A 57,671-nucleotide genomic window follows, 5' to 3' on the forward strand; every position below is an offset into this window, starting at 1 on the left:
TTCGTGGGCACCACCGGCTATTCCGGCAAACCCATCCACGTGGTCGCCGCCATCGACGACGATGCGGTGCTGACCGGGGTGAAGCTGGTTAAACACTCGGAACCCATCGTTCTGATCGGCATCCCCAATTCCCGAATGGTCGAACTGACCGAAGGCTACACCGGCCTCGACCTCAAGCACGAGGCCGCAACGGGTGGTGAAGGGCATGACCTCGACATCATCTCAGGCGCGACGGTCACGATCATGGTGATCGACGACAGCCTCGTGCGCGGCGGCATCAAGGTCTCCCGCGCGCTGGGTCTGGGCGGGTTGTCCCCGCTGCAGGCCGACGGGCCGAAACGCGAAGTCGATATGGCCAAGAATGCGGTCTACGACTGGACCACCCTCTCGGGTGACGGTTCGATACGGCGGCTGACGCTGGATGTCGGCCAGGTCAACGCCGCGTTTGAGGCCACCGGCGATCAGCGCGCCATCAAACGCCCCGAAAAGGGTGAGCCGGACGACACCTTTATCGACATGCACGTGGCGCTGGTCTCGGTGCCGTCGATCGGGAAATCCCTGCTGGGTGAGGCCGAATACAAGAACCTGACCAATTGGCTGGACGAAGGCGAACAGGCCATTCTGGTGCTGGGGCGCGGGGCCTACAGCTTCAAGGGCTCGGGCTATGTCCGCGGTGGCATTTTCGACCGGATTCAACTGATCCAGGGCGACAGCTCGGTGCGCTTCTTCGACAAGCAACAGCGCCGTCTGGGTCGGGTCGCAGCATCTGATGCGCCCAGCTTTACCGAGCTTGATATCTTCAAGATCCCCGCCGGTGCCGGGTTTGAGCCGACTGAACCGTTCCGCCTGCAACTGCTGGTGCAACGGGCCGTAGGTGCAGTCGAGAAAACCTTCCTGACCTTCGATTTGGGCTACAAGCTGCCGGATCAGTACCTGTTGCCGGTCACCGCCCCCGCAGTCGTCGATGACGCCACCGGAGAGGCCGCCGCAAAGGCCGCGCTGTGGCAGCGCATCTGGAAAGACCGCACCGTCGAGATTGCCGTTCTGGGCGTCATGCTGCTGGTGCTGACCGCCACGTTCTTCTTCCAGTTCCACGCGACGATGAATGCGCGGGTCTTTTACTGGTTCCGCATCGGATATCTGACGATGACCCTGTTCTTCATCGGCTGGTATGCCAACGCGCAGCTGAGCGTGGTGAACCTGATGGCGCTGGCGGGCAGCCTGCGCACCGGATTTAGCTGGGACGCCTTCCTGCTGGATCCGCTGGTCTTTATCCAATGGTTCGCCGTGGCCGCCGCCCTACTGTTCTGGGGACGCGGGGCCTATTGCGGCTGGCTCTGCCCGTTCGGCGCGCTGCAGGAACTGACCAACAAGATCGCGCGGGCGCTGAAGGTGCCGCAATGGACCCTGCCCTGGGGTCTGAACGAACGGCTTTGGCCTGCGAAATACATGATCTTCCTCGTGCTCTTCGGCATCAGCTTCGTGTCGATCCCGCTGGCCGAGAAGTATGCCGAGATCGAGCCGTTCAAGACAGCGATCATCCTGAAATTCATGCGCGACTGGCCGTTTGTGGTCTTTGCGTTGCTCCTGCTGGGGATCGGGCTGTTCATTGAACGGTTCTACTGCCGCTATCTCTGCCCGCTGGGCGGAGCGCTGGCGATCCCTGCCCGTATCCGCATGTTCGACTGGCTGCGCCGCTACAAAGAGTGCGGCGCCCCCTGTCAGACCTGCGCCAACGAATGCCCCGTTCAGGCAATCCACCCCACTGGTGAGATCAACCCGAACGAGTGCGTCACCTGCCTGCATTGTCAGGTGCTCTACCAGTCCGAGGACAAATGTCCCGTCGTTATCCGCCAGCTTAAACGGCGGGCCAAGACAGGGTCGGTCAACATCAAGACCCCCCTCGGGCAACCACCGGCGAACCATCCGAACGCCAAACCGCAATCTGTTTCCTAAAAAGGAGGAACGATCATGTCGGACAACGAAAACAAACTGAACATCACCCGCCGCGGGATGCTGGGGGCCACCGCCACCGGTGCCGTGCTGGCCGGGACCGGTCTGGGCTCGACCCTGATGACCGCCCGCGAAGCAAGCGCCGCCGCCAAATACAACCTCGAACCCGGTGAGCTGGATGAATATTACGGCTTCTGGTCCTCGGGTCAGACCGGCGAGCTGCGCATCCTGGGCTTCCCGTCCATGCGCGAACTGATGCGGGTGCCGGTGTTCAACCGCTGCTCGGCCACCGGCTGGGGTCAGACCAATGAATCGCTGAAGATCATGACCGATGGTCTGCTGCCGGAAACCAAGGAATTCCTGGCCAAGCGCGGCCTGAAAACCTATGACAACGGCGACCTGCACCACCCGCACATGTCGTTCACCGACGGCACCTATGACGGCCGTTACCTGTTCATGAACGACAAGGCCAACACCCGCGTCGCTCGTGTGCGCTGTGACGTGATGAAATGCGACAAGATCACTGAGATCCCCAACGCCAAGGCGATCCACGGTCTGCGTCCGCAGAAATTCCCGCGCACCGGTTATGTCTTTGCCAATGGTGAAGATGAAACACCGCTGGTCAATGACGGCACAGTGCTGGACGATCCGTCGCAATACGTGAACATCTTCACCGCGCTGGACGGTGACACGATGGAAGTGGCATGGCAGGTGATCGTGTCGGGCAACCTCGACAACACCGACTGCGACTATCAGGGCAAGTACGCCTACTCGACCTCGTACAACTCGGAAATGGGTATGAATCTGGCCGAGATGACCGAGAACGAGCTGGACCACGTTGTTGTCTTCAACCTGGCCGAGATCGAAAAAGGCATCGAAGCCGGCGACTATCAGGAGCTGAAAGGCGTCAAGGTTCTGGACGGCCGTAAGGGTCAGAACAAGAAATACACCCGTTACATCCCGATCCCGAACTCGCCGCACGGCATCAACACCGCGCCGGACGGCAAGCACGTCTGCATCAACGGTAAGCTGTCGCCGACTGTCTCGATCATGGATGTGACCAAGCTGGACGCCCTGTTCGAAAGCGACGCCGATCCGCGGTCGTGCATCGTGGGTGAGCCGCAGCTGGGTCTTGGCCCGCTTCACACCGCCTATGACGGCCAGGGCAACGCGTTCACCACACTGTTCCTGGACAGCCAGGTTGTGAAGTGGAACATCGACAAGGCGATCAAGGCCTATAACGGTGAAGACGTCGATCCGATCATCTCGAAGGTCGACGTGCATTATCAGCCGGGCCACAACTCGACCTCGATGGGTGAAACCAAAGACGCTGACGGCAAGTGGCTGATTTCGATGAACAAGTTCTCGAAAGACCGCTTCCTGAACGTCGGCCCACTGAAGCCCGAGAACGAGCAGTTGATCGACATCTCGTCCGACGAGATGAAAGTGGTCCACGATGGCCCGACCTTTGCCGAGCCGCATGACTCGATCATCGTTCGCTCCGACATCGTCAACCCGGTCAACGTCTGGGACCGCAACGACGTCACATGGGAAGACGCCCGCAAACAGGCCGAAGCCGACGGCATCGATCTGGAAGAAGGCGCCGAAGAGCCCATCCGTGACGGCAACAAGGTGCGCGTCTACATGACCTCGCAGGCACCGACCTTCAGCCTTGAGAAGTTCACGGTCAAACAGGGCGACGAGGTGACGGTCTACATCACCAACCTCGACGACGTGGATGACGTGACACACGGCTTCTGCCTGGGCAACTACGGCATCGCGATGGAGATTGGGCCGATGGCCACCGCCTCGGTCACCTTCACCGCTGACCGTCCGGGCGTGCACTGGTTCTACTGCCAGTGGTTCTGCCACGCGCTGCACATGGAAATGCGCGGCCGGATGCTGGTCGAGCCGCAGGGAGCATAACCCATGCGTTGGTCCCTGCTCATACCGCTCCTGCTCGGCTCGCCCCTTTGGGCGGCGGACTGGGATGTGCCCAACCGGGCGGGGGCCATCAATGAAATACTGGCGCAGGCGGCGGATGGAGACACCCTCCGCCTGAGCCCGGGTGTTTACACCGAAACCCTGGTTCTGGACCGGCCCGTCACCATCGACGGGCAGGGCCAGGCCACCATCGACGGACAAGGCAACGGCAGCGTCATTACCGTGACCGGACCGGGCGTGACTGTGCGCGGACTGACGGTGATCGGCTCCGGCTCAAGCCATGACGGGATCGACAGTGGCATCCAGCTGACCAAAACGGCCAAAGCGCCCGTGGTCGAGGATAACGTGTTGCTGGGCAATCTATATGGCGTCGACATTCACGGGGCCAAGGACAGCATCGTGCGCGGCAACCGGATCGAAGGCCGGTTGGACCAGCGGATGAATGACCGTGGCAATGGTGTTTATGTCTGGAACGCGCCGGGTGCGGTGGTTGATGGCAATGACATCCGGTACGGGCGCGACGGTATATTTGTGAACTCGTCGAAGAAGAATACCTTCACCAACAACCTGTTCCGCGATCTGCGTTTCGCCGTGCATTACATGTATGCCGACGACTCGGTCGTCAGCGACAACGTCTCGATCGGCAATGATCTGGGCTATGCGGTCATGTTCACGACCAATGTAACCGTGGCCAACAACGTCTCGATCGGTGACCGCGAGCATGGCGTGATGCTGAATTATGCCAACAAGAGCACCATCACAGGCAACGTGGTGAAAGGTGCGAAAGAAAAATGCACCTTCCTCTATAATTCCAACAAGAACGAATTCACTGATAACTGGTTCCAGGGTTGTGGTATCGGTATCCACTTTACTGCTGGTTCCGAGCGCAACCGGATCGTCGGAAACGCCTTTGTCGGCAACCGGACGCAAGTGAAATACGTCTCGACCAAATGGGTCGAGTGGTCCGAAGACGGGCGCGGTAACTACTGGTCCGATTTCGCCGCCTATGATGTGGATGGCAACGGCGTGGCAGATGCCCCCTATCGCCCCAATGACAGTATGGACCATGTGCTGTGGACCCAACCCGCAGCCAAATTGTTGCTCGGCTCGCCTGCCGTGCAACTGGTGCGCTGGTCGCAATCGGCCTTCCCGGCACTGCTGCCGGGGGGCGTGATGGACAGCAATCCCTTGATGCAAGCCCCTGAACCCCAAGCAATGAAAAAGGTGCCTCATGACGGATAAGGCCCTGTCAATCGAACATGTTTTCAAGGACCGAGGGAAAACCCGCGTTCTTGACGATATCAACCTGTCTCTTGCCCCCGGTCAGCGCGTGGCGCTGCTGGGCCATAACGGCGCGGGCAAGTCGACCCTGATCAAATCCATTCTCGGCCTGACGCCCATCCACAGCGGCGCCATCCGGATCGGCGATACCACCCCCGGCACGGCACAAGCCCGACGGGATACCGCCTATCTGCCCGAGGCGGTGTCATTCCACCCGGCCCTGACCGGGCGCGAGCAACTGACCCTGTTCGCAAAGCTGTCCGGAGCCAAAGCCGATGTGCCCGGCCTGCTGGACCGTGTTGGCCTCAGCGATGCGTTGGACCGGCGGATCGGAACCTATTCCAAGGGGATGCGGCAACGTCTGGGTCTGGCGCAAGTGTTGCTGGGCCAGCCGAAAGTGGCGTTGTTGGACGAGCCGACCTCGGGGCTGGACCCGATTTCCCGGCAAGATCTCTATGCTATCATCGACGAGTTGGCCGCACAGGGCACCGCCGTCCTGATCGCCTCGCACGCCCTGACCGAGGTCGAGGCCCGCACCGACCGCATTGCCATCATGCGCAAGGGCCGGATGGTCGCCGACGACACGCTGAGCAACCTGTCGGCGCTGGCCGGTCTGCCGATCCGCCTGCGCGTACGCGCCAGCGTCAACGCGGATGCAGTGGCCGCCGAGTTGGGTGGCAACCGGATCAACGGGGCGTCCGTGGAGCTGCTCTGCACCCCTGATGACAAGATGGAGGCGCTGCGCCGGATCGCCGGGTTGGGCGATGCCGTGGCGGATGTGGAGATGACCCCACCCAAGCTGGAAGACCTCTATCGCCACTACGCTCAGGAGGAGATGCAATGACCCGCTTCCTCGCCATCACCCGCACCGAGATGCTGATCCTGCGCCGCAACCGCTGGCTGCTGGTGGCCACGCTGATCATGGTGCTGTTCGCCTTGGCGCTGACCTTCGCAGGCAGTGCACCGACTGGCACTCTGGGCGTCGACATGCTGACCGTCTCGGTGGCCTCGATGACCACCTTGTCGGTCTACCTTGCGCCCTTGCTCGCGCTGATGATTGCCTTCGACGCCATTGCCGGCGACGTGGACCGGGGCAGCCTGTCGCTGCTGCTGTCCTATCCCGCCGGGCGCGGAGAAATCCTGTTGGGCAAGTTCACTGCGCACCTTGCCGCACTGGCTTTTGCCATGACCGTCGGTTTCGGCACCGCAGGCGCAGTCGCTGCCTTCTTTGGTGGCGCAGGGCCGGAAAGCCTGATGGCGCTGGTCCGCCTTATCCTCACGTCCATCCTGCTGGGCGCCGTATTTCTGGCGCTGGGTTACCTGCTGTCCGCCCTGGCAAAGGGGGCTACGGCGGCGGCAGGTCTGTCGGCCGGGCTCTGGCTGGTTTTTGTCGTCCTTTATGATCTGGGCTTGTTGGGAGCCGTCGTCATGGACAAGGACGGCACCTTCACCCAATCCGTCTTTCCATGGGTGATGGTAGCCAACCCGGCCGACGCATTTCGTCTGTGGAACATCGCGGCAACAGAAGGCGTCGCCATGGCGTCCGGCATGACCGGCGCCGCGCAGGCCCTGCCCAACTGGGCCGCACCCGCTTCCCTGCTGATCTGGCCGGTGCTGGGCTTTGCCCTTGCTCGCCTCGCATTCCGGAGGGTCGAGCCATGAAACGTCTCGCCCTAATCGCTCTGGTCGCTCTGACCGCCTGCAAGGAAGAAGTTGCCGAAGCTCCCGACCCGATTGATCTGACCCCGGATGCGCTCAGCTATTTCTGTCAGATGAACATTGCCGAACATGGCGGGCCAAAGGGGCAGATTCATCTGGAAGGGTATCCCGCGCCGCTGTTCTTTGCACAGGTACGCGACATGGTGGCTTATCTGAAAAGCCCCGAACGCGACGCCGAGATCACCGCCGTGTACGTCAGTGACATGGGAATTGCCCCAAACTGGCGGCAACCCGGCATATCCAACTGGATCGCCGCGGATGGTGCTACCTTCGTTGTCGGCTCTAACGTTGCCGGCGGCATGGGCGCGCCCGAGGTTGTCCCCTTCGCCGATCCCGCCGCGGCCGATGTCTTTATCACCCAATATGGCGGCGCACAGATGCCGCTGTCCGACATTCCCGCTGCCGAGGTTCTTGGCCCTGTCGATCTGGACCTGAAACTGGAGACCCCCTCATGATCCCCCTCTCCCGCCGCCGGTTCCTGACCATATCTGCTGCCTGTGCGGCCTTTCCAGCCGGTGCAAAACCTGCCCCGGCGGTCCATTGGCGCGGGGTCGCGCTGGGGGCCGAGGCCAGTTTGCGGCTGGAGGGGCTGACCGACGCCCAAGCCGCGCCGATCATCGCCGCGGTTGAGGCCGAGATGGACCGGCTGGAGAACATCTTCAGCCTGTACCGGCCCCAATCTGAACTCAGTCGCCTGAACAGCAACGGGCACCTGTCCGGCCCCGCACCCGAACTCTTGAACGTTCTCAGCCTGTGCACGGCGCTGCACGATGCGACGAACGGAGCTTTCGACCCCACGATTCAGCCGCTCTGGTCCGCGCTTGCGAGCGGTGCGAGCCGCGACAAGATCGACGCGGCCCGACGCTCTGTCGGTTGGGCAGGCGTGACCGTTCAGGCGGACGTGATCCGTCTGCCCCAACCCGGCGTTTCCGCACTGACCCTGAACGGTATCGCGCAAGGTGCAATTACCGACCGTATCAGTGCACTGCTAAAGGGGCATGGCCTGCAGAACGTGCTGGTGAACATGGGGGAAATCGCAGCCCTGGGGCAACGCGCAGACGGGCTGGCCTGGCAAGTCGGACTGGCCGGGCACGGAGGTCAGGTCCAAAAAACCATCGAATTGCGGGACCGAGCGGTCGCAACGTCGGACGCGTGCAGCTTCATGCTGACAGGTGATCAAGGACACATCCTGAACCCTGCCGGCGGTTCGCGCCCAGCAAATATCGTGTCAGTTTCAGCCGCCAGCGCAGCCATTGCCGACGGGTTGTCCACAGCATTGTGCGCCCTGCCGAAGACAGGAATTGAAACAGCACTCAGATCCTTTCCCGACGCACGGCTGGAAATGCATATCTGATCATAAGAATTAGCTCTGCCCGCAGATCGCGCCATGAGCGTGCCCCAAAACAACGGAGCCAGAACAAGGGCTTGCCAACGGTTAACGAGGTAAGCCTTTGATCGCGCCGTCTCTACGAAAAAGGTAGGTGGCGGAGACGAAGGGATTCGAACCCTCGAGACGGTTTCCCGCCTACTCCCTTAGCAGGGGAGCGCCTTCGACCACTCGGCCACGTCTCCGCCGACGGGTATATCCTTGCAAACACCGGAAATACAAGGCCATTTCTGAACAGTTTGGCAGTTTTCTTTGAAACCCCAGAACTTCTTGAAATCGCACCAAATAGAGCCGTTTTGCACCGAATTCGGGCAATATCCTGTAAACCGATTTCAACAGCACAGACCCGCAACAGGTTTCAGATTCGCGAAACGCCCGTCGTGCCACTTCCCCAAGTTCAGCATCTGATGACGGTGGTGCCCCGGAGCCCTACCTTGGACCGTCAGTTTTTCAAAAGGTCGATGACCAACCGTCCCTGGGTCGTTTCCCAAAAGCCTTCCCGGCCAAGAACCCAATACCCGAAATCCGACCGCGCGTGGTGGGTCGACATGGGAACGAGACTCTTCCCGTCGATCAGGTCCTGAATGATCCCCGTCCACCCAAGCGCCACCCCAGCCCCGGTCAGGGCCAGATGCAGCGCCATTCCGTGATCGTTAACCACGACACGGTTGTCGGACAGACGCCAATCGTCCTGGGAGCGATCCAGCCATGCCTCCCAACTCAGCCAGCGCCGTTCCGGGTCTTCCTGTTCGATCAACGGAATGTTGGACACATCAATGCTGCCATCCGGTTGCCGGTATCGTTCGATCAGGCTGGGGGACGCGACGGGGCAAACGGTTTCGTCAATCAGCTTTCGGGCCTCAAATCCCGGCCAGTGGCCCTGACCGAAGAGTATCCAGCAATCTGCCGGTTCCGGAAACAGGTCCGCGTCTTTGACCAGAGTGATCACCTTCACCTGAACACCCAACCGTTCCGACAGTTCGGGCAGGCGCGAAGACAACCAGTAGGTTCCGATCCCTGGATAGGTTGCGATTGTGAATATCCCATCGCCGCTTTTCGCCCGAATCCGGGCAGCCGTCGTTCGAATGCTTCGAAAAGCCCGTGAAACTGTGTCGTACAGCTCACTCGCGTCCGGGGTCGGGGCCAGACGACCGTGGGATTTTTCAAACAGAACGATACCCAGATCCTGCTCAAGCTGTTTGATCTGATAGCTAATTGCCGGCTGCTGCACATTCAGTGCCTTGGCGGCCAGCGTGAAACTGCCATGCCAGTAGGCCTCTTCGAATGCCCTCAGGCCCTTGAGTGTCGGCAGACTGTCCGTCATTGAAAAATTCAATCTCGTGCTCAGAATTTTCCACATATTGTAAAGGAAAAAACTGGTTTAAACAGTCGTAAATATTCAGACACCGGAAATTGGGAGGTTCTGCTTGTCTACCGATATCGAAAAAATTTTGAATGTGGCGCGTGAACATGCGGCCACTGAAGTTGCCCCGAATGTTGACGCCTGGAACCAATCAGGGGTTTGGCCCCGCGCTGCGTCGGACAAGGCAGGGGCTGAAGGTCTAACGGGTCTCTATGCGCCCAAGGAATATGGCGGTCAGGGGCTTTCCCTTGGCGACGGCATCCGGGTTTACGAGGAACTGGGAACCGCCGACGGGGCCTATGCTTTTGCGCTGTCGATGCACAATATCTGCACCTTCGCCGGATGCGGCTATGGCACCGAAGCCTTCAAGGAACAGTGGGCGCGCGACCTGACATCCGGCCGGAAACTTGCGAATTTCGCGTTGACGGAACCGCAGTCGGGCTCTGACGCGACCAACATGTACAGCCGCGCCGTGATCAACTCGGACGGAACATGGACCATCAACGGCGCGAAAGCCTGGGTCAGCCTTGCGGGTGAGGCGGATATCTATTTCACCGTGGTGAAGACAACCGACCAACCCGGGCATCAGGATATGGCGATGATCGCCATCCCTGCCGACGCTCCAGGCCTGAGCTTCGGGCCCCGCTATGAGACACCCAGCTACACCTTCCTGCCTCTGTCCGAGATGTACATGAAGGACGTCGTCGTTTCGGAGGACAACATCATCCTGCCGATCGGTCAGGGCTTGCAGGGGTCGTTGATGGCGATTGACATCGCCCGTGTTTCGATTGCGTCGGGTTGCTGCGGATTGATGCAGGCCGCGCTGGACACGGCGCTGAGCTATTCCAAGAACCGCAAGATGTTTGGTGGCAAAAACCTGGATCTGGACGGCATTCAATGGATGCTGGGCGATGTGGCCACCGAGCTGGAGGCCTCGCGCCTGTTGTACCGGGCGGCGGCAAATGCGCTTGGAACGCCCGAAGGCCCCGTGATGGCTGCGCACGCCAAACGGTTTGTCCCGGATGCGGCAGTCAAAGCGGCCAACACCTGTACACAGGTTCTTGGGGGGATGGGGTTGCTCAAACCCTACGGCTTGGACCGCCTGTCGCGGCTCAGCCAGATGCTGCGTATCGTTGATGGCACCACGGAAATCAGCCGGGTCGTGATTGGGCGCAGTTTGGCGAAACGGGCTAAAACCTTGCCAGACCTGCCTGTTCCGAAGGGTTTCGGAGAAACCTGAGCCAAGTCACGCTGGTCTGTTTGGGAGGGTTGACCATGCAAAAGCACTTTGAAGCGATGGAAAAGACAGCGGCCAACCATGTGCCGCTGTCCCCGCTGTCATTCCTGAACCGCGCGGACGCCCTGCACGGGCACCGTACGGCCGTGATCTACGGGGACGTTCGGCGCGATTGGGCCGAGGTTGTCCGGCGTGCACGCGCGGTTGCGCGTGGGTTGGCTGAAATGGGCATCACCAAGGGCGACACAGTTTCCGTTCTCTGCCCCAACATTCCCGAACTGTTCGAACTCCATTTCGCGGTGCCCCTGTCCGGTGCCGTTCTGAACACGCTGAACACTCGGCTGGAGCCTGAGACGATTGCCTATATCCTGGATCACGCCGACACCAGACTGGTGATTGTTGACCGTGAGCTGGTGCCGCTTTTGGCCAAGGCTTTTGCCCTGCTGGGTCGTGAGATTCCGGTTGTGGAAATCGCCGACCCCAATGCGGCGGGTGGAGAAAGCCTTGGTGGGCGGGACTATTCCGAACTTCTGAACAAAGGCGAACACGATGGTTCGGCTCTGCCCAATGACGAATGGGATGCAATTGCGCTGAACTACACTTCGGGCACGTCCGGGCGTCCGAAAGGTGTGGTGTATCACCATCGCGGCGCCTACTTGATGGCGCTTGGCACGGTGGCAGCGTGGCAGATGCCCAGTTATCCGGTCTACCTGTCTGTTGTGCCGATGTTCCACTGCAACGGCTGGGGGCACCCGTGGGTGATGGCCCTGCAAGGCGGCACCATAGTGTTCACCCGCGTACCCGCCGCGGACAAGATCATGGCTGCCATTCGTGATCATGGCGTGACTCATTTGGGTGCGGCACCAATTGTGCTGCAAATGCTGGCAGAACTGGACGAAAGCGGGACCGAGCCCTTTGACCCGGTCATCAAGGTAATGACCGCAGGCGCACCGCCGCCGCCTTCGGTACTTGAGAAGACCAAGGCGATGGGGCTGGATGTCATGCAGGTCTATGGCCTGACCGAAACCTACGGCCATATCTCTCAATGCCTGTGGCAAGAGGCATGGGACGCCGAAAGCCCAGCCGAACAAGCTCGTCTGCAAGCGCAACAGGGCATTGCCTTTCCCATGGTCGAATCCGTTTCGGTCGTTGACCGCGACAGCGGGGAAACCGTCCCCCGGGATGGCGAAACGCAGGGCGAGATCGCCATTCGCGGCAATACGGTCATGAAGGGCTATTACAAGGACCCCGATGCCACGGCCGAGGCTTTTGACAACGGGCGTTTCTGGTCCGGCGACGCCGCCGTGGTCAATCCGGACGGCTACATGCAGATCCGGGACCGGTTGAAGGACGTCATCATCTCGGGCGGCGAAAACATCTCATCGGTCGAGGTCGAGGCCGTTCTCTACCGCCATCCGGCCGTACAGGCCGCTGCGGTCGTGGCCAAACCCGACCCCAAATGGGGCGAAGTGCCCTGTGCCTTTGTCGAGTTGCGCCCCGGGCAAGAGGCAAACACTGACGAAATCATAGCGTTTTGCAGGGAGCATCTGGCAGGGTTCAAGGCCCCCAAGGCCGTGGCGTTCATGGACCTGCCCAAGACATCGACCGGGAAAATTCAGAAGTTCCAACTCAGGGACAAGATGAAAACGACAGAGACCTGAAAAGTCCGACCACCACGCAGAAAACCAACGAAGCACTCAGCAAGAGCGTTGCCAAAGATTCTTGGCTCGGTATCCTGCAGCGCCGGTCGGAGGGCGCATCGATAGCGCCCTCCCCTCTGCCCGTAACCTACTGACCCCGGAGCCTGACCATGCCTGTCGAAACGTTTGATTACATCGTCATTGGTGCGGGCACCGCTGGCTGCCTGCTGGCCAATCGCCTCAGCAAAGATCCGTCCAAACGGGTGCTGTTGCTGGAAGCCGGTAAAAAGGACAGCTACCCGTGGATTCATATCCCGGTCGGGTATCTGTACTGCATCGGTAATCCGCGCACCGATTGGCTTTATCACACCGAACCTGACAAAGGTCTGAACGGCCGCGCGCTGCTCTATCCACGCGGCAAGACGCTAGGCGGGTGTTCCTCGATCAATGGCATGATCTACATGCGGGGTCAGGCGCGGGATTACGACAATTGGGCCAAGCTGAGCGGTGAAGAGGGCTGGAGCTGGGAAAACTCGGTCCCGGACTTCAAAGCCCACGAAAACCACTACAAGCTGGACAACGGGGCCGATCCGGTAACCGGCGACAACAGCCGGTTCTCGGACCTGCACGGGCATGGCGGCGAATGGCGCGTGGAAAAGCAGCGCCTGCGTTGGGATGTGCTGGACTCGTTCGCCGAAGCCGCGAATGAGGCCGGTATCGAATCCACCGACGATTTCAACGCGGGCGACAACGCCGGAGTTGGTTATTTCGATGTGAACCAGAAATCGGGCTGGCGCTGGAGCACCGCGAAAGGCTTCTTGCGCCCCGCGAAAGAGCGTCAGAACCTGACCATCTGGACCGAAGCGCAGGTCGAACGCCTGACCTTCGACACCGCCCCCGATGGCGCAACCCGCTGTTCCGGCGCGGTTGTGCGCCGCGCGGGGCAGCCGGTGACCGTGAACGCCTCGGCCGAGGTCATTCTGTCTGCCGGAGCCATCAATTCGCCGCAGATTCTACAGCTGTCGGGTATCGGCAACGGCGCGTTCCTGAAATCCCACGGCATAGACGTGGTGCTGGACGCACCCGCCGTCGGAGAAAACCTGCAAGACCACCTGCAAATTCGCGCCGTGTTCAAGGTGGACGGGGCCAAGACTCTGAACACGTTGGCCAACAACCTTGTCGGCAAGGCCAAGATCGGCCTGCAATATGCGCTGCAACGGTCGGGTCCCATGAGCATGTCGCCGAGCCAGTTGGGTGCTTTTACCCGCTCCGACCCAAGCCGGCCCCATGCCAACCTGGAATACCACGTGCAGCCGCTGAGCCTGGAGGCATTCGGTGAAGACCTGCACGATTTTCCAGCCATCACCGTCAGCGTCTGTAACCTGAACCCGACCAGCCGCGGCCATGTGCGCATCCGGTCGAACAAATACACCGACGCGCCGATGATTGCGCCCAACTACCTGGACACGGACGAAGACCGCAAGGTCGCCGCCGACAGTCTGCGACAGGTGCGTGAGATCATGTCCAGACCGGCAATGCAGAAATACAATCCGCAGGAATGGAAACCGGGTGTTCAGTTCCAGACCGATGAGGAACTGGCCAAACTGGCCGGTGACATTGCCACCACCATCTTCCACCCCGTGGGCACCGCAAAGATGGGGCGCGAGGATGATCCAACCGCAGTGGTCGATCCCTATTTGAAGGTCAAGGGCATCAAGGGGCTGCGCGTGGTCGATGCCAGCATCATGCCCGAGATCACCAGCGGCAACACCAACGCTCCGACCCTGATGATCGCGGAAAAAGCCGCGCGATGGATTCAGGAAGGTCGATAGCCCAAACAACACAATGGCCCAAGCGGTCCTAGGTCTTTGTCACCAGATCGGCAGCCAAGGGGTAAGGCAGCATCCGTTTACCCGAGCATCGACACGCAGCGCATAGAAAACTTGCCATACACGTAGGTTTTAAGGCATATTTGTATGGATTTAATAAATTCAAATTCATGTAATTGAATTCTTTGAGGCAAAACCGAGCGCGGGCGCAAAACGCCCGAAACCATCTGTGGGGGAAGGAAGCTGGTTTTGTTCTGGTTGAGATCGTTACTTGTTATTTGCTTTGTTTTGCTAGTGCCGTCGCAGGTTTTAGCTGAAATCGGAAAAGTCATAGGCGTCAAACAGGGCGCACAGGTCACACGCGCGGGAAAAACCCAGCCGTTGCGGGTTGGTATGGGGGTTGCCTCTGGTGATTCCATTTCAACCGACCGCAGCGGCGTGGTTCAGCTTGTTTTCGTTGACGAAACCAAGATTGCCATCGGCCCGAATGCGCGCATGATGCTGGACGTGACAATGCTGCGCGGCAACCGAAAGGCCAAGAATTTCGCGGTTCAGGCATTGGGTGGCAGTTTTCGTTTTATCTCTGGCAAGAGCAAAAAGCGCGCCTATTCCATCAACACGCCGACCGCGACCATGGCCGTGCGGGGTACAACCTTCGACCTTTGGGTCGTTCCCGGCACTCAAAGCGCCATGCTGGTTCTGCAAGGTCGCGTAGAAATGTGCGGCCAGAGCGGCAATTGCCGCGAAGCCGGGCGACAGTGCAGCCTGCTGGCAACGACGCAGACTGGCAACATCGGGCGCTCCGCAGATCAGGAAAGCTATGACAAGGCACTGGAAATCGGGTTCCCGTTCGTTCAGTCGCAGGAACAGTTGTTAACGCCCTTGCAGATAGATTTCCGAGGATGCGGAACGGATACCCCGCCGCCGCAACGGTCCGAGGCGCGGGAAACCAGTCGTGAGCGCAGCGAGCAAAGCGCCGCAGCCTCGGAAACGCGCAGTGAATCCCCTTCCGTAGGTAACGGGAATGGCGGTAACATCGGTAGCAATACCGGCAACAGCAATGGTAGCGGCGGCAATATTGGTGCCAGCAGCGGCAGCGGGGATGGGCGCGGCGGCTCGATCGGTGGCGGTACGGGCAGCGGCGGCCCGGGCAGCGGTGGCACAATCGGCGGCGGCGGCACCGGCGGATTCGGGGGCACTCCTGGCGGCGGAGGCGCTGGCGGGAATGGCGGTAACAGCGGCGGCTAAAGACACATGGGCGCCGCTAGATGAGACCAGTTCAAGCGATGTCGTGGCGACACCCGCATTGTCGGGGCTGACCACGGCATCCGGAGGCTAACGTGACCGGAAAGCCCAGGGAAAGAACGGGGCGACGACGAGCCTTTCAGCTTGTGGGGCTCGGCCTGATCCTGTTTGGATGCTTTATCAGGGTTCTCGACCCTTACCCGGTGAGGATGACGCGGCTAATCTATTTTGACCTGCTGCAACGCATTTCGCCGCGGGAGTACAACCCCGACCTTCCCGTGCGCGTCGTGGATATCGACGAACAGTCGCTGGCAAACTGGGGACAATGGCCCTGGCCCAGAACCCTGCTTGCGCAGATGGTCAAAAACCTGGGCGAATACGGCGCCGCCTCCATCGCCTTTGACATGCTGTTTGTCGAACCCGACAGATTCTCTCCCGCGCGTCTGCTGAACGACCCCGCTTTGGCCGGTGTAGTTTCGGTGGACCATCAAGCCTCGAAACTGGACAACGACGTGCTGTTCGCATTGGAAGTCGCCAACTGGCCGGTGGTTCTGGGCGCCGCGGCCCGGCAATCCGGCGATGGCAGGGCCATCACACCCCACGCCGGCATCATAGAAATCGGGGAAGCGCCAACTGCGGGTCTGGTCTCGGTCCCACATTGGACGCCCCCTGCCCCACCGCTGGATCGCAGCGCGGCGGGCATCGGAGGGGTCAATGTTTCACCTCTGGGTGGCATGGGCATCATACGCCGCGTTCCCGTCCTGTGGGGCGGCCCGGACGGGGCACTGCCCGGGTTGGGGATCGAGGCGCTCAGGGTCGCACTGGGCGAGCCCGTCATCATCGCCGAAGGTACGCCGGACGAAGCGGGTATCATGCTGGCGGTCGAGATTGGAGAGTTTCGCCTTCCAACCACGGAAAACGGCGAAATCTGGGTCCGGTACAGGCGCGACAATCCGGATTTGTACCTGTCGGCGGACGAAATCATGCAGGAACCGGACAACCCCGCCCTGCGCGCCGAAATCGAGGGGCGGATCATCCTGGTCGGCACCTCAGCTGCGGGGCTGTTCGACATGCATCAGACGGCGCTGGGTGAATCCGTACCGGGCGTGTCGATACACGCGCAAGTCCTGGAACAGATCCTGACCGGTGAAATGATGAGCCGCTCGGATGTAACCGCAGCCCTTGAACTGCTGTCGTTCGTTACTTTGGGCATCGTGGTCATTGCTGTCATGGCCCGGTTCGGCGCGGTGGCCTCGTTCGTAGCCGGAGGTGCCTCGGCAGCAGTAGTCCTCAGCATTAGCTGGCTGGCATTCCAGAACCAGCTGATCCTGTTCGATGTCACCTTTCCGTTGATGGGAGGTATGGCCAATTTCGGCCTTCTCGCAGGATATCTGTTCATTTCGACCGAGCGTGAAAAGCGCGTGATCCGGCAGATCTTTTCGCACTATGTCGCGCCCGAAATCCTGGATGAGATGGAGGGGGCAGGTCATCAGCTGCAACTGGGTGGTGAAACGCAGGAAATCACCGTTATGTTCTCTGATATCCGGGGCTTTACCCCACTGTCCGAGTCGGTGTCGGCCACGGATCTTGTAACCCTACTGAACCAGTTGTTTTCACAGATCGGAGATCAGATCCTGCTGGAACGGGGCACCATCGACAAGTTCATCGGCGATGCGGTGATGGCCTTCTGGAATGCGCCGCTGCCGGTCGAGAACCACCCCCGTCGCGCAGCACAGGCGGCACTTCTGATGCGGCAGGCGCTGGTCGATTTCAATGCCTCGGACGTCATGAAGGGACGGCCACCGATCGCCCTGGCCACGGGTTGTGCCACCGGCCGGGCCTGCGTCGGCAATATCGGGTCCAAACGCCGGTTCAATTACACCGTGATTGGGGATGTGGTGAACGTCGCCGCGCGGATCGAACAAGGCTGCCGCCATGTCGATTATGACATTCTGGTGTCCTGTTCGGTTTACGAGAAAACACGGCAAGACATGGCCATGCTAGAGGCCGGGTTTGTCGATCTTAAAGGACGAACCGATCTTGAGCCTGTATTTGTTCTGGTCGGCGACAGAACCATGCTGAATACGCCCGCGTTTCAGAGGCTGGAAGCAACCCACAAGGTTCTGATCGAGGCCATTCGGGATCGTAAGCCATCGGATCAGATCGAAATGATCTGTGAGGATTGCATAGCACAGGCACGTCAAATCGAACCCGGTCTGCTGAATTTCTACGGCGCGCTGTCCGGCCGAGCGGCAGACTTCAGGTCGGATTTTCAATCCAGCCAACTGATTTTCAGCCATCACGATCGCGAACCTACACCAACGGCCTGAGGCGTACGAACAGGCCACCAAGCTGGCGCATCTGGCACGGCGCGCCCGGACCGCCAAGGCCGGGGCGCGTTCTTGCTGTCAATTTTGCCCTGTTCACCAGTTCCGTTTCCCGGCGACCGTCATAATTCGGACGGCGCGCAGGATTCCAGATAGCGCCGAACGGTTTCGGCCATACCGAATGTCAGCGCATCGCAGAACAGGGCATGGCCGATCGAGACCTCAGAGATCGACGGAATGCGGGTGATCAACTTGCGTGTGCCGCTGACCGTAAGATCGTGCCCCGCGTTGACCATCAAGCCCTGCGCCTCGGCTGCGGCCGTGGCGTCGGCCAGGCGGTCAAGTTCTCTTTCTTCGGCGACCGGATCGCTATACGCACCGCCGAAGGGGCCAGTATAGAACTCGACTCGGTCCGTCCCTGTCTGGGCTGCATGGGCCATTTGAGCCGCCTCAGGGTCGCTGAACAGCGACAGGCGATGGCCGTGTTTCTTAAGTCCGGCAACCACCTCTGCAAGCATCTCGCCCTGCGCGTCGAAATCCCAGCCATGGTCACTTGTCGCCTGCGCCGGATCATCCGGCACAAGTGTCACCTGATCCGCCCGAACCTCGTGAACAAGCGCCAGAAACCGCGGGTCGGGATAACCTTCAACATTCAGTTCCCGATCCGGAAACTCGGCATCAAGCAAAGCGCGCAGCGCCCGCACATCGCCGGGCCGGGTGTGGCGTTCATCCGGCCGAGGGTGCACCGTCACACCTGCAGCACCCGCCGCAAGGGCGATCCGACCCAGGTCCACCACATCCGGCCACGGGTGCTCTCGCCGGTTTCGAAGCAAGGCGGCGACGTTCAGGTTTACCGAAAGGTCTGTCATAGGCCCACCTTACAACTGAAAGGATTGAACGTGCTCGGGCAGTGGCACGCCATCGATGTTCCTCGGATCGGGAATCGGGTCGCCGACCGTGGTGTGGACGGGAATGACCCCGGCCCAAATTGGTAAGTCGTAATCTTCTTCCTCGTCCTTGGGTCCGCCGGTGCGGATCTTGGCGCTGCCTTCGGAAATCTCCATGCCCAACACCATGGTCGCCTTCAGATCTTGCGCGTGATCCGGCCGCAGGGTTTCATAACGGCCCGGAAACAGGCCGTCCACAAACCGGCCGAGCTTTTCCAGTTTCTCCGCAGGGTCTTCGATCTTGAAAGCCGACCCGAACAGCGTGACTGAGCGTGAATTGACCGAATGGTGCATCCCCGATCGGGCCAGCACAAAGCCATCAAGGATTGCTACGGACAAGCACACCTGCGCGTCGCGCGCGTTGCGCAGGGCACGGCTGGCGGAGGAGCCATGCCAATAGACGTGGTTGCCTTCGCGCCATTGCAGGGTTGGGGTGACAAAGGGCTTGCCATCAACCACGTAGCCCACGCTGCACATGGGCTGCGCATCCAAAATCTGGTTGATTGTAGCGCGATCGAAATGCCCCCGCTCATGCGATCTGCGCAGGCGCGTTCTGTCGGTGATATCCAGTGTCTCGTTCATAGTCATAGCTCGGGTTTGTTCTTGCTATGACCGTAATGCCCGGATATTGGATGTTAGCAAATGTCCAATTTTGAAACTTTTTCTAAGGCCAATTTGCACCGCGACCTGTTCGCGATCTCGCTGGATACGTCGCTTAAGGCGTCATTGCAGGCCCAGTTGCTGGATGCGTTGCGGTCCATTGTCTCAAAATCTCCGGATCTGGTCGGCGCGCGACTGCCTGCCAGCCGGACCTTGGCGTCCGAGCTTTCGATCTCGCGCACGACGGTTCAGGCGGTCTATGATCAGATGATCAGCGAGGGGTATCTGATCACCCAGCAGGGCAGCGGCACTTTCGTCGCCAGCGAAATCACCCATCTGTCGCAGCCGCAGCCGATCCAGCGTCCGGCCGGTCCAGTGACCGAGGAATGGCGTCCCTTTCAAACCGGGTTGCCTGATCAAACCCTGCTGCCCCACCGGCAATGGGCGCGCCATCTTGAACGGGCATGGCGCAACCCGACGCCCGAATTATTAACCCGCCCGGACCCGCTGGGCTGGTATCCGCTGCGCGAGGCGATCTCGGACCACCTGACCGCGTGGCGCCACCTGTCCTGTGATCCCGGTCAGGTGGTGATCACCTCGGGCGCGCGCGAAGCTTTCGAGGTGGTTTTCCACGGCCAGCTTGGCGCCGGCAATCAGATCGCGGTTGAGGACCCCTGCTGGCCCAAACTGCACACGATCCTTGCCGACACGGGCAACAGCGCCCACCCCGTCCGCATCGATCAGGACGGGCTGGATGTGGCCCGCATTCCGCAAGGCGCACATGCCACGATCGTCACCCCTTCGCGGCATTATCCCACGGGGGCGAGCCTGCCCCTGTCCCGCCGGGTTGCCCTGCTGGATTGGGCGCGGAATACCGATGCGCTGGTGATCGAAGACGATTATGACAGCGAGTTCCGGTACCGCGGACAACCCTTGCCCTCGCTCTCGGGGTTGGACCGTCTGAACAACACGATTTACCTCGGCAGCTTTTCGAAGCTGGTCAGCCCAGCGCTGAGGATCGGCTACATGGTTGTTCCCAAAAGGTTTTTACCCAACACGCTGGCTTATCTTGGCCGTGTCGGTCCCCGCGCCTCACTGATCCCACAGCCCGCATTGGCGGCGTTCATGAACAGCGGTGAGTTTGCCATGCACCTGCGGCGGATGCGGCGTGTCTATGCCCGGCGGCAGAGCCAGCTGCTGGATACTCTGTCCCCGGTCGCGAACCTGCTGGACCTTCAGCCCGACGCGTCCGGAATGCACTTGTGCCTGTCACCAAAAGCACCGCTGGTTGACCGCATGTCCGATCTTGAGATCAGCAAACGGGCCGAGCAACACGGCCTGCGCGTCAGCGCCTTGTCCGCGCACTGCGTATTGCCTGAGAAACTGCAGGGGCTGTTGCTTGGATACGCGGCCTTTGACGAGGATACGCTCTCGGACGCAGCAGAGCAGTTGATCACCATCCTGCGCGCTCAAGCCTGAGCTGTCGTTCAAAGCTGTCCCCGAGACCGGCCAAGTTTTTGCCACCTTCACCGAACATCGTGATATCATGAAAACAAGATATATATTTTCGTAAATTGGATTCGCGGTGTCTGTGAGGGGGAGGTTCACATGCTTCGACTGTCTTTCTGTTTGTTTTCTTTGGCAACCCTGCCGGTAAGCGCGCTTGCGGACGCAGTTCCCAGCAAGGAAGCCGCCGAGGGGACCTTTGCCGAGCGGCCGTTCTCGCCCTATGCCAACCGGTCCTTCCCCGAACGTCCACTGTGGGGGGATACCCATCTGCACACCGGGCTGTCCTTGGATGCTGGTGCGTTTGGCAACACTTTGCTGCCGGACGACGCCTGGCGATTTGCCAAAGGGGAACAAGTCATCTCCTCGACCGGCCAACCTGTCAGGCTGGCCCGACCGCTGGACTGGATGGTGCTGACCGATCACACCGACCTGATGGGCTTTGCCCCCGATCTTCAGGCCGGCAATCCCGGCATTCTGGCTCAGCCAAAGGGTTTGGAATGGTATGAAGGCTACAAAGCCGGTGGCGAAGACGCGGCCAAGGCGGCGTTTGATATCATCACCAACTTCTCGCAAATGACCCTGCCCGAGCTTCTGCTGGAATCCTACAGCCCCGGCGCGGATGCCTTTGCTTTCACATGGGAACAGATTGTCATGGCGGCTGAACGCCACAACGATCCGGGCAATTTCACCGCCTTCATCGGGTTCGAATGGACCTCGGTCCCCAAGGGGTTCAACCTGCACCGCAACGTGATGCTGCGGGATGGCCCGATCCGGGCACTGCAGATGGTGCCACCGGTGACGCAACCGCCCTACGGGGATACTGACCCAAAAGCGCTTTATGCCTGGCTTGAGGAATACCAGTCCAAAACAGGCGGTCGCGCCGTTGCTTTTGCCCATAACGGCAACCTGTCGAACGGTTGGATGTTCCCGACCGAAGACACCTATCACGGCGGCAAGGTTGACGAGGAATACGTGCAGAACCGCGCCAAGTGGGAGCCTCACTACGAGGTTACGCAAATCAAGGGCGATGGCGAGGCGCACCCGTTCCTCAGCCCCGAAGATCCGTTTGCCGATTATGAGAACTGGGATGTCGGCAACCTCGATATCACCGAGTTGAAAACCGAAGACATGCTGGCCGGAGAATACGCGCGCGAGGCCCTGAAGCGCGGTCTGGCATTGGAAGAAAAGTTCGGTGTGAACCCCTATAAATTCGGGATGGGCGGCGCGACCGACAGCCATACGTCGCTGGCCACTGCGGAGGAGGAGAACTATTTCGGCAAATCCGTCAGCGCGGAGCCTTCGGCCACGCGGGTGCTGCACCCGTTCGTACAAAGCGATCTGGGCGCGTTTGAAGGCCACACGCTGGTTGCGTCGGGATACACCGCCGTTTGGGCGGCCGAGAACACGCGCGCGGCCATCTTCGATGCGTTCAAGCGCCGGGAAACCTATGCGACCACCGGCCCCCGGATTGGCCTGCGGTTCTTTGGCGGCTGGGATTTCACCGAAGAAGACCTGCTGACTCGGCTGGTTGCCGATGTCGGCTATACCAAAGGCGTCCCGATGGGCAGCGATCTGCGCCCGCGCGAAGGAGATGGCGCCCCGAGTTTCCTGATCGGTGCCCTGCGTGACCCGATTGGCGCGAATCTGGACCGGGTTCAGGTGGTCAAGGGCTGGCTGGATGCAGACGGCGCGCTGCAGGAGAAAGTCTACAACGTCGTCTGGTCCGATGACCGGGCACTGGGCGGTGATGGCACCCTGCCCGAGGTTGGCAATACCGTGGATCTGGACACCGCAAGCTGGAGCAACACGATCGGCGCATCCGAACTTGTCACGGTTTGGACCGACCCGGATTTCAACCCTAATGAGCGTGCCTTTTACTATGTTCGGGTTCTTGAAATCCCTACCCCGCGCTGGGTGCTGTATGACAAACTACGATTTGGTGTCGATCTGCCGGAAGAGGCGCAACTGACCCATCAGGAGCGCGCCTATTCCTCGCCGATCTGGTACACCCCCGGCTAAACCGCCAACAGGCCATATGTGAGGTCAAGATATCAGACCACTGTGTTGAACAGCCCTCGGCCAGGCCGCTACGGGTTGCCCCAAAACGCGAAAGTGGGCTTTTTCCCCGGTGATCCGGTCGAGTTCAAATCGCCGTCGTGATAAAAAGCCCCCAAAACGAGGCCCCAAGAACCAAGCCGGGGAATATCCACCAGCCCGCGACACACGTCGCATCGTTAACCGATGCAAGATCAGGATCGGCCAAACCTCTGCGCTGGCTGCGTTCAAATTCGGAGAGGTCCGACCACCTCTTCCCGCGAACGCCCAGAATTTTTAACGCGCCAATTGCCGGGGCCTCGAACTCGGCGCCCAAAAGGCAACTGTCGTCATTTTCGGACCTGGCGATAATCAGTGCCCCGTTACTTTTCGATTTTCTCATTTTCATATCAATGGAAAGGACTGGGAAAATTTCTTGGTCAAAGCAGTTAGAGGCGCTGCCTTGAAGTTTTCAGCGGCGCACCAGCCTCAATTCTACTGGCGCGCCGTAAAGCGGCTTCAAGTGCCTGCGCGGGGTTAGAACCGCCACTCATAGGACGCCCACGCGGCCTGTGTGGAAACGTCGGCGCCAATGGTCGACCTTGCCTCAAGGCGTAGATTTCCGCCGTGATCAAAGGCTTTCTCGTAGCTCAGACCAATTTCGCCAAACGTGTCTGTGCCACTGCCCCCGGACGCCAGCGCAAGTGTGTTGCCAAAGATTGCAACATCGACCACCGAGGGCGCGTCGGCATCCCGATGAACTGCTGCCAATGATGCAGACAGGCTGCCGCCCCCCATCGCCGTCGAGTATGCCCCGCCAATCCGCGTTTCGCTGAAGGTGACGGTTCTTTCCCCCACGGTGGCGTTGGCCGAGCTGCCCGTCTCGGTATAGCCATCGATATTTTGCTCACCATACAGAAAGCTGGCCCGCGGTGTCAGGGTTGCGCCGTTGTCCAAGCCGAAATCCCGTTCTGCCGCCACCAGAGCGGTGATCATGTCGCTGGAATAATCGGCATCCGTAGGGGTCGCGCCAGACTGCGTGTCGTCGTGGTCCAGATCGCCATAGCCCAGACCAAAGCTCAGATCGGCAAATCCAAAGTTCTGGGCAACGATACCGCTGATAAACACACCAGAGGTATCAAAGGACGACGCGGCAAAAGTGCCGTTATTCTTGAGATAGCTGGCCCCGAACCCGTATCGCAGCCCGGTTCCAAGATCACGGGTCACACCAGCACTGACGCTCCACATGTTGGACGAAAGGGATGCGGAACTACCGCTGGCGGTTCCATCGCTTTGGCTGCCACTGATCAGGAAATAAGGCCGGAACCCTTCGATGGGGCCGGTACCTTTGGTGCTCAGCACGACACGATCACCGCTGGTATTGCCACCTTCGGCGCTGTCCAGTTGGCGCGCCAGATCATAGGTCAACCCGGCAATCTCGAACGCCTGATTGGTGTTCGGTTGCACTTCGGTCGCGTCGAATGAGGCATAGACGGGCGTAGCCCCGCCTTCACCATCGACAAACCACCCCTGCGAGGCCGAGGTGACCGCGGTGGTGAAGGTCCCACTTGTCACGTCCTCATCCTGAAAGTGATAGACGACCCGTCCGCCCACATGCGTCAGGTTGACGTCGTGGTCGCTGACCCGAATGGTACCGTCGATATCTGCCGTGGTTTCAACATTCAGCGTGCCGCCCCCATCGCCCAAAAACACGGCATAGCTTTCGCCAGAGGACGCGACAGAGATATCGCCAGTGATGTTGGCCGTTCCCCGTACCGTTTCAATATACAGCCCATAGGCCACGGTCTCTGGGCTGGTCGGACCAACTTCAACCGGGCCACTGTCTGTCACCTCAGCGCCGGTCGCCGTGACATTAATCGTGCCGCTATGTTTCACTTCTGCGCCGGTCGACAATTCGTCCATGCTCAGGCCATAGGCCCGAACCGAGGCATCTCCTTTGGCCGAAACCCTGATGTTGCCGCTATTCTCCAGAAAGCCGCCATTGTCCGACGCGACAACGCCGAAGGCTAGTGCATTGGAAACACCGGTCGTGTTGGCTGTGACCGTCACGGCACCGCTGTTGACGTAAGAGCCTGCGGTAAAGATGTCATCGGTATTGATGCCCTGAGCAAGGACCTCGTATCCACCATCTGCGTCCAGCGTCACCGTGATATCGCCCGAATTCTGAAGGTCCCCCATGACATGAGAGGTGCGGATGCCCTCAGCGTTGACGAAAAAGTTGCCTTGCGTCGCCATCGAGACCTGGACTGCACCGGAATTCGAAACTGAGCCCGTATCGGACACAGTGCCCAGCTCTATGCCGTATGCCTGGGCATAGAAGCCGGGGCCGTTCTGCCCCGAGACCACAATGTTACCGGTGTTCGCGAACGCCCCGTTTACGACGTCACCGCTGATACCAGACGCCGATGCCCCGATGGCTTCGGCAGCCTCGGTGGCGACAGAAATAGTGCCCGAATTTGAGAACGTGCCGCCCGCTTCCAGCGTGTCCATTTGGATTCCGGCAGCGTAGACCGAAGACGATCCGCTATTTTTGGCGCTGACAACAATGCTGCCCGAATTTGCAAAGCTCCCGCTGATATCGTTGAAGACTTCTATGCCTGCAGCATAGGCCGACGTCGTTCCGGCAGCCTGAACCGAGATTGCACCCGCGTTGTCGAAAGAACCGGAGACATCGTAAACTTGGATTCCGTCCGCTTGCGCGTATTCGCCCTGGGCATTTACCGAAATCGCCCCCGTATTTGTAACCTGCCCCGTGACATCGGTGATGCTGACACCGTGAGCCACTGCGGAAGTGAAGCCAGTCGCCTGCACCACAATGCTGCCGCTGTTTTCGAATGTTCCGGAAATGCCGTGTGTTTTGATCCCTTCGGCGAAGGCAGACGAGGTTGCATTTACGGCAACGGTCAAATTGCCGGAATTGCTGAACTGGCCGGAAACGCTACCGATATCGATACCCTGTACCGATGCCCGGGTCGCGTTTGTGGCGTTGATCTCAATGCTGCCCGAGTTTTGAAGCTGCCCCACGACATCCGCGGCAGAAATACCCTCGACCCGCACATCGGACCCATTGCTTTGGATGGAAATCGACCCACTGTTGCTGACGGAGCCCGCGATATGGGACAGGCGCATACCGTCCACCTCGATGCTGGACCCTTGCGCGTTGATGCTGATCGTCCCCGAATTGGTGAGGCTCCCTTCAACACTACGCGCTTCGATACCGTAGATGGTAGCATGGTCATTGGCTGTCACCGTCAAGGTCAGAGCCCCCGAATTGTTCAGCTGCCCATCTATGTTTTGGGTGACAATGCCATAGGCCTCTCCGGTCGAGGCGTTCTGAGCGCTGGCGACAATCGCGCCAGAGTTGTTCAGGGCTCCTGATGCCGCGATTTCCTGCACGACAATACCCTGCGCGTCCGGGCTGCGCCCTGTGGCCATAATCGTCATGTCACCGGAATTGCTCAGGGTTCCGCTCAGATCACCGGCCTCAATGCCTGTCGCAGACCCACCCGCAGTCGAAAGTGCTGTGACTGCGAGCGCGCCCGAATTGACAACGCTTCCACTCACGTCTTCAACCTGAATGCCGGTCGCAGTCGCCCGGTCGCTTGTATCCACGTCTACGTCAATTGTGCCAGAATTGGAGACGGAGCCAAAGATGTTGCCCGTCAAAATGCCGTAGGCCGTTCCGAAGGTCAGCGCCGAGTTAGCGATGTTGATCGTGCCCGAGTTCTGAATCGACCCCAGCACCTGACCCTGCACCTGAATGCCCCGAAGGTGGGCGCTATCACCTGCTGACGCGCCCATCGTGATCGTGCCCGAATTCAGGATCGCGCCCGACAGGTCCGTACTGATGTTGATCCCCGCGCGTGTCCGGTTGATCCCCTCTGCTGAGGACAACTGACCGGCGTTGGTCAGGGTGCTTGTGTAATCCGGAAGAGCGAACACAACCAGACCCGGCCCGGGAAGAGGGTTCACATCGATCGATCCGGTGCCCGTGATGGTCAGGTCCTCGTCCACAACACTGACGAACGGAGTGCTCCGCGCGCTATCGATCACCTCGGCATGTCCCGAGGCGGCCGAAACGGCCACTAACGACACCGAGCCCAGCAAGAGCGAGGGCGCAATACTCGCTACTCTACCTTTCCACTTAGTCAAACGCCCCCCGCGCGCGAACGCACGAACTCTTTGCTCGGTCTGCATGTAATTCTGCCCCATCTGGCTGGTCTCCGTTCCCCGGATCCGCAAGGTTGTTTCCCTTGCGTCACCCACTCGATGCGCCATGTGTTGGCACACCCATGAACGGGGTTAAAAGAGCGATAAAAGGCGGAAATGTGGCTAAACCGACGGTTTAGAACTTTGGTTTATGCAATTCGGTCAGGGGTTTATTCAACTATGAGACTTCCCGGCCCCGGTTAGGGAAAAGGCGCAATGTCTGGCCACCGCGCCTTGTGCGTCCAGTTGCCTTCAGGCCACCGACCCGCCATCTGTCAGGTCCTCAAGAAGCGCGCTGAGCAGTTGCGTTTTGCCGCCATAGCCCGACTTCTTGTAGATCGCGTTGGTCTGCGCCTTGATGGTGCCTTCCTTGGCGTTACGAATCTCGGCCATTTCGGCGGTCGAACAGCCCTTGATCAAAAGTCGGGTCACGTCACGCTCTGCATCCGAGAAGGACCATTTCTCGAAATAGGCGTTCAACAGATCCTCGAACGCGCTCGAAGCGCGCGCAACCTTGTCCTCCAGCGTCTCCTGATACCGGCGCATTTTCAGAACTTCGATGCCCAGCACCATGATTGCACCAAACAGGGACAACATGATCAGAACTTCCCAGACGTGAATATCATCCCATTCATCAATCCAGGCCACTCCCATGGCTTCGCCAATGTCTTCGAACAACATGACGCAGGCACAGAAGAGTGAGGCAAAGAAAGAAAAGGTCAGGCGTTTTTTGGAGGGCATAGGTGTTCTCGCTGCTTATTTGGTGGCTATTGCCCGCCCGATCCACAGCAAACCAGCAACCGCGTCAAGGCCTTCAGGCAGGATTGCGTATGGCATCTTCGCCCCAGGTATCGACGGCCAGCTGAGCAATAGCGGAACAATCGTGGCGATGGCTCGGGGCGATACGGCCGAGGCCTCTGGTATCCGCGTCCTAAACATCAACGGCAGCTTTAGAAATAGCAGTGCGATCACCGTAACGGCTCAAGGGCAGAATTCAGCAACAGCGCGAGGAACCGAAACCGATGATATCGCCGGTTCGTTTGACAACACAAGCGATACTGCTCGACAACAAAATGCGTACATCTTGACCTGCCATTGAAGCAGAGTTCTCATCTTTGCTGGAGATCTGGATTGCTCCAACGGTGGCGGCTAGTAGATAACCCAAAAAGTGGAACCAACTCCAAGTGCGGGCGACCGCTCTGCAGCCCTGCGCCTATTTCCGCTGCCAAAAGGAGGTTTACTTTGGGTGCCTTCCGATTTCGAACGTCCACCTAATTTCTGGTCCAACTATGATGGTTGGGTCAGGTTTTTTTGACGTTCGTCAGGATGTCAGGCGACACATAGTTTTTCCATTCACGCTTAGCTAAAGCGTTTATTTTGAATAATTTTCCCTTTGCTTCGCGCATAAGCTTTGCCATTTGCGACCCAAAGGATCTTCCATCGTGTCGACCGAATTCTACGAAAGTTTCCATTCGCCTAAAATGCGGAAAACAACGAGAGAGAACCCAAAGAAGAAATCGCTTTAAGGAAGCGTTGTTATCCTTCTTGAACCGACTGCCTCCGCCACTACTGCAGTTGCAATATATCCGGAACGCATAGCTTTCTTTTTGCCGGCATTTTATCCGCACCATCCGATCGTTTCAGTCGTTTCAGACCGTCTTTGACCTTGACCTTCGGCTTAGCTAGCGGGCCCTTTAGACCATTAATGCATTACGTTAACGGAATATATGATCCGGTGCTTTTCTGAAACTGAATGATCTCGGTCGTACAACTGACATCTCTCGCTGATTTGGTCGAAAAGCGAAGAAACTATAAAAAGACTTCCGTTCGCTTTGTGCTGTAGCCCCTATTTAAAAACAGCAGGTTAGAAGCGAGTTATACTTGCCTTGAAGGCACACGTTCCGTGAGCTTCGACAACGGCGACTCGGCGCGCCACCCAAACTATTGGCACTCGGATTCGTTCGATTTCACACATCTATCAAATTACTGTTATATATGAATTCTTCAAACGACGAGGACACAATGAACTCGCTAACTAGAATAACACGTGGGATAGGCGTCGCTTTCAAGGACGGTAGAGTGAAAGGCCTTCTTGCCTTCACAGTCGGAATGATTTTATGGGCCTCGGTCTTTTACCACTTTGTCGAAGGTTGGAGTTGGCTCGACTCAATCTACTTTTCTGTAGTGACGATTTCGACCGTAGGGTTTGGTGACTTCTCACCTGAAACCGCGGCAGGGAAGATATTCACAATGGTTTACATCATTGTAGGCCTCGGTGTTTTCGTGACCGCGGCGACCACAGTGGCAGATACGATCTTGTCCCAAGACGGCGAAAAAGCAGACCAATAGATCACACTCAATTTAGCCAAACCGAGTTCCTGCACAGGCATTAGTTTGCCTGGGCATCTCAAGCCGCGTCCCGGATTCATTCGTGTCTTCAAGCTGGTAGACGATCGCATAAAACTCAAAAAAATACACATATTATGTTTTTTGAGTGTATCATTCAAAAAAACACGTATGGAGGGATGGAATGGAAAAGACTCAGGACGCGAAGATTGTCGATCTAGCGATACGGTTGCTCTTTCTCGGACTATTCCTCTACAGCGCCCTGGTCATGGTGGCCCCGCTTGCAAGCGTAGTCATCTGGGCAACGATCCTCTGCGTTGCGCTTTATCCGTTATTTGATTGGCTGCAATCCAAGCTGGGAGGGCGAAAGAAGTTTGCGGCGACGATCTTGGTTTTGTTGGGCCTTGTGCTGACGCTGGGGCCAGTCGCGACGGCGGTATCCGGCGCCGCAGAACTTGGGTCCGATTTTGCGGAGCAAGCCGACAAGGGTGAGTTGAAAATCCCACCGGCGCCGGAGAGCCTAAAGGAATTGCCGTTGGTTGGGAACAAAATTGCTGAAGTCTGGGGCATGTTCGAGCGGAATCTGGATGGTGCGCTTGCAAAATACGGCGCGCAAATCCTTGAGATCACCAAATCGCTCTTCGGAAAGGTGTTGGGCATCGGTATCGGGCTTCTCGGCCTTGCTCTGTCCGTATTGATCATGGGGGCTTTATTCAGCCCCGGACCAAGTTTGGTTCAGGGTCTTCAGCGCTTTGCCAACCGTGTCTTCGCACCGCGCGGCGGTGAATTCGTGACACTGGCAGGCGCAACGATCCGGAACGTGACAAAAGGCGTAATCGGCGTAGCAGCCATTCAGGCAGTTTTCGTTTGGATACTGTTGGCTTTGTTTGGGATTTCTTCGGCTGCCACGCTGGCATTTATCTGCCTGATACTATCGATTATCCAAATCGGGCCTGGATTGGTTCTCATACCGGTTATTATCTACGCGTGGAGTTCCATGTCTGGCGGAACTGCTTTGATCTTCACCATACTGGCCGTTCCAGTTATGATAATGGACAGTTTCCTAAGACCTGTGTTCATCTCAAAAGGCCTTGAGACTCCCATGTTGGTCATCCTCATCGGCGTTCTCGGAGGTATGATGGCATACGGTTTGATCGGCGTCTTTATGGGGCCGGTTCTCTTCGCTGTCTTTTATGAGCTGTTCAAGGTTTGGATTGATACCTCGCCTGAAGCCGAGGGCGCTGTTGAAGGTGCGACGAAATGAGGAAGACGATATGGACAACCCTGGCTGTCATTCTGATTTTTCTTGTTTGGTATTTGGTCGCTGATCGAAAAACGCCATTTACCGGGAACGCCAGAGTAAAAGCGGTGGCCACCCAAATCGTGCCTCAGGTAACCGGAACGGTAACGGAAGTTCTGGTAGAAAACGGCCAAGTTGTTTCGGCAGGTGATGTTCTGGTTCGAATAGATTCCAGACCCTACGAAATCGAACGCTCCAAGGCGAAAGCGGATCTTGAAGCGGCAACCCAGGAGGTAGGCGCGTCTTCGGCAGAGGTGAGTGCTGCGCAAGCCAAACTGGCGCGAGCCCAGAGTGACCTCGACACAATGCGCATTCAGACAGAGCGCGTATTTGCGCTCGAAAAAAAAGGGTTAATTGCCATCTCAAAGGCCGATGATGCACGAGGACAACTGGCAGAGTCTGAGGCTAATTATGAGAATGCCAAAGCGGATCTTGAAAAGGCAAAGCAGAGGTTGGGTGACGACGGGATTGAAAATCCGAAAATCCAGCGCGCACTGGCGGCCTTGGCAGATGCGGAGCTGAACCTTGAGTGGACTGAACTGCGCGCACCGGCGACGGGTGTCATATCCAATCTGTTGATCGCCCCCGGAACGTATGCGCGGTCCGGACAGGACCTTTTGACGTTTCTGGATGCAACAGACGTTTGGATCGAGGCGTATTTTACCGAGAATAACCTCGGTCGGGCTGCAGTAGGATCTCCTGTTGATGTGGTGCTGGACATGCATCCCGGCCAGATTGTTCCGGGCGTCATAGAGAGTTTCAGCGCGGCTGTATCTCTGAGCGGTGGAGATGAACCCGGCCAACTGGCCAGCCCGCCAAGCACCAAAGGATTTCTGCGTGAACCTGAGCGATTTCCTGTACGGATCGTGTTGCCGGGCTACGAAGCCGGAAGCGCCGACGACGATCTGCGCTTCCAACTCAACGGTCAGGCCGATGTGATCATGTATCTGAGCGACAATTCCCTGCTGAATGTGGTCGGTCGGACCTATATCCGTTTGGTTTCAATTCTATCCTATGCGTACTGAGGATCGAAACTCAGTTATTCGCCTGGCACTGGGGGTTACTGGGGTATTCGCCCTGGGCCTATTTCTGGGGTGGCCACTTGCTGTCGTAGGAGCAGTATTCTCCGCCCTGTTTCTTCAGGCACCCGCTGCATTACCCTTGGCAGCATTTGCAAAGCTCTTTGTCTTTTCTATTGGGCTGATGTTCATTTCATTCCTTCTGTCTTCAGTTTTCGCGCCTTATCCCGTGGTCTTTCTCATTCTTGTGGCCATTGGGATTATTTTGTCCTTCATGTGGTCCGTTTCAGGTGCAGGTGTCCTGCCCGGTGTCATAGCCCTCATGGGGGCATTGATGATCCCGAACCTGGTGTTGCAGTCTCAAGACTTGGCTTTGGTGCTTGTGTTTTGGATTCCTATGAATCTGCTTTTCGCCGGGTTCGTATCGACACTGATGTTCGTTCTAATACCCGCTGAACCTCAAACGGCGCCCCAAAAGAAGGCCGCAACGTCGCCGGACTTCGACCCCCATCGTCGCATAGTCAGGATGTCGCTTGTCACAGTTCCGTTTGCTATGGCGTTCTTTGTTTCCGGTGCATCTGCGTTACTGGTTCTGTTTTTTGTCGCCCTGCTGAGCCAGCAACTTGCCGCGATGCCTGCCGCCGGAAAAGCCGTTGCAAAAGCAATGCTAACGGCAAACCTTCTTGGGGCGGCAGTATCCATCGCTTGTTACGAAATAAACGTAATAGCTCCGGTTATTCTCACCCCTATTCTGCTGTGTTTTTTCTTTTGCCTGACACTCGGAGCCCTTGGAAAATCTCAAGTCCCGCTCGCCGCCGCCGCCGGATCTGCTATTACAACTGCTCTGATTGTATATGGCGGGTCGGTTGCGCCGTTTTCAGACGAGGCTGACGTCAAGAGCATCACTCGCGTTTTGCAAGTTGCTAGCGCCGCTTTTTTTGTAATCATCGCATATGTCGTGGTGGATGAATTCTGGCCTGAAAAAGAACGCCAGGTGTCTCAATGAAGTTAACTGCTACAAGGCTTGGCACTCCAACCAGCAGAGTTTCCAGTTTGACTACTTCTACTTAGAATAATTGCACCGAAAAATGGCACTCGCCAATCATGAGACCGTCAACTGTCAAAAGTACGCAACAGAACCCCACTCATCGGCACGTGGTTTGCCGTGGGACTTTGGGAAACAGGGCTACAGACGCACCATCTGCGCATGGCTTAGCCAGAGAAGATCAGACATGTCACCGCTCGTTCTTCGAACGATGAATCACGTCGAAAAGCGGATATCCATGGGTCCCGAACTTAGTTTTCAAACGCCGCATCAAAACCCCAGATTTGCCGCAGATAACCTAAAGTCGTTTCAGACGCCTTTTTGTTCAAAGGCACACCATTGCGCACGGAGTGATTTAGCCTGAGGTGACGATCGCCCATCAAGTCCACGTCAACAATCTGAATATCGGGATCGTGTTCCGAAACGTCGAAACTGTGCGCCAGGGTATCGCGCACCTGGTGATAACCGCGCTCGTCATGAATTGCGTCGACTGTGTAGAAAGGTTTCCCCTCGTCATCGGTCAGCGAAAACATGCGGAAACGGCGCATGACATTGGGGCTGAGGAACTGCTGAACGAAACTCTCGTCGCGATAGTTGGCCCAGGCATCCTTCAATATTTCCCGCCACGCGCGGCTGCCCGCTATATCCGGAAACCATTCCCGGTCCTCCTCGGTCGGGTCGGTGCAGATGCGCTGAATATCCTGCATCATCGCGAAACCCAGCGCATAAGGGTTGATCCCCATCGCATTCGGAGCGTCAAAATCGGGCTGCGTCAGCACGTTGGTATGGCTGTGCAAGATTTCGAGCATTGCGCCGTCCGTCAGCAGACCGGCGCTGTGCAACTGATTGGTGATGTAATAGTGGACGAAGCAGGCGCATCCTTCGTTCATCACTTTGGTCTGGCGCTGCGGATAGAAATACTGAGCTATGTTGCGGACGATGCGCAGAACTTCACGCTGCCAAGACTCCAGTACCGGGCTGTGACGTTCAACGAAATAAAGCAGGTTTTCTTCCGGCAGCCCCATTTCGCGCTTGCGTTTCCGCGCCTCTTCATCGGTCTTCGACGATTGCGTGGGATGGTCGAAGGCGTCCCACAGGTAATGTACCGCCCGTTCCTCTTCGATGCGCCGCTCACGCTGCCGGGTTCTCTCATCCGCGAGCGACGAGTGTGGCGGACGCCGGTGCCGGAAAACGCTCGACGGCATGAGCGCGTGGGCCGCGTCGAGTAAATGTTCAACCTCACGTTCCCCGTGCTGTTCCTCGCATTGGGCTATGAAACCGCGCGCGTAGTCGAGGTAGTCGAGAATACCTTGCGCATCGCTCCACTGGCGAAACAGGTGATTGTTCTTGAAGAAATGATTGTGCCCGAAGGCCGCATGGGCAATCACAAGAACCTGAAGCGCCATCGTGTTGTCTTCGAGACAGTACGAGATACAGGGATCGGAATTGATCACGATCTCATAGGCAAGACCGTTTGCGCCTTTGCTATAGGCTTTCTCTTCGTGAACGAACCGCTTCCCAAATGACCAGTGCCGATACATGAGCGGCATCCCGGTCGACGAATACGCATCCAGCATTTGCTGATACGAGATGATTTCGATCTGGTTCGGATAGACGTCAAGTTCGAGGTCGTCGATCGCCACACGCTCGATCGCGTCATAGCTGCGTTGGATGGTATCGAAATCCCACTCTGCACTTTCAAACAGCGGTTGCTTTGCTTTGGCCCTGTCAGCCATTGGAAACTCCGTTCGTCTTGCGCGCAAACAGCTCGTGCAGAACCGGGTAGATGTCGCTGGCGCGCGCGATCCGTTTCATGGCGAAGTTTGGCCAGGCCTCTGCGACCTGCCGGTACGAGCGCCACAGTTCCATACCGTTATCTTCGCTGTTCATCAGATTGGCTTCGGTCTCTTCGACGATTTCCGTGTAGGCGAAGTACTGGCAGCACTTCATCAGCTCGCTGTTCAACAGGTCGGCGCACAGTTGCGAATCTCCGCTGAAATTCTCACCATCTGATGCTTGCGCGGCATAAATGTTCCACGATGAGGGCGGATAGCGGGCATCGATTATCTTCTTCATCTCGTTGAGCGCACTGCTCACCACCGTGCCGCCGGTTTGGCGAGAGTGAAAAAAGGTATCCTCATCGACTTCCGCCGCGACCTGGGTGTGGCGGATGAAGACAAGTTCGATCTTGTCGTAGCGTTGCTTGAGGAAAAGATGCAGCAGGACGAAGAACTGCTTGGCAAGGCTCTTCTCGCGCTCGCCCATTGAGGCCGACACGTCCATCAGACAGAACATCACCGCATTCGAGGCCGGCTCGGGACGCATCTCGAAATACTTGTAACGCACATCCAGCGGATCAATGTAGGGAACGATCTGACGTCGCCGCAGCATTTTGTCGAGCTGTTCACGCAGCTGCTGCCATTCCGCTCGTCGCGCCGCATCTGGTTTGTCCAGCGCCTCCAGCTCTTCGACCTGTTGCGTGAGAGCCTGTATCTCGGCGTTTGTCGGACGCCGCATTGCAAGTCGTCGCCCGAAAGCATTGCGCATGGTTCGCGACACACTGAGGTTGGCGGGCGTCCCGGCGGCGGTATAGCCCATGCGATGCGGTTTCGAGATGGTAACTTCTTTCAGGCTACGCTTGACCATGTCGGGCAGTTCGAGATCCTCGAAGAACAGGGAAAGAAACTCGTCCCGCGACAGAACGAACATGAACTCGTCCTCGCCCTCCCCATCGGGCGCCCCTTCACGTCCACCTTGCCCGCTCTGACCTGCTGGAGGTTTCTTAAGGCGGTCCCCTGCCTTGAACTTCTTGTTTCCAGTCAGAACCCGATGTCTGGAACCGCCCTTGCTGTCATGCTGAAAATGCGGTTCTGAGATCCCGTCTGACGGGACCGAGATGTTTTCCTGCTGGCCGACATCAGCGATTTTCCGGCGCCGGACACTTTCGTCTACCGCTTCTTTGACGGCAGAGCGAACCCGGCGCAGAAATCGCCTGCGGTTCCCAAGATTCTTATCTTTGGGGTTTAGCCTTCGGTCGATGAAATGGGCCATTTGAGCATAGACTCCTCATCCTGCCTTGTTGACCCGCATGTACCATTCAACCAAGCGCCTGACCTGTCGGCGCGTGTAACCACGACCGATCATGCGATCGATGAACTCGTTATGCTTGGCTTCAGTTTCTTTATCCCGCTTGGCACCAAAACTGATGACCGGCAGCAGATCCTGAATCTGACCGAACATGCGCTTTTCGATGACCCTTCTCAACTTTTCATATTTGCGCCAATCAGGGTTACGACCGCGGTTGTTGGCCCGCGCGCGCAGCACGAACTTGACCACTTCGTTCCGGAAATCCTTAGGGTTGGAAATTCCAGCCGGTTTTTCAATCTTTTCAAGCTCCTGTTCCAGAACGCTGCGATTGAGGATCTGGCCGGTATCCGGATCCTTGAAGTCCTGATCTTCGATCCAGGCATCAGCAAACGCGATGTATCTGTCGAAAAGGTTCTGACCAAAGTCAGAATAGGATTCCAGATAGGCTTTTTGGATCTCGTTACCGATGAATTCCGCGTAGCGTGGCGACAGGTCGTCCTTCATGAAAGACAGGTACCGGCTTTCGACCTCGTCAGGGAATTGTTCGCGTTTCACCGCCTGTTCCAGAACATAGAGCAGATGAACCGGATCGGCACCGACTTCTTCGGTGTCGTGGTTGAAAGTCTCGGACAGTACTTTGAACGCAAAGCGCGTGGATGTGCCGGTCATCCCTTCGTCCACCCCGGCCGCATCCCGGTATTCCTGCACTGACCGCGCTTTTGGGTCGGTGTCCTTCAGCGTCTCACCGTCATAGACGCGGAGCTTGGAAAATGTCGGCGAGTTTTCATGTTCTTTCAACCGTGTCAGAACGCTGAACTGGCTCAGGATGGACAGCGTTTCTGGTGCACATGGGGATTCGCCCAGACTGCTTTCCTCAAGCAACTTCTCGTAAATCCGGGTCTCATCCGAGGCACGTAGGCAATAGGGAACCTTGACCAGACTAATCCGGTCCAGGAATGCCTCGTTGTTCTTGTTGTTTTTGAACTGCTGCCATTCCGCTTCGTTCGAATGTGCAACGATGATACCCTGGAAGGGGAAGGCACCGATGTTCTCTGTGCCCGCATAAGACCCCTCTTGCGTGGCGGTCAGCAGGGGGTGCAGCACCTTGATCGGCGCCTTGAACATCTCGACGAATTCCATCAACCCCTGCGTGGTGCGGTTCAGAGCACCGGAATAGGAATAAGCGTCCGGGTCGTTTTGGCTGAATTCCTCCAGCTTGCGTATGTCGAGCTTGCCGACAAGCGAAGAAATATCCTGGTTGTTTTCATCGCCCGGTTCAGTCTTCGCAACGCAAATCTGGCGCAGCTTCGACGGATAGAGTTTGACGACCGAAAATTTGGAAATATCGCCGTCGAACTCTTGTAAACGCTTGACGGCCCAAGGCGAAATCAGACCGTTCAACAGCCGTTTAGGGATGTTGTACTTGTTCTCCAACAGATCCCCCATCCGTGCACGGTCAAATAGACCAAGCGGAGATTCGAAGATTGGGCTGATCTCGTCACCTGCCTGCAGGACATAGATCGGCTGCCGCTCCATCAGGTTTTTGAGGATCTCGGCGAGCGTTGACTTACCTCCGCCGACCGGACCCAAAAGATAAAGGATTTGCTTACGTTCCTCGAGACCCTGGCTGGCATGGCGGAAAAAGCCGACGATACGCTCGATGGTTTCCTCGACGCCAAATATGTCCTGGAAGGGTTTGTATCGCTTAATTGTTCTGTTAAGAAATATGCGACTGAGCCGAGCCTCCTGACTGGTATCGATAAGGTCTGGCTCGCCAATCGCGGCGACCATCCGCTCGGCGGCGGTAGCCCGCATAGTCGGATCTTCACGACATTCCAGCAAGTAGTCCTGCAATGTCATTTCGATGAGCTTTGTCCGCCCATACTCTTCTGCAAACTGCTCGAAAATCTCCATCTCAAAAATTCCTCTAGGTTTCGTACTCCTTCGTCCCAGCGCGCTAAGTTCATCCTAGTGTACCACAAATTTGGTCCGTAATTGTTTAATTTCTAATCACAATTTGTTTCCCGTCCGTTGCTCTGCTGAAACTTGTACTCCTAAAAGCCTGCAAAACCCGCCACTACGCGACCTTTTTTGCCGCTTGGGGCGTGCCGACACTCTACCCTCGATTTGGCTTTGCCCTAGCCGATGAGTCCAATGCGCGACCTTAAGGTGCCGTCATTCTCAAGATAGCTGGCGCCAAATCCATAACGCAGCCCGCGGCCCAGTTCGCGGGTAAGGCCCGCACTGACGCTCCACATGTTTGACGAAAGCGATACGGAACTGCCACTTGCCGCACCGTCGCTTTGGCTGCCGCTGACAAGGAAATTGGGCCGGAGCACATCAATGGCACCGCTTCGTTGGGGAAATGGCAGCCGTTCAAAGAGACCATACTAAGACCAGTCCCAGAACTACTTGCGCGAAACAAATGTCAGAGCAGGCTGCCCTGTCAATCTGAACCAAAAGTTTGCGTCGCACCCATTTTGTCAGCGAGTAATTCGTTTTCAAACAAAGCCAAGAGGAACTGCCCCGCGCCGCTCAATACCCTCTCGCCGGATCGCAGATATTTTCCAACACAGCGCCCTCAAGATACCTGTTGAGGTTTTCTGCGAAGAACGCGGCGGAAACAGATTTCCAGCCTGCCGCAGCATCCGCATGGTGCGGAGAGATCACAACGCCGGGCAACTCCCAGAATGGCGAGTCTTTTGACAAAGGTTCGGTTCGGAAGACATCGAGATACGCGCCTGCAATCCGTTGCTCGCGCAGGGCGGAACACAATGCCTCCTCGTCCACTTGCGCACCTCGCGCCGTATTGACGAGCCGCGCGCTGGGTTTCATCCGGTTTAGAAATTCGGCATCGACGAGGTTTTGCGTTTCATCGGTGTTCGGAACATGAATGCAAACAAAATCCGCACGCGGCAGGGCGTCGAACACCTCTGACATTGCAATCTGTTCATCGACATCTTCACAGGGCCGCGTTGAACGGCGCGCACCGATCACATGGGCACCGAACATACGCAAACGTCGCGAGACCAAGGCTCCGATGCCACCAAGGCCGATAACCAATATCGTTTGCATCGACAGGCTTTGCCATGGTTGCTTTTCCCAGACATGTTGTTTTTGCTGCTCGAAATAGGTCGGGAAGCCGAAGTTCATCATCAGGATCGCGCCGGCAACGGTTTCGGCCATGAAGCGGCTGGAAACACCTGCGCTGTTGGTGACGGTGGTTTGATCTGGATTCCAATTGTCGAGATGGTCGATCCCCGCCCCGCCGTTGTGCATCCATTTCACCGAAGGATAACCGAGCGCAACCGCATGGCTTAACGCCGGATACCGCCCGCCGTGCAACCCGAACACGACCTCGGGCTGCACCCGCGATAGCGCGTCAGAAACCGATTCTCCCTCGTTGCAGGTTTCAAACTCGCACGCGTCAAAGCGCTCGCGGAGGTTTGGCAGATAGGGCTGGACACTGTCGTCAATGATCAGAACACGCTTTGCCTTGTTCATGTGCCTAAACCTCCCCTGTCATCACTGCGCCAATCGCTATCGCAGTGGCCGCACGCACCGGATCGACGACAATTGCGCCCGTTGCTTCCTGGAGGCGCGAAAGATGCCGCGACATGCCGGCACAGGCCGTGATCAACACATCGGCACCGTCTTCATCACGCAACTGGCGCGCAACTTTTACAATTGCATCAAAAGCTTCTGCTTTTTCCGTTTCAGCCACGTTGAAGCCAAGCGGACGGTCTCCCGCGCACAGCGACCTAAGCCCACGCAGGGCCATATCTCGCGCATGTCGGCGCACAGACCAATCAGAAACAGAGATAACGCCAAACCGGTTTCCAAGCGTAAGCGCCGTCGCGACAGCCGCCTCGCCGATGCCGATCACCGGCCGATCGGTCAGCGCGCGCGCGGCCTCCAGTCCCGGATCGCTATAGCAGGCGATGACAAAGGCGTCGGCTTCTTTGTCTTGCGCGATCTGCTCTGCAACCAGCGGCGCGACGTTTTCAATGTCTTCGTCGCTTGCGATACCAGCCGGCCCCTCGCGAAAAGTGACACAACCGATCCGGATGCCGCTTTGCCGCGCAAAGGGCGCGAGCGCTTCCGCCATCCGGTCGGTAATATCTTGAGTGGAATTCGGATTAATAATGCGAAGCAAAGCCACCTTTAGAAAACCTCCGCGCCGAAGTTCCAGGTCGGGTCAAGCTCGGGGGTTCGTGTTCCCGGATAGCCGGTGAAATCGGGGCGATCACGGTGAATGAACTTGCCTCTGCCCAGTTCAGCGACCAGTTCACAGTTCTCGATCACAAGTTCACCACGCGACATCACAGTCACCGGCCAACCTGTAACCTCCCGACCTTCGAACGGGGTGTAATCCATATTGTCGTGCTGGTTCTCAACTGTGATCCGGCGTTTCTCGTTCGGGTCCCAAATTGCGATATCCGCGTCCGCACCGATAGCGATGGTGCCCTTGCGCGGGTGCATACCGTAGATTTTTGCGGCATTCGTCGCGCTAAGTGCCACAAACTGGTTCAACGTGATCCGCCCGCCATTCACACCTTCGGAGAACAGTAAAGGCAGACGCGCAGCAATGCCTGGCATGCCGTTTGCGATCTGTTTGAAGGTCGCATCCGGCCCTTTCGCCAGCTTACCTGTGTCGTCAAACCGGTATGGCGCATGGTCGGACGACACAACGGAGAATGTTCCGGCCTGCACATGCCGCCAGAGCGCTTCCTGTGTGGCTGTGTCGCGTAGAGGCGGTGAACACATGAACTTTGCCCCCTCCATTCCTGGACGATCCAGATCCTCTTTCGTCAGGAACAGATATTGCGGGCAGGTCTCGCCAAAAATCTTCGCGCCTTGCAGACGGGCGTCCGCCACAAGCTTCGCACCTTCGGGCGTAGAGACATGTACAATCAGGAGCGGCGCATCAAGGAACCGTGCCAATGTGATCGCACGGTTGATCGCCTCGATTTCCGCCGCTGCCGGATGGCTGATCGCGTGATAGCGCGGCGCGGTGTTACCGCCTTCGACAAGCCGGTCGGAAATCCATTTGATAATGCCGGAGTTCTCGGCGTGAACCATGGTCATTGCGCCATGTTTCTTGCCAACTTCCAGCACGTCGAGAAACTGGCTGTCATCGATCTTGGTCAGATCATAGGTCATGAACACCTTGAACGATGTTACCCCCCGTGCGAAGGCTTGTGGCAGCTCTTCTTTCAGCACCTTCTCGGTCGGGTCCGAGACAATCAGGTGATACCCATAGTCGATTACGGAAGACCCTTCGGCACGGCTGTCATAAAGCTCGAGTGTTTCGGTTACGCCCATTCCGCGATGCTGCGCCGCGAAGGGCACAAAGCTCGAATTGCCCCCGTAGGCCGCCGAGATCGATCCACTACGGTAGTCGTCGGATGTCATTCCGCCGGTGGAGCTTTCCTGAGCGATATGGCAATGCGCCTCGATCCCACCCGGCAGCACAAGCTTGCCCGTTGCGTCGATCACACGTTTAGCGTCACCGAGATGGTGTCCGATTGCAACAATCTGTTCGTCGCGAATAGCAACATCAGCCTCGAACGTATCACTCGCTGTGGCGATTGTGCCGCCGGTAATTACTGTGTCGAATTGAGACATGATAGTTTTAATCCTCGTGTTCAGTTCATTAGGACGCTGGGCAGCCAAAGACTAATGGCAGGGAAGGCAATGAGCAGGCTCAGCACTGCCAGATCGCACAGCAGGAAGGGAAAACACCCCTTATAGATTTGCTCAAGCGATATGCGCATATCTTTGGGAACAGCGCCTTTTATCGCGAATACACTCAACCCTACGGGAGGCGTGATCGCACCGATCTCGGTGAGTTTCAGAGCGATAACGCCGAACCAGATCGGATCGTAGCCAATGCTCTGCAATACGGGCAGCACGATAGGCAGGGTCAGTGCATAGATACCGACGGGCACCATGATCATCCCCAGCAGGAAGAAAATCACCATGATCCCGAGCAGGATCGCAAAGGGCGGAAGGCTCGCGTCGGCAAGCCACATTGTAATCTCTGCTGGCAACCCTGTTACGGCCAGCACGCGACTGTAGAACAGCGCACCGACGTTGATCAGAAACAGCATCGCCGTGATGTTCGCCGCTTCGCGCATGGAATTTGTCACATCCGAAACTTTGGTAAAGGACTTCAGATACCAAGCAAAAAACAGCGAGACCAACGCCCCAGCAGCCGCAGATTCGGTTGGTGTGAATACACCGGAATAGAGGCCACCAAGCACAACGAAAGCAATGGTCAGAACCGGCCACATGCGCCCGACCTCACGCCGTCTACTGCCCTTACGCATTTCCGCGTTCGCTTTGAGCGCAGGCGCCAAAGCCGGATTGCGCTTGACCATAATGACGATCAAAACGGCATAAGCCACTGCAGTTAGCAGACCAGGCAGGATACCCGCCGCAAAAAGCTTGCCGATCGATTGTTGGGTAAAGAGCGCATAGATGATCATCATCATCGACGGCGGAATCATCGAGGCAAAGGTACCAGCCGAAGCGATCACACCGACAGACAGGGATTTGTCATAGCCGAGGCGGTTCATTTCAGGCAGCGCCATCCGGCCAAAGATCGCGGTCGTCGCAATCGATGAGCCGGAAATCGAGCCGAACACACCGCAGCTAAAGCAGGTGGCGATCATCAACGAGCCCGGAAGACGATGGGCAAGAGCATGCACCCCATCATAGGCGCGTTTGGCAAGCCCGCCGTTCGAGGCAAAGGCGCCCATCAGGATAAAGAGGGGAATTGCCACCCATGTCGGTGTTGCGATCGAGAAATAAGAGACCTGTCCAAGCAGAGAAACCGAACTGTCTAAGCCGAGCAACAGGGCAGAAACGATGAACCCACTGAGTAGAAAGGCCAGTCCGATCTGCAACCCGATTGACATCAGGATCAGGAGCAAAAGGACGCAGAGTGTTCCGGCAATTATAAAATCCATCTAGTTGTCCTTTCTTGACAGACGCACAAGTGAAAAGACCACATCACTCGTAGTCAGCGAGATGCTCGAGATCATTCTGTTTGGACGGTTTGACGCTGTTCAGGATGGCCTGAGCCAGAAACACGGCCAGCCCCAGCACCATGACAAACTTGGTTGGCCATGTTGGAATCTGAACCGCTCCGGCAATAGCCTCTTTTTGGACGTAGGCTTTTTCCGCATTCTTGAATACCGCGAAAAGCAAAATGCAAATTGTCACTACCGCTAAGAGCTGGGAGAACTGCAGCAGCCTGCGCCGCGCGCCTTCAGAGAGCGCATTCGTGACAAATTCGAGGCGCACATGCTCGTTATATTCCTCGCAGCGCGCAAAGCCCAAATAGATCACGATCATCATCACGAACACCGAAACCTGGGCCATATCCTGAAGCGGCCAACCAAAGAGGCGCGCGACGAAATCCGCGACAAGAATCAACATCATCGCGATCAATAGCCAGCCGGTAAACCCCGACAACGCGGCGTTAATTGCAGATAAAAATCGTTGCATGGGGGGACTCCTGGCTGTTTCAAGTGCCCGCTCTCGCAAGAGCGGGCGCTCCGTGAGTTACTATTTCAGCTTCAGTTATCGCGCCATTGCTTCGGCATGAAGCTCGCGCATCTTGGCCATAACTTCTTCTGCGTTTTCAAGGCCGACAGCTTTAGCGTCCTTGATCCATGCTTCCTGCAAGGCAGTCAGCTTGGAAGGGTCCGACCATTTTGCGATATCGTCATCCGAAAGCTCGACAACGGAATAGCCAGCTTCGACCTGCGCGTTGTAAATTTCGTCGAAGGCCGCATTGTAGACGTCGGCAAACTGTTGTTCGGCGTAACGGGATGCTTCGATCACTTGCTGACGGGTCTCTTCGGACAGTCCGTCAAAGGTATCCTTGTTCATGAAGTGCACGAAGGGTGTCGCATACCAGAGCTTCTTGGAGATCAGGATATTGCTGGCAACCTCGTCGAATTTCATCAGATGCATACCGTCATAGTTAGCGAACACACCGTCAATCGTGCCGATTTGCAACGCTACATAGACATCACCCCAAGGAACCGACACCGGATTTGCACCGGCCGCTTCAAGATATCGTAGCAGCCACTTGCCGCCTGCGCGCCACTTGTCGCCATTAATCCCGTCGATTCCCGACATTTCCTTCTTGCCGAAAAACGCACCAGGCAGGCCAGCCGTCACAACAAGCGGCACAACACCGGCGTCTGTCAGCTCGTTCTTGAGAGCAGGAATCTGCTCGTAGGCTTGGTGGTACAGCCATGCCTGATCCTCGAAATTCTCAGGCCCTGTTGGGAACATCGAAAAGACAGTATGCGCTACCATTCGGTTGGGATAGTGGCCCGGGAAAGCGAAACCCACCTGCGCAACATTGTCCCCTACGCCGCCGAGAACTTCCTTGGGGCCAAGCAACGTCCCGCCAAAGAAGGCGCGAACCTTGACGTCGCCATCGGTACGTTTCTCGATTTCTGGCAACCAAACGTCACGAACGAAATCGGTACGCATACCACCGGTGGCGTCGTGATCCGAATATTTCAGTGTTTGGCTCTGTGCAGACAATGTGGTTGCAGCAAAGAACGTTCCCGCCACAATGCATCTACCGATATGTGTGATGCTTCCCATTATTTTACTCCTTATTGTGTCCCTGTTGTTGGTGAGAATTATTGTTTTTCGGCCTCTTAGATGTCGTCTGGAACTTCAACGCCGGTTTGGCTGCTGATGATGCCATAGTGTTCGATACGTCTGTGCTTGGCGTAGTTGAACACTGTCTCTTTCCCCATTTTTGCGAGGTCAAGATCACATGTCGCGACGATCAACTCGTCTTCGACTGTTGACGCCTGAGCGATAATTTCGCCCGACGGCTGAACGATGCAGGAACCGCCGATCAGCATACATCCGTCCTCAATGCCTGCTTTTGCGACGCCAACCACAAAGGTAGAGTTCTGGTAGGCGCCAGCTTGCAAGGTCAAATGGTTGTGGAACATACGGAGGTGGTTCGGCTCCGGTGCGGCTGTGTTACGGTCGGGAGTGTTGTAGCCGAACATTGTCAGTTCAACGCCTTTCAGCGACATGACGCGATAGGTTTCGGGCCAGCGCCGGTCATTGCACAGACCCATCCCCATGATGCCCCCTTTGCAGCGCCATACCGGCCAGCCCAGATCGCCGGGTTCGAAGTAGCGTTTTTCGAGGTGCTGCCAGGGTCGGCCCTCGTCAAGATCAGCATGACCCGGCAAGTGGATCTTGCGGTATTTGCCGATGATCTTTCCCTTATCGACCAAGATCGCCGTGTTGTAGTGATGACCGTCTGGGGTCAGCTCACAGTATCCAAGGTAAAAAGCGATATCAGCCTCTGCTGCGGCGTCAAAAAGCGGGCGGACGGCATCATTTGGCATCTCGCGCTCGAAATGATGATCCATCTTGGTGATGTCTTCTTCATAGTAGCGCGGGAAAAAGGTGCTGAGTGCCATTTCGGGGAAAACCACCAGCCCACATCCGCGGGATTTGGCTTCGCGTAGCAGCTCGACCATACGGGCAACAGCGCTTTCACGAGATTCACTCGGTTGGATCGGTCCAAGCTGGGCACCACCAACGATCAACTTACGGCTCATTATGTTGTCTCCTTGACTAGATCGCCTGACCCTTGACCAGAGCCACGACAAATTTTTTGCCAAACGTCTGTTTTATCCAGGTTTTTTAAATAGTTGAGAAACCAAATCGGCATCAACGTTGCCGCCGGAACAGATGATAATTGCGGTTTTTCCCGCAAGCGGAATGCGGCCCTCAAGGGCTGCGGTGAGGGCAACAGCGCCACCTGGTTCGACCAGAACCTTGGCTTCCTCGAGCGCAAAACGCATTCCGCGTTTCACCTCGTCATCCGTAACCGTTACCGCCGCCTCAAGGCGTTCGCGGTTCACCTTGAACGGCAGCTCAGCAGGGATCGGCGCAAGCAATGCATCACAGATCGACCGAGCGGTCCGGTCTTCGATTTCAAGCCGTTTTCCTGCCGCAAGGGAGCGTTCGGTATCGTTGAACCCCGTCGGTTCGACGGCATAGAGCCGGGTCTTTGCGGAGATGGCATCCAACACCGTGGCGCAGCCCGCGCTCAGCCCTCCGCCGCCACAGGGTGTCAGCAACACATCAGGGCACAGCCCCAAGCGTTGAAGATCCTGAACCGCTTCCAGAGCAACCGTGCCCTGCCCGGCAATGATCGCCGGATCATCACCGGGCGGAACAATCACCCCACCCCGCTCTGCACAGATTTCCGCAGCAATCAGTTCGCGCGATTCTGTGCTGCGGTCGTAGAACCGGATGGTCGCACCGGCGGCTTCTGCTCTGGCGATTTTCGATTTCGGCGCGCCTTGTGGCATGACAATCGTGGCTTGCTGGCCGAACAACCGTGCGGCGGTCGCAATGGCCTGACCGTGGTTGCCAGTAGAATAGGCAATGACCGATTTTATGCCCTCGTCGTTCAGTTGCGACAGGCGGTTGACCGCTCCGCGAAACTTGAAGGCACCGGTGCGTTGCAAGCTCTCGAATTTGAGAAACACTCGCCCGCCTGTACGTTCGTTCAGGGCATGACATTCCACCAGCGGCGTGCGGAGCGCGATGCCTTCGAGCCGATTGGCGGCACGCAGGACATCGGAAAATGTTGGTGGTGTCATGGAGCCGGCATGCAGCTCGGTGTCAACGATCATGGATCAGGTTCCTATTGTTAAGGGAGAAACAAGGCGCTCTAGCGTGGCGATCACGGATAGCGGCGTGATGCGCCCTGTGGCGGGGTTTTCAACAGTTTCGATGTTTTCCATCGAAATCTCGAAACGGGTCACCTCAGATTCAACAAGCACGTTGTGGGTGTTCCGTTGCAACGCCGGGTCCGCCCACACCTCGTACTCTGTGTTCTCCGGCCCCCATCCGGCCATCGAGAGCGCAACGGCAACGTTCACGTTCGCAGGAAACTTCTGGGCTGCGTCGGAAACTGTACCCGCATAAAGCCGCAGTGGCTCTTTTAGTGCGCTAAGGTCGAGCCCAGCCTCAACGACGAAGGGTGCGTTTGCCAAACTGGCCGGCGGTTTGCGGGTCCGCATAACAACGCGACCAGAGCCGCTTTTCGCCGCTGCGCGCACCGCGTCCAGCCCTGCAATGGCACCGGAGGCACCGATGATCTTTGCCCCTGTTTCAGCGGCGCGGCCAACGAGATGTTTGTTCAGAAGCATCTGCGTCATCGACACGACAATCAGCGTCCGCCCGTTGCGAACGGCCGGGTCCGCCAACTCTGCAAACTGCGCCGGCGGCAAGGCTTCGACGAGCACTTCCGCGTGTTCGGCGAGTTCAGCGAGAGGTACGGCCAACGGTGGGGTGCTAAAACCACCCGTCAATTGCTTCACTTTTTCAGTCGAGGATGAGGCGACCGCAGAAAGCTTCAGGCCGGGAACTCCGCTGTCCAACCAGCGGGCCACCGGCATTCCGATGGCACCCAAGCCAGCAATACCAACGTTTAGACAGTCTGCGTTTTCTTGCACTACACGGCCCTCTTTGGGAAATCGTTCACAAAGAAGACTTAGATATGGGAAAGAAAAACTTCATATGATAAATTTGCTATAAAAATAACGGAAAGTTATATTATGAAGTTGCGCCACCTTGAAGTTATCCATGCGGTCATAACGCACGGAGGGGTCGTCGCTGCCGCAGATGCGCTTTCGGTAACGCAACCGGCCATCAGCAAGATGCTCCACGCCGCAGAAACAGATTTGGGCCTGACGCTGTTTGAAAAAGTCGGGCGGCGCCTGGTTCCGACCGAAGAGACCGAACAACTGTTTGAGGAGATCGATCCGATCCTCACCTCCTTCAAATCCGTGCAGGACCGCATCGTCGATCTGCGCGAGGGGCGCTTGGGTATCCTGCGCCTTGCGGCAACACCCGGCCTTGCTGATTCCATCGTGCCCGAAACCCTCGAAAAAGTTCTGAGCATGCGGTCAGGCATAAAAATCTCACTGGATATCCGGCGCCGCGAGAACATTCTCAAGATGGTTCGCTCCAACGTTGCGGAACTTGGCTTGGGGCCGAATTCAACGGACGCTCCCGATATCATATCCACACCAATCGACAGTGGCCGCATCATCTGTGTGTGTCGGCCTGACCATCCGTTGGCGACGAAAGGCGTAGTGGGGCCAAAGGATTTTTCCGACCAGCGCATCATCATGATGACCCGCGGGTCACCCTTGCATACGTTGATCGCATCTGCCTTTGACGCGGCAGGCCAACCGCTCGAATGGGCGGTTGAAACGCCTTATAGCGCCAATGCCAGCACGCTGGTAAAAGCAGGGCTTGGGGTCGGGTTGGTCGACAGCTACGTCACCCCGCAAATCTTGTACCACGGGCTCATCATCGTTCCCTTCGAGCCGGTGCTGACCGTGAATGCCTATCTCTATCGAGCGCGCTACCGGACGCTGAGCAAACTTGCAAAGGTCTTTCACGACACGCTCACCCGACAAACCTAAACCCCGCTGCAACTCCGCGCGCCAAACCGGCTTGATCCAGCCGCCAAAACGCCCTCAAAACACCAAAAGGGCGAGGATTTTCACCCTCGCCCCAATGTTTCCCGCGGTATTGCTGCATCCCCCAGCAGACGCACGGGATACATTCGGCACGGTCATTACAGACCGGGCGCGTCAGATCGCGGCGACCAATTGCACCTCGACAGGCGCATTTCCCGGAAGCGTGGCAACGCCAATCGCGGCACGCGCCCCGACCCCATCAGGGCCGAGCACCTCTTGCAGGTGCAATGACGCAAAATCGGCCAGTTTGGCGTGCGCGGTGAAGCCGGTTTCTGCGGCGATAAACACCGTCAGGCTCACAACGCAACCTAGATTCTCACCTTCTCTCAACTGGCTTCTCACCGCAGCCAGCGCGTTCTCGCACGCCAGAACGACCGCCTCTCGGTAGTCCTCAAGCGCCGCATCCGCGCGCACAGGGCCGGTGGCCATCAGCTTGCCATTCACCCGTGGTGTCATGCCAGAGCTATAGATGGTCGCCCCATGACGCTTTGCCGGAATATAGTGCCCCTGAGGTATGGGGAGAGCCTGTGTCACGCGCGGTATCTTTCGATCAAGGTCGCCATACGCTCAAGCGCGGCCACCGAAGCCTTGTGATCCTGCGAGAAGTTGAACCGAACGCTGTCCGCAGTATGCGGGCTGAACTCGGTTCCCGGCGTTACTGTAACACCGGCCTGAAGGCGCAGAATCTTGACAAAATCCGCGCTATCAACCGAAAGCTTCGGCAAGCGGGGGAACAGGTAGCTTCCTGCTCGTGGCGTCCGCGCGACGACACCGTCAACACCGCGCAGGATTTCGAGAAGGTCGTCGCGGATTGCCTGATGGCGGCGGATGCGTTCGTCCATCCAGCCCTCCGGCTCGTCAAACCAGCCGCGCAGTACGGATTGGGAATACCCAGCGGCCCGCAGACTAACGATGGCCTGAAGTTTCTCCATTCTCGCAATGATTTTTGCCGAGCCGAACGCAACCCCCAAACGGAAACCCGACAAGGATTCGGTCTTGGACGGTCCCATGATCGTCAGCACGTTTTCAGGGTTCGGGCAGGACGCCCTCAAATGGGTGTATTCCACGCCACTGTACCGTAGACGGGAGTAAAGTTGATCCACGATCACAAACACACCGTAGCGATCGGCCAGATCGGCAATCTGGCGGATTTCCTCGGCGGAGTAGATTACACCAGCAGGGTTGTTGGGGTTGGAGAAGAGGAAGAGTTTCACGCCAGCCTTGAACGCGTCCTCAAGCTCTCCGAGATCCAGCCCGGCCTCGTCGCCGGAAGCCTCGGTGTAGTTTATTTGCACGGGAACAATCTCGCCTTCAAAGAACTCCACCAGCTTCCGGTTTGCGAAGTAATCTGGCTGAACGATCGCCACCTTTTCACCGCGTGTCACTGTCGACGCAATCGCGAGGAACAACGCGCCTTGAGTACCGGGTGTGATGATCAGCCCATCCGCTGCATTGACCGGTGCTCCGGTGAAATCTGCCAGACGTGGCGCGAGCAATTCCCGAATGCCAATATCGCCACGATATTCGGTATAGGCCTGAACACCGCCGGCTTTGTAGCCTGCCTCAAACAGCTCGAAAGCGCCGGGAGTCGGCTCGTGCGCATCCACATCACCATGTGAAAAATCTATCGGCTGCCCTTCAAGAACATCCCCGAGCATCACTTCTTCAATTCCGGCAGCGGCTTGGCGAACCTCTTGCCCCGGTGCGTTATCGGTCCCCAACTTGTTGAATTTACCTTCGATTGACATCGCATACTCCTGAAAGCGAATTGGCGCGAAGCCCATCTGCCTCGCGTATCGAGCTCCTATCTACGCTTAGATTAACCCCAAAAAAAGTTTGCTACACGTATCTTAAAAAGATAGAAAATCTATCTTATGGATACGCGATTTCTGGAGTCCTTCGTTGCCATTGCCGAATGCGGATCGATTGCCGAGGCCGCCCGCCGCTTCAATCTCACCCCCGCCGCGATGTCCCAAAGGCTCCGCGCGCTCGAAACGGAATTGGGCCACAAGCTGATACGGCGCGCTGGCCGGACCGTGCGTCCGACCGCTTCTGGACTGGCCGTTTTGCGCCACGCGCCTTCGGTGCTCGGAAGCATTGAAGATCTGCGCTCAATCGCGGCCGACGGAGAACCGGCAGGACGCTTGCGGATCGGGGCAACGGCCACCGCTTTGTCAGGGATACTGCCTGATGCCGTCGCCCGTCTGGGCGCCTCCTATCCAAAAATCGAGTTCTTCCTGCAACCCGGGTCATCCGCAACGCTGTACCAGGGCGTGCTTGACGGCGAATTGGATGCCGCCGTCATTGTGCACCCGCATTTTGCGATTCCGAAATCTCTGAACTGGCTGACAATCAGGGAGGAGTTCATGCTGCTGATTGCAGCGCATGGCATCGACATCACCGACCCGAACGCCGCCATCATGTCACATCCGTTTATCCGCTATGACCGCAATCAATGGGGCGGCCAGATCGTCGAGCGCTATCTTCAGCGGCACCATTTGAAGGTACAAGAATGGCTCGAACTCGACGCGCTGGATGCCATCGCCTCGATGGTCAATCAGGGGCTCGGCGTGGCGATCGTACCGGATTGGGCGCCGCCATGGCCAGAGGGGTTAACGCTTCAAAAGCACAAGCTGACAGATTGTGAAATTCGCGAGACCGGGGTTCTTTGGTCATCCTCCAGCACCCGAAGTGCGGCAATCAACGCTTTCGTCAGCATCTGCTCCGCTTCAAGAGGCGGCGCTTCAAGGTAAACCTAGAAAACGCTCGTGGTGTCTTGGCAGAGAGCGCCCGGAACAATTTGACTCACAAAAGATACAAAAAGCGCGCTTCGCCGCTGTAATCGAGAGGCTCCCTGACGACAGCACACCGTAATTTCGAGCGTAGATACCGTTGCGCGCTCCGCTAAGCGTGCCGGTCGTGGCCACCGTCCCATCGCCGCCGCCATAAACGACGGTTCGAAGCGCGTCATTGGACCTCGAAATGGTTGTTGACTCATTGTTGTCGGTAAAGGTCACGCCCGAGTTACTAAACAGATCAATGGCGTTATGGGAATTGAAAGGCTCAATGCCAAAGCCCGGCGTCGTTTCTACAGTTATGGACGCGCCGTTGATGATTGTCACACTGATGTCGTTGATCGGATCAGCCGGCCGGAACACAAATAAATGCTGGGGATATGCCATAGTAGGCAGGCTATCGTACAAGCTAAGGTTTAGCGCGCGTGGAAGTCTCACAACTCACTGCGTGAGTTTGCAAAACACTTCTCCATTCGCACGGCGTTTGCCGCCCGAGTCCTAGATACCTATGGGTTTGCCTATAGCGAGACTCTGGCTCACCGGTATCGTTCGGACGAGTTGTTGCCACAAATAGCGGATGAACAAGGGATATCACAAAAGCTCCTCGTCAAGTTGATCGAGGCAACTGGAACAAAGGTATCTAAAGGCCGAAGACGCCCAATGTACGACGAAGAAAAAATCTCACTTCGGTACGCAGAAGTTAAGTCCGTGCGCAGAATTCAACTAGAATTTGGTATGTCATGGGCCACCGCAAACAAGGTCTTAAAAGAACTAGGCCTCAAATAGACGGGTACACCTTCATCAGCGCTCGCGCGAATTCCAGTAGAAAGGTGGGGCGGAGAGCTGACCTTCACTGCGGGTGCAAAGAGGTGATGCCGTCGAGGCGAAGCGGACGTTCAGCCTTAGTTATAGCAGCCAATTTGAGTGGGCTACTCAAAGGTCGCGCATTGTCGATATTTCGTGACATCAGTTGGACTGCGAGCAGGAGGGTCCTATGCAGCGCCGACTTGCCGCGATCAAGGCTGCCGATGTCGTTGGTTACTCGCCGTTGATGGGCGGCGATGAAGCGGGGGTTTTGTCCGCCCTCAAAGCGTTGCGTTCCTATATTTTAGCGCTGCGATCGACAGACATCACTAGCGCATAGTCAAGTTGATGGGGGATGGCTCCCTTGTCGAATTTGCTTCGGTCGTCGATGCCGTAAACTGCGGTATCGAAGTTCAGAGTGCATTGGCTAAGGGTACTCCGACCCTCGCCGATGGGTCGCGGCTGCAACTTCGGATTGGGATAAACCTCGGTGATATCATGATCGCCGATGGGGATCTGTATGGTGACAGGGTGAATATAGCCTCTCGCATTGAAAGTCTGGCTGACCCTGGTGGTGTCGCGGTATCTGAGAGTGTCGCTTGCCAGGCAATCGGTAAGGTGGATACCGAAATTGAAGACCTCGGTCTGCACAGTCTTAAGAACATTGCTGAACCGGTTCGGGTTTTCCGGGTTCTTCCTGAAGGAGCTTCAGCCCCCGGACAGCGATCAAACAGGTGCCCATTGTTGGCCAGTGCATTGGTGCTGGTTGGATTGTGTGCGCGGGCCTATTGACGTGGTGGATAGGCATTGATCGCATGTCGCCCGACGCCAAGAATTTTGATGAAACGACTCTGTTTACGGAACCGACCGGCCCGACGATTGCCATCCTTCCATTTCAAAACCTCAACAACACTGATGCTCGCGATTTGTTGGCGATAGGCATTGGCGAAGACATCATCGTTGAACTGGGAAACTATCAGGACCTTAATGTTCTTTCGCGTCAATCTACCCATGCCGTTGATACGACAGAAAGTGACCCACGCAGTATCGGGCAAACATTCGGAGCGGACTATGTGCTGGAAGGCTCGGTTCGGCAGGTTGCAGATCGCCTGCGCGTGACGGCACTGCTGATTGAAACATCATCGGGTTTTCAAGTCTGGTCGGACACGTATGATGAAAGTCTCACGACATCAAATATTCTCGATGTTCAATTGCACATTACCGACAAAGTTGCCTCCGCAGTCGGGGATTCTGGTGGGGCGATAAAGCGTATTCATGCAGGGCGCGCGCGTGCAAAACCGCCTGAACACCTTTCGTCTTACGAATGTTCCTTGCTGCGTGTTGGTTTTCTGAACCGACGAGATATGCAAGAGCGCGTCCGAGGCTGTATCTTGAGGGTTGTCCAGGAAGAACCCGATTATTGGCGCGGTTGGGCACAATTGGCCGAAGCACTGCTGACTGATGTGAAGCTTTTCACCGGGCTTTACCCGGGGACAGAGGAAGAGAAAACACAACGCGCTGAAGAGTCTGCGCGGAAGGCGGTGTCGCTGACCCCGTATTCTGCGCGCGCTCACTTCCTTCTGGCGCTTGTGCTTCAGATTCAACGTGATCTTGACGGGTTCTTCTCGTCTGCCGAAACGGCGCTGGCATTGGGGACAGATCGTTATTTGCAAGGGCATATCGGCTATGAGTTCATTTGGTCCGGGCGTTTGGATTTGGGCGCTGCTCTTGTCGAGAACGCAATTGCGCTTGACCCAAATGCAACAGACCCAAACTGGTATCAGGCGCTCGCCGAGTATCATTTCCTGAACGGAGATTATGAAACAGCACTGAGCAGCTATCGTAAGGGGGCACAGCCGGATATTTGGTGATCGGTTTCCATCAAGGTAGCGATTTTAGCCGAGCTTGGCCCCCGCGACGCCTCAATTGCCGCGCGGAACAGGCTTAAAAATACTCGGCCGGGGATAAAGATCGCGGACATTGTCTGGATGTACCGGCGCTTTGCGCGGCCGGAAGAACATATACTGCATTTCGTCAAAGCCTACAGGGCGGTGGACATGCTCTATCAGAACTTCAACCTGCCGCAACTTCGAGACAATTTCTTCTGGCTTGGGTCGCTTGTTTGCCATTCTAGGTCCTCCGTTTCCTAATCTTAACGGTGGAACCATTCAATTGGGGAGGCTCAGCACCCCGGATAGCGTCAGATAATTCCAGCGTGAATCCGGGATGTTTGCTATCCAAACGCCGGATAAGTACAATTCACTACAACTGGCAACACCTTTTCAAAAAGTTCATTCAAACCTCACTTAGGGGCTTCGCCAAAGTACCCCCCCCAAAAAAGCGATCATTGCCAACAACACACAAACCAGTATCCCAATTACCAACAGTGCTCCGCTTCCTCTGGCGAAATATCCCAACGAGATTAGGCCAGCCACGAAGATGCCAACTAAAAAGTACAGTACTGTATTGTCCAACTTAACCCCCGCATGAGCCGTCTAAATACAAAAACTACTTGCTCCGCAAAAACCGATCTAAAGGCCGTTTGAAAGGCGACGTCAAACGGCTTTCAGTGATTGTCGAATGCCATGCACTGTGGCGAACAAGACCGGGACCAGGATCATTGTGAGCATCGTACCCACCGTCAAGCCACCCATGATCGTGATGGCCAATCCCACCCAAAATACGTCCGGCAGCAGCGGTATGACGCCCAGAACTGTTGTTGCTGCAGCCAGCACAACGGGGCGAAGCCTAGAAGCTCCGGCATTCAAAACCGCATCGTAATCCGGTTGACCTTCGGCCAAGTTGTCATTGATCTGATCGATCAAAACGATCGCATTTTTGATCATCATACCTGCCAGGCTCATACCTCCAAGCAGCGCGACAAATCCAAATGGCGTATTCGTCAGCAGTAAGCTTGGAACAATGCCAATTAGGACGAACGGTACCGTAAGGAAAATGACCAGCGGTCTGCGGTATGAGTTGAATAGCCCGACAACGATAAGTGCCATGATCGAAAACGCAGGTATCATGCCCGGTATCAAGGACGCTTGCGCAGACACGGTGTCCTCGTACTCTCCGCCCCATTCCATGCTGTAGCCGGGCGGGAGGTCAGCCTCCAAAGCTTCAAAGTCGGCAAGAACTGCTGCGCGATAGCTTGGCAGCGTTACACTGTCGATCGGATTGGCCTGGACGGTCAGAACCCGGCGCCGGTCGCGGCGATTGATCGTGGGGTCTTCTGGCTGGACATTCACGCTGCGAACAACCTGCGCCAAGGGGACAGGCTCCGTTGAAAACGGGGACTGCAATTGCAGCAGTTCAAAGTTGTCAACGGCGGCGACATCTTCCGCGCCGGGCCGGACGATGATTGGCAGCAACTCATCACCTTCGCGGTAGAGGCCGACCGAGCGCCCGTCAAAAGCACGTTTCGTCGTGTTGCCAAGATCTTCATAGGTGATGCCGGTCCACCGCGCTCGGTCCTGATCATAATCGGGGACGGTTTTCAGAACGCGATTGCGCCAATCGGTACGCGCCACCTTGGTCCATTGGTGCTGATCCAGGATCGCAACGGCTCGGTCGCCAATTTCGCGCAAGGTCTCAGGATCGGCATCTGCTGGGCCGATGATGCGGTTCTCGAACGCCCAGGTATTGCTGGGGCCCACACCGAATTGGCGCGTGAAAGACGTCGCCTCGGGCATATTGGCCGATATCCACAGCGAGATCTCTTTGGTCATCTCGGGAATGTCGCGGTAATCCTCGACGTTCACTATGACTTGCGCGTAGGACGGGTTTGTTCCTTCCGGGTCGACGGGCAAGTAGAAACGCGGCGGGCCAGCCCCGATGAAGCTGGCGATACCCGTTACCCGGTCGTCCATCTCCACTTGCTCTTCGATCCGCGTGATCGCCTGGGATACGGCTTCGATCCGGGTCCCCTCGGGTGCGTAGTAGTCGATCATGTATTTGGTCATCGACGACGTCGGGAAGAACAGCTGTGTGACAGAGCCAAAGCCAACCCCGGCAATGACCAGAGCGCCCACGGCCACTCCGATCGTCAGGTAACGAGCACGGATCGCGGCAGCCAAAAAGCGGCGGTAGACGGCGTAGAAGCCGGTGTCGAAGGTCTCGCTGGCCCCGCCCTTTGGCTCTGGCAGCATGGCAACGCACTGCAGCGGCGTGACCGTCATAGACAACAACCAACTGACCAGCAGCGCAATCCCAACAACCGAGAAGAGCGTCCGACAGTATTCTCCGGCGCTCTCAACGGACGCGAAGATCGGGTAGAACGCCATGACCGCAACGAACGTGGCCCCAAGCAGTGACATGGCCGGGCGCGTGGCGGCATCGATTGCAGCTTTCGCGCGATCCATACCTTGCGACATCCGAACCATAGCGCCATCGGCAACGACGATTGAGTTGTCGACCATCATGCCAAGCGCGATGATCAACGCGCCCAAGGACATGCGCTGCAGGTCTATGCCCAATGCTGCCAATGGGATGAAGGTGGTAAGGATCGTCAGGATCAGTCCGCTGCCGATGATGATCCCCATGCGAACACCCATCGCCAGAGTCAAAACGACCAGAACGATCGCGACGGCTTGCCCAAGGCTGACCAGAAAACTGCTGACGGCGAGGTTCACGTCATCGGACTGCCAATGAACCCGTTCGACCTCGATGCCCACCGGCAGGCCTGCGATCAGTTCAGATACTCTCGCGTCTACGGCCTCGCCAACGCTGACGACATTGACGCCGGACTGAAAGGATATCGCCAAGCCAATAGACGGAAGACCGTTATAGCGCATCATCGTCGTCGGTGGATCGGCGTAACCTTCCTTGACCTCAACGACTTCACCAAGCCGCAGCAGTTCGGGTCCACGTGCCTGACCACTTTGGGCCTGATCCAGACCACTTGGACGTACAACCAGATCCGCGATGTCCGTTGGACTGGTGAAGGTACCGCTTGGCGCAATGCGCATACGGTAGTCACCGATATTCACGCGCCCGGCATCCACAATCGCGTTCTGGGTCTGCAACGTGTTGAGAATAGTCTGAGCTGAAACGCCTAGAGCCGCCAGAGCTTCTTCGCGCGTTTCCAGATAGATGACCCTGTCGCGCTCACCCCACAGATCGACGCGTCCTACACCGTCGATCAAAGAAAGCTCGCGCTTGAAGTCCTCGGCGAAACTGTCAAGTTCCTGAGCCGAAAACCCATCAGAGGTCATCGCCAAAAGAAGACCGAAGACATCACCGAAATCATCATTGATGGCAGGACGGCCTGCGCCCGGAGGCAGGTCTGTTTCAACGTCCCTGACTTTGCGGCGCAGCGTATCCCAGATTTGCGGCAGTTCATCGGACCAATAGTTCGGGCGAATCTCGACTTTGATGGTCGAAAGCCCGGCCCTGCTTTCGCTCGAGATGTAGTCGATTTCTTTGATCTCTTGCAGCTTAAGTTCAATCCGTTCCGTGACCT

Annotated in this window: 46 protein-coding genes and 1 tRNA gene (2 of these 47 only partly in view); 24 read left to right on the forward strand and 23 right to left on the reverse strand. The window is 57.3% G+C overall.

The window, feature by feature from the left end:
• The 7 genes in view from ACR0KW_RS09000 to ACR0KW_RS09030 are tightly spaced (at most 15 nt apart) and all read left to right on the forward strand, a layout consistent with a single transcriptional unit that may run on beyond the window.
• Nucleotides 1–1,956 carry the 3' portion of a 4Fe-4S binding protein gene (locus ACR0KW_RS09000; protein WP_480804729.1) on the forward strand. Its footprint begins 168 nt before the window's first position, so only the last 1,956 of its 2,124 coding nucleotides appear in the window; its start codon lies off the left edge, out of view; it ends in the stop codon at nt 1,954–1,956.
• Between the two features lie 15 nt (nt 1,957–1,971).
• Entirely contained in the window at nt 1,972–3,879 is a 1,908-nt protein-coding gene (nosZ, locus tag ACR0KW_RS09005) for a TAT-dependent nitrous-oxide reductase (RefSeq protein WP_480804664.1), read from the forward strand.
• A gap of 3 nt (nt 3,880–3,882) precedes the next feature.
• On the forward strand, nt 3,883–5,139 hold the full coding sequence (locus ACR0KW_RS09010; protein ID WP_480804665.1) for a nitrous oxide reductase family maturation protein NosD: 1,257 nt from the start codon (nt 3,883–3,885) through the stop codon (nt 5,137–5,139).
• The gene (locus ACR0KW_RS09015) at nt 5,129–6,022 is read left to right on the forward strand and encodes an ABC transporter ATP-binding protein (protein WP_480804666.1); all 894 of its coding nucleotides are present in this window, start codon (nt 5,129–5,131) and stop codon (nt 6,020–6,022) included. Before ACR0KW_RS09010 ends, ACR0KW_RS09015 begins: the two co-directional genes overlap by 11 nt.
• Complete coding sequence (locus ACR0KW_RS09020; protein WP_170327980.1) at nt 6,019–6,840, forward strand: ABC transporter permease; 822 nt, start codon at nt 6,019–6,021, stop codon at nt 6,838–6,840. The genes ACR0KW_RS09015 and ACR0KW_RS09020 overlap by 4 nt, the downstream gene beginning before the upstream one ends.
• Entirely contained in the window at nt 6,837–7,352 is a 516-nt protein-coding gene (locus tag ACR0KW_RS09025) for a nitrous oxide reductase accessory protein NosL (RefSeq protein ID WP_170546547.1), read from the forward strand. The genes ACR0KW_RS09020 and ACR0KW_RS09025 overlap by 4 nt, the downstream gene beginning before the upstream one ends.
• Nucleotides 7,349–8,251: an FAD:protein FMN transferase gene (locus ACR0KW_RS09030; RefSeq protein ID WP_480804667.1), complete on the forward strand. Its 903-nt coding sequence runs from the start codon at nt 7,349–7,351 to the stop codon at nt 8,249–8,251. Before ACR0KW_RS09025 ends, ACR0KW_RS09030 begins: the two co-directional genes overlap by 4 nt.
• Before the next feature lie 128 nt (nt 8,252–8,379).
• Here the strand turns inward: ACR0KW_RS09030 and ACR0KW_RS09035 are convergent.
• Together ACR0KW_RS09035 and ACR0KW_RS09040 are read right to left on the reverse strand one after the other, a co-directional pair.
• Nucleotides 8,380–8,469 (reverse strand) — tRNA-Ser (locus ACR0KW_RS09035).
• A 257-nt stretch (nt 8,470–8,726) separates the two neighbouring features.
• Nucleotides 8,727–9,608: a LysR family transcriptional regulator gene (locus tag ACR0KW_RS09040; RefSeq protein ID WP_480804668.1), complete on the reverse strand. Its 882-nt coding sequence runs from the start codon at nt 9,606–9,608 to the stop codon at nt 8,727–8,729.
• Nucleotides 9,609–9,711: 103 nt separating this feature from the next.
• Here ACR0KW_RS09040 and ACR0KW_RS09045 point away from each other — a divergent pair, with 103 nt between their 5' ends.
• From ACR0KW_RS09045 to ACR0KW_RS09065, 5 genes are all read left to right on the forward strand, one after another.
• On the forward strand, nt 9,712–10,887 hold the full coding sequence (locus tag ACR0KW_RS09045) for an acyl-CoA dehydrogenase family protein (protein WP_480804669.1): 1,176 nt from the start codon (nt 9,712–9,714) through the stop codon (nt 10,885–10,887).
• Nucleotides 10,888–10,922: 35 nt separating this feature from the next.
• Nucleotides 10,923–12,545 carry an AMP-binding protein gene (locus ACR0KW_RS09050; protein ID WP_480804670.1) on the forward strand — a complete coding sequence of 541 codons (1,623 nt, stop codon included), beginning with the start codon at nt 10,923–10,925 and terminating at the stop codon, nt 12,543–12,545.
• 149 nt (nt 12,546–12,694) lie between these two features.
• Entirely contained in the window at nt 12,695–14,356 is a 1,662-nt protein-coding gene (locus ACR0KW_RS09055) for a GMC family oxidoreductase (protein ID WP_480804671.1), read from the forward strand.
• Nucleotides 14,357–14,746: 390 nt separating this feature from the next.
• Nucleotides 14,747–15,601: a FecR family protein gene (locus ACR0KW_RS09060; RefSeq protein ID WP_480804672.1), complete on the forward strand. Its 855-nt coding sequence runs from the start codon at nt 14,747–14,749 to the stop codon at nt 15,599–15,601.
• 206 nt (nt 15,602–15,807) lie between these two features.
• Nucleotides 15,808–17,928 (forward strand): CHASE2 domain-containing protein, encoded by a 2,121-nt coding sequence (locus ACR0KW_RS09065; protein WP_480804673.1) that lies wholly within the window; start codon nt 15,808–15,810, stop codon nt 17,926–17,928.
• A gap of 119 nt (nt 17,929–18,047) precedes the next feature.
• Here ACR0KW_RS09065 and ACR0KW_RS09070 read toward each other — a convergent pair whose 3' ends face one another.
• Nucleotides 18,048–18,794, reverse strand: a complete 747-nt coding sequence (locus tag ACR0KW_RS09070; protein ID WP_480804674.1) for a pyridoxine 5'-phosphate synthase — start codon at nt 18,792–18,794, stop codon at nt 18,048–18,050.
• Nucleotides 18,795–18,803: 9 nt separating this feature from the next.
• On the reverse strand, nt 18,804–19,454 hold the full coding sequence (locus tag ACR0KW_RS09075) for a pyridoxamine 5'-phosphate oxidase family protein (protein ID WP_480804675.1): 651 nt from the start codon (nt 19,452–19,454) through the stop codon (nt 18,804–18,806).
• Between the two features lie 60 nt (nt 19,455–19,514).
• Between ACR0KW_RS09075 and pdxR the strand changes: the two genes are divergently transcribed.
• Both pdxR and ACR0KW_RS09085 read left to right on the forward strand, forming a co-directional pair.
• Nucleotides 19,515–20,951 carry a MocR-like pyridoxine biosynthesis transcription factor PdxR gene (gene pdxR, locus ACR0KW_RS09080; RefSeq protein WP_480804676.1) on the forward strand — a complete coding sequence of 479 codons (1,437 nt, stop codon included), beginning with the start codon at nt 19,515–19,517 and terminating at the stop codon, nt 20,949–20,951.
• Between the two features lie 129 nt (nt 20,952–21,080).
• Nucleotides 21,081–23,000 (forward strand): DUF3604 domain-containing protein, encoded by a 1,920-nt coding sequence (locus tag ACR0KW_RS09085; RefSeq protein ID WP_480804677.1) that lies wholly within the window; start codon nt 21,081–21,083, stop codon nt 22,998–23,000.
• A gap of 552 nt (nt 23,001–23,552) precedes the next feature.
• On the opposite strand, the gene ACR0KW_RS09090 is transcribed toward ACR0KW_RS09085, so the two are convergent.
• Nucleotides 23,553–27,122 (reverse strand): hypothetical protein, encoded by a 3,570-nt coding sequence (locus ACR0KW_RS09090; RefSeq protein WP_480804678.1) that lies wholly within the window; start codon nt 27,120–27,122, stop codon nt 23,553–23,555.
• 375 nt (nt 27,123–27,497) lie between these two features.
• Nucleotides 27,498–27,926, reverse strand: a complete 429-nt coding sequence (locus ACR0KW_RS09095; protein WP_480804679.1) for a helix-turn-helix transcriptional regulator — start codon at nt 27,924–27,926, stop codon at nt 27,498–27,500.
• On the opposite strand from ACR0KW_RS09095, the gene ACR0KW_RS09100 reads away from it, so the two are divergent.
• From ACR0KW_RS09100 to ACR0KW_RS09120, 5 genes are all read left to right on the forward strand, one after another.
• Nucleotides 27,910–28,344: a hypothetical protein gene (locus ACR0KW_RS09100; RefSeq protein WP_480804680.1), complete on the forward strand. Its 435-nt coding sequence runs from the start codon at nt 27,910–27,912 to the stop codon at nt 28,342–28,344. The genes ACR0KW_RS09095 and ACR0KW_RS09100 overlap by 17 nt on opposite strands.
• A 980-nt stretch (nt 28,345–29,324) precedes the next feature.
• Complete coding sequence (locus tag ACR0KW_RS09105; protein WP_480804681.1) at nt 29,325–29,594, forward strand: potassium channel family protein; 270 nt, start codon at nt 29,325–29,327, stop codon at nt 29,592–29,594.
• A 181-nt stretch (nt 29,595–29,775) separates the two neighbouring features.
• Entirely contained in the window at nt 29,776–30,855 is a 1,080-nt protein-coding gene (locus ACR0KW_RS09110) for an AI-2E family transporter (RefSeq protein WP_480804682.1), read from the forward strand.
• Complete coding sequence (locus ACR0KW_RS09115; protein WP_480804683.1) at nt 30,852–31,916, forward strand: HlyD family secretion protein; 1,065 nt, start codon at nt 30,852–30,854, stop codon at nt 31,914–31,916. The genes ACR0KW_RS09110 and ACR0KW_RS09115 overlap by 4 nt, the downstream gene beginning before the upstream one ends.
• Nucleotides 31,906–32,916 carry a DUF2955 domain-containing protein gene (locus tag ACR0KW_RS09120; protein ID WP_480804684.1) on the forward strand — a complete coding sequence of 337 codons (1,011 nt, stop codon included), beginning with the start codon at nt 31,906–31,908 and terminating at the stop codon, nt 32,914–32,916. Before ACR0KW_RS09115 ends, ACR0KW_RS09120 begins: the two co-directional genes overlap by 11 nt.
• Before the next feature lie 290 nt (nt 32,917–33,206).
• Here ACR0KW_RS09120 and ACR0KW_RS09125 read toward each other — a convergent pair whose 3' ends face one another.
• The 12 genes from ACR0KW_RS09125 to ACR0KW_RS09180 all read right to left on the reverse strand — a co-directional run bounded on the left by ACR0KW_RS09125 (nt 33,207) and on the right by ACR0KW_RS09180 (nt 47,573).
• Nucleotides 33,207–34,691 (reverse strand): SpoVR family protein, encoded by a 1,485-nt coding sequence (locus ACR0KW_RS09125; RefSeq protein WP_480804685.1) that lies wholly within the window; start codon nt 34,689–34,691, stop codon nt 33,207–33,209.
• The gene (locus tag ACR0KW_RS09130; protein WP_480804686.1) at nt 34,684–36,006 is read right to left on the reverse strand and encodes a YeaH/YhbH family protein; all 1,323 of its coding nucleotides are present in this window, start codon (nt 36,004–36,006) and stop codon (nt 34,684–34,686) included. The genes ACR0KW_RS09125 and ACR0KW_RS09130 overlap by 8 nt, the downstream gene beginning before the upstream one ends.
• 15 nt (nt 36,007–36,021) lie before the next feature.
• Nucleotides 36,022–37,956, reverse strand: coding sequence for a PrkA family serine protein kinase (locus ACR0KW_RS09135; protein WP_480804687.1), 1,935 nt, complete (start codon nt 37,954–37,956; stop codon nt 36,022–36,024).
• Nucleotides 37,957–38,577: 621 nt separating this feature from the next.
• A complete protein-coding gene (locus tag ACR0KW_RS09140) occupies nt 38,578–39,546 on the reverse strand; it encodes a D-2-hydroxyacid dehydrogenase (protein ID WP_480804688.1) in 969 nt (322 codons plus the stop codon).
• 4 nt (nt 39,547–39,550) lie between these two features.
• Complete coding sequence (locus ACR0KW_RS09145; RefSeq protein ID WP_480804689.1) at nt 39,551–40,204, reverse strand: aspartate/glutamate racemase family protein; 654 nt, start codon at nt 40,202–40,204, stop codon at nt 39,551–39,553.
• 2 nt (nt 40,205–40,206) lie between these two features.
• Nucleotides 40,207–41,670 (reverse strand): dihydropyrimidinase, encoded by a 1,464-nt coding sequence (hydA, locus tag ACR0KW_RS09150; RefSeq protein WP_480804690.1) that lies wholly within the window; start codon nt 41,668–41,670, stop codon nt 40,207–40,209.
• Between the two features lie 20 nt (nt 41,671–41,690).
• Complete coding sequence (locus ACR0KW_RS09155; protein WP_480804691.1) at nt 41,691–43,016, reverse strand: TRAP transporter large permease; 1,326 nt, start codon at nt 43,014–43,016, stop codon at nt 41,691–41,693.
• Between the two features lie 43 nt (nt 43,017–43,059).
• Nucleotides 43,060–43,557: a TRAP transporter small permease gene (locus ACR0KW_RS09160; RefSeq protein ID WP_480804692.1), complete on the reverse strand. Its 498-nt coding sequence runs from the start codon at nt 43,555–43,557 to the stop codon at nt 43,060–43,062.
• Nucleotides 43,558–43,632: 75 nt separating this feature from the next.
• The gene (gene dctP, locus ACR0KW_RS09165) at nt 43,633–44,676 is read right to left on the reverse strand and encodes a TRAP transporter substrate-binding protein DctP (RefSeq protein ID WP_480804693.1); all 1,044 of its coding nucleotides are present in this window, start codon (nt 44,674–44,676) and stop codon (nt 43,633–43,635) included.
• Nucleotides 44,677–44,732: 56 nt separating this feature from the next.
• Nucleotides 44,733–45,662, reverse strand: coding sequence for an N-carbamoyl-D-amino-acid hydrolase (locus ACR0KW_RS09170; protein ID WP_480804694.1), 930 nt, complete (start codon nt 45,660–45,662; stop codon nt 44,733–44,735).
• 72 nt (nt 45,663–45,734) lie between these two features.
• A complete protein-coding gene (locus tag ACR0KW_RS09175) occupies nt 45,735–46,748 on the reverse strand; it encodes a threonine ammonia-lyase (protein WP_480804695.1) in 1,014 nt (337 codons plus the stop codon).
• A gap of 3 nt (nt 46,749–46,751) precedes the next feature.
• The gene (locus ACR0KW_RS09180; RefSeq protein ID WP_480804696.1) at nt 46,752–47,573 is read right to left on the reverse strand and encodes an aspartate dehydrogenase; all 822 of its coding nucleotides are present in this window, start codon (nt 47,571–47,573) and stop codon (nt 46,752–46,754) included.
• A 102-nt stretch (nt 47,574–47,675) separates the two neighbouring features.
• Between ACR0KW_RS09180 and ACR0KW_RS09185 the strand changes: the two genes are divergently transcribed.
• Nucleotides 47,676–48,551 carry a LysR family transcriptional regulator gene (locus tag ACR0KW_RS09185; protein ID WP_480804697.1) on the forward strand — a complete coding sequence of 292 codons (876 nt, stop codon included), beginning with the start codon at nt 47,676–47,678 and terminating at the stop codon, nt 48,549–48,551.
• Between the two features lie 171 nt (nt 48,552–48,722).
• Here ACR0KW_RS09185 and ACR0KW_RS09190 read toward each other — a convergent pair whose 3' ends face one another.
• Nucleotides 48,723–49,142 (reverse strand): RidA family protein, encoded by a 420-nt coding sequence (locus ACR0KW_RS09190; RefSeq protein ID WP_480804698.1) that lies wholly within the window; start codon nt 49,140–49,142, stop codon nt 48,723–48,725.
• A complete protein-coding gene (locus tag ACR0KW_RS09195; protein WP_480804699.1) occupies nt 49,139–50,356 on the reverse strand; it encodes a pyridoxal phosphate-dependent aminotransferase in 1,218 nt (405 codons plus the stop codon). Before ACR0KW_RS09195 ends, ACR0KW_RS09190 begins: the two co-directional genes overlap by 4 nt.
• Before the next feature lie 126 nt (nt 50,357–50,482).
• Between ACR0KW_RS09195 and ACR0KW_RS09200 the strand changes: the two genes are divergently transcribed.
• Nucleotides 50,483–51,361, forward strand: coding sequence for a LysR substrate-binding domain-containing protein (locus ACR0KW_RS09200; protein ID WP_480804700.1), 879 nt, complete (start codon nt 50,483–50,485; stop codon nt 51,359–51,361).
• Here ACR0KW_RS09200 and ACR0KW_RS09205 read toward each other — a convergent pair.
• On the reverse strand, nt 51,353–51,790 hold the full coding sequence (locus ACR0KW_RS09205) for a hypothetical protein (RefSeq protein WP_480804701.1): 438 nt from the start codon (nt 51,788–51,790) through the stop codon (nt 51,353–51,355). The two genes, ACR0KW_RS09200 and ACR0KW_RS09205, sit on opposite strands and share 9 nt — an antisense overlap.
• Before the next feature lie 607 nt (nt 51,791–52,397).
• Here ACR0KW_RS09205 and ACR0KW_RS09210 point away from each other — a divergent pair.
• The 3 genes from ACR0KW_RS09210 to ACR0KW_RS09220 are packed head-to-tail and all read left to right on the forward strand — an operon-like array spanning nt 52,398 to nt 54,078.
• On the forward strand, nt 52,398–52,547 hold the full coding sequence (locus ACR0KW_RS09210; RefSeq protein ID WP_480804702.1) for a hypothetical protein: 150 nt from the start codon (nt 52,398–52,400) through the stop codon (nt 52,545–52,547).
• A gap of 8 nt (nt 52,548–52,555) precedes the next feature.
• Entirely contained in the window at nt 52,556–52,999 is a 444-nt protein-coding gene (locus tag ACR0KW_RS09215; protein ID WP_480804703.1) for an adenylate/guanylate cyclase domain-containing protein, read from the forward strand.
• A 23-nt stretch (nt 53,000–53,022) separates the two neighbouring features.
• Nucleotides 53,023–54,078 (forward strand): hypothetical protein, encoded by a 1,056-nt coding sequence (locus ACR0KW_RS09220; protein WP_480804704.1) that lies wholly within the window; start codon nt 53,023–53,025, stop codon nt 54,076–54,078.
• 51 nt (nt 54,079–54,129) lie between these two features.
• Here ACR0KW_RS09220 and ACR0KW_RS09225 read toward each other — a convergent pair whose 3' ends face one another.
• Nucleotides 54,130–54,336, reverse strand: a complete 207-nt coding sequence (locus ACR0KW_RS09225; RefSeq protein WP_480804705.1) for a hypothetical protein — start codon at nt 54,334–54,336, stop codon at nt 54,130–54,132.
• 426 nt (nt 54,337–54,762) lie between these two features.
• Nucleotides 54,763–57,671: the 3' portion of an efflux RND transporter permease subunit gene (locus ACR0KW_RS09230; RefSeq protein WP_480804706.1), read on the reverse strand. Its footprint extends 184 nt past the window's final position; 2,909 of the gene's 3,093 nt are visible here — the last part of the coding sequence; the start codon falls outside the window, past its right edge — the gene reads right to left on this strand; it ends in the stop codon at nt 54,763–54,765.

The sequence above is a fragment of the Ruegeria sp. CG11 genome (assembly GCF_056537245.1).

Coding starts and splice junctions, on each gene's coding strand:
- ACR0KW_RS09200 (WP_480804700.1), top strand. CDS start 50,483: ATGGATACGCGATTTCTGGAGTCCTTCGTTGCCATTGCCGAATGCGGA.
- ACR0KW_RS09075 (WP_480804675.1), bottom strand. CDS start 19,454: ATGAACGAGACACTGGATATCACCGACAGAACGCGCCTGCGCAGATCG.
- ACR0KW_RS09135 (WP_480804687.1), bottom strand. CDS start 37,956: ATGGAGATTTTCGAGCAGTTTGCAGAAGAGTATGGGCGGACAAAGCTC.
- ACR0KW_RS09025 (WP_170546547.1), top strand. CDS start 6,837: ATGAAACGTCTCGCCCTAATCGCTCTGGTCGCTCTGACCGCCTGCAAG.
- ACR0KW_RS09030 (WP_480804667.1), top strand. CDS start 7,349: ATGATCCCCCTCTCCCGCCGCCGGTTCCTGACCATATCTGCTGCCTGT.
- ACR0KW_RS09100 (WP_480804680.1), top strand. CDS start 27,910: ATGTCTTCGAACAACATGACGCAGGCACAGAAGAGTGAGGCAAAGAAA.
- ACR0KW_RS09170 (WP_480804694.1), bottom strand. CDS start 45,662: ATGAGCCGTAAGTTGATCGTTGGTGGTGCCCAGCTTGGACCGATCCAA.
- dctP (WP_480804693.1), bottom strand. CDS start 44,676: ATGGGAAGCATCACACATATCGGTAGATGCATTGTGGCGGGAACGTTC.
- ACR0KW_RS09175 (WP_480804695.1), bottom strand. CDS start 46,748: ATGATCGTTGACACCGAGCTGCATGCCGGCTCCATGACACCACCAACA.
- ACR0KW_RS09115 (WP_480804683.1), top strand. CDS start 30,852: ATGAGGAAGACGATATGGACAACCCTGGCTGTCATTCTGATTTTTCTT.
- ACR0KW_RS09205 (WP_480804701.1), bottom strand. CDS start 51,790: ATGGCATATCCCCAGCATTTATTTGTGTTCCGGCCGGCTGATCCGATC.
- ACR0KW_RS09225 (WP_480804705.1), bottom strand. CDS start 54,336: ATGGCAAACAAGCGACCCAAGCCAGAAGAAATTGTCTCGAAGTTGCGG.
- ACR0KW_RS09085 (WP_480804677.1), top strand. CDS start 21,081: ATGCTTCGACTGTCTTTCTGTTTGTTTTCTTTGGCAACCCTGCCGGTA.
- ACR0KW_RS09140 (WP_480804688.1), bottom strand. CDS start 39,546: ATGAACAAGGCAAAGCGTGTTCTGATCATTGACGACAGTGTCCAGCCC.
- ACR0KW_RS09040 (WP_480804668.1), bottom strand. CDS start 9,608: ATGACGGACAGTCTGCCGACACTCAAGGGCCTGAGGGCATTCGAAGAG.
- ACR0KW_RS09185 (WP_480804697.1), top strand. CDS start 47,676: ATGAAGTTGCGCCACCTTGAAGTTATCCATGCGGTCATAACGCACGGA.
- ACR0KW_RS09050 (WP_480804670.1), top strand. CDS start 10,923: ATGCAAAAGCACTTTGAAGCGATGGAAAAGACAGCGGCCAACCATGTG.
- pdxR (WP_480804676.1), top strand. CDS start 19,515: ATGTCCAATTTTGAAACTTTTTCTAAGGCCAATTTGCACCGCGACCTG.
- hydA (WP_480804690.1), bottom strand. CDS start 41,670: ATGTCTCAATTCGACACAGTAATTACCGGCGGCACAATCGCCACAGCG.
- ACR0KW_RS09130 (WP_480804686.1), bottom strand. CDS start 36,006: ATGGCCCATTTCATCGACCGAAGGCTAAACCCCAAAGATAAGAATCTT.
- ACR0KW_RS09095 (WP_480804679.1), bottom strand. CDS start 27,926: ATGTTGTTCGAAGACATTGGCGAAGCCATGGGAGTGGCCTGGATTGAT.
- ACR0KW_RS09010 (WP_480804665.1), top strand. CDS start 3,883: ATGCGTTGGTCCCTGCTCATACCGCTCCTGCTCGGCTCGCCCCTTTGG.
- ACR0KW_RS09125 (WP_480804685.1), bottom strand. CDS start 34,691: ATGGCTGACAGGGCCAAAGCAAAGCAACCGCTGTTTGAAAGTGCAGAG.
- ACR0KW_RS09015 (WP_480804666.1), top strand. CDS start 5,129: ATGACGGATAAGGCCCTGTCAATCGAACATGTTTTCAAGGACCGAGGG.
- ACR0KW_RS09210 (WP_480804702.1), top strand. CDS start 52,398: ATGCAGCGCCGACTTGCCGCGATCAAGGCTGCCGATGTCGTTGGTTAC.
- ACR0KW_RS09060 (WP_480804672.1), top strand. CDS start 14,747: ATGGGGGTTGCCTCTGGTGATTCCATTTCAACCGACCGCAGCGGCGTG.
- ACR0KW_RS09195 (WP_480804699.1), bottom strand. CDS start 50,356: ATGTCAATCGAAGGTAAATTCAACAAGTTGGGGACCGATAACGCACCG.
- ACR0KW_RS09055 (WP_480804671.1), top strand. CDS start 12,695: ATGCCTGTCGAAACGTTTGATTACATCGTCATTGGTGCGGGCACCGCT.
- ACR0KW_RS09160 (WP_480804692.1), bottom strand. CDS start 43,557: ATGCAACGATTTTTATCTGCAATTAACGCCGCGTTGTCGGGGTTTACC.
- ACR0KW_RS09070 (WP_480804674.1), bottom strand. CDS start 18,794: ATGACAGACCTTTCGGTAAACCTGAACGTCGCCGCCTTGCTTCGAAAC.
- ACR0KW_RS09020 (WP_170327980.1), top strand. CDS start 6,019: ATGACCCGCTTCCTCGCCATCACCCGCACCGAGATGCTGATCCTGCGC.
- nosZ (WP_480804664.1), top strand. CDS start 1,972: ATGTCGGACAACGAAAACAAACTGAACATCACCCGCCGCGGGATGCTG.
- ACR0KW_RS09110 (WP_480804682.1), top strand. CDS start 29,776: ATGGAAAAGACTCAGGACGCGAAGATTGTCGATCTAGCGATACGGTTG.
- ACR0KW_RS09120 (WP_480804684.1), top strand. CDS start 31,906: ATGCGTACTGAGGATCGAAACTCAGTTATTCGCCTGGCACTGGGGGTT.
- ACR0KW_RS09155 (WP_480804691.1), bottom strand. CDS start 43,016: ATGGATTTTATAATTGCCGGAACACTCTGCGTCCTTTTGCTCCTGATC.
- ACR0KW_RS09220 (WP_480804704.1), top strand. CDS start 53,023: ATGTCGCCCGACGCCAAGAATTTTGATGAAACGACTCTGTTTACGGAA.
- ACR0KW_RS09215 (WP_480804703.1), top strand. CDS start 52,556: ATGGGGGATGGCTCCCTTGTCGAATTTGCTTCGGTCGTCGATGCCGTA.
- ACR0KW_RS09065 (WP_480804673.1), top strand. CDS start 15,808: ATGACGCGGCTAATCTATTTTGACCTGCTGCAACGCATTTCGCCGCGG.